General features: G+C 69.6%; 51 protein-coding genes and 2 tRNA genes (2 of these 53 running past the window's edge). 29 read left to right on the forward strand and 24 right to left on the reverse strand.

Annotated elements, in window-relative coordinates:
- From sfsA to G398_RS18115, 6 genes are all read left to right on the forward strand, one after another.
- Positions 1-259 carry the end of a DNA/RNA nuclease SfsA gene (gene sfsA / locus G398_RS0111700; protein ID WP_026853723.1) on the forward strand. It extends 482 nt beyond the left edge of the window, so only the last 259 of its 741 coding nucleotides appear in the window; its start codon lies off the left edge, out of view; it ends in the stop codon at positions 257-259.
- A 26-nt stretch (positions 260-285) separates the two neighbouring features.
- Complete coding sequence (gene gcvT, locus G398_RS0111705; protein ID WP_026853724.1) at positions 286-1,398, forward strand: glycine cleavage system aminomethyltransferase GcvT; 1,113 nt, start codon at positions 286-288, stop codon at positions 1,396-1,398.
- Between the two features lie 67 nt (positions 1,399-1,465).
- A complete protein-coding gene (gene gcvH / locus G398_RS0111710) occupies positions 1,466-1,852 on the forward strand; it encodes a glycine cleavage system protein GcvH (protein ID WP_026853725.1) in 387 nt (128 codons plus the stop codon).
- Between the two features lie 43 nt (positions 1,853-1,895).
- The gene (locus G398_RS19810; protein ID WP_052571880.1) at positions 1,896-3,803 is read left to right on the forward strand and encodes a LysM peptidoglycan-binding domain-containing protein; all 1,908 of its coding nucleotides are present in this window, start codon (positions 1,896-1,898) and stop codon (positions 3,801-3,803) included.
- A gap of 50 nt (positions 3,804-3,853) precedes the next feature.
- Positions 3,854-3,929 (forward strand) — tRNA-Ala (locus tag G398_RS0111720).
- Positions 3,930-4,033: 104 nt separating this feature from the next.
- On the forward strand, positions 4,034-5,995 hold the full coding sequence (locus tag G398_RS18115; RefSeq protein ID WP_052571881.1) for an ABC-F family ATP-binding cassette domain-containing protein: 1,962 nt from the start codon (positions 4,034-4,036) through the stop codon (positions 5,993-5,995).
- A 55-nt stretch (positions 5,996-6,050) separates the two neighbouring features.
- Here G398_RS18115 and G398_RS0111730 read toward each other — a convergent pair whose 3' ends face one another.
- Positions 6,051-7,421 (reverse strand): tryptophanase, encoded by a 1,371-nt coding sequence (locus tag G398_RS0111730; protein WP_026853726.1) that lies wholly within the window; start codon positions 7,419-7,421, stop codon positions 6,051-6,053.
- A gap of 109 nt (positions 7,422-7,530) precedes the next feature.
- Between G398_RS0111730 and G398_RS0111735 the strand changes: the two genes are divergently transcribed.
- From G398_RS0111735 to G398_RS0111755, 5 genes are all read left to right on the forward strand, one after another.
- Positions 7,531-8,325, forward strand: a complete 795-nt coding sequence (locus G398_RS0111735; protein WP_026853727.1) for a type III pantothenate kinase — start codon at positions 7,531-7,533, stop codon at positions 8,323-8,325.
- 1 nt (position 8,326) lies between these two features.
- Complete coding sequence (locus G398_RS0111740) at positions 8,327-9,007, forward strand: biotin--[acetyl-CoA-carboxylase] ligase (protein ID WP_026853728.1); 681 nt, start codon at positions 8,327-8,329, stop codon at positions 9,005-9,007.
- A 116-nt stretch (positions 9,008-9,123) separates the two neighbouring features.
- A complete protein-coding gene (locus tag G398_RS0111745; protein ID WP_026853729.1) occupies positions 9,124-11,412 on the forward strand; it encodes a nitric-oxide reductase large subunit in 2,289 nt (762 codons plus the stop codon).
- Positions 11,413-11,437: 25 nt separating this feature from the next.
- A complete protein-coding gene (locus G398_RS0111750; RefSeq protein ID WP_026853730.1) occupies positions 11,438-11,746 on the forward strand; it encodes a cupin domain-containing protein in 309 nt (102 codons plus the stop codon).
- 5 nt (positions 11,747-11,751) lie between these two features.
- Positions 11,752-13,044 (forward strand): NAD(P)/FAD-dependent oxidoreductase, encoded by a 1,293-nt coding sequence (locus G398_RS0111755; protein ID WP_026853731.1) that lies wholly within the window; start codon positions 11,752-11,754, stop codon positions 13,042-13,044.
- On the opposite strand, the gene G398_RS0111760 is transcribed toward G398_RS0111755, so the two are convergent.
- Together G398_RS0111760 and G398_RS0111765 are read right to left on the reverse strand one after the other, a co-directional pair.
- The gene (locus G398_RS0111760) at positions 13,013-14,212 is read right to left on the reverse strand and encodes a LeuA family protein (protein WP_026853732.1); all 1,200 of its coding nucleotides are present in this window, start codon (positions 14,210-14,212) and stop codon (positions 13,013-13,015) included. The genes G398_RS0111755 and G398_RS0111760 overlap by 32 nt on opposite strands.
- Before the next feature lie 7 nt (positions 14,213-14,219).
- Positions 14,220-15,716 carry a Ppx/GppA phosphatase family protein gene (locus tag G398_RS0111765; RefSeq protein ID WP_169720661.1) on the reverse strand — a complete coding sequence of 499 codons (1,497 nt, stop codon included), beginning with the start codon at positions 15,714-15,716 and terminating at the stop codon, positions 14,220-14,222.
- Positions 15,717-15,943: 227 nt separating this feature from the next.
- Between G398_RS0111765 and G398_RS0111770 the strand changes: the two genes are divergently transcribed.
- The 4 genes from G398_RS0111770 to G398_RS20870 all read left to right on the forward strand — a co-directional run bounded on the left by G398_RS0111770 (position 15,944) and on the right by G398_RS20870 (position 19,050).
- Entirely contained in the window at positions 15,944-17,062 is a 1,119-nt protein-coding gene (locus tag G398_RS0111770; protein ID WP_169720662.1) for a hypothetical protein, read from the forward strand.
- Positions 17,063-17,152: 90 nt separating this feature from the next.
- Positions 17,153-17,509 carry an SEL1-like repeat protein gene (locus G398_RS19815; RefSeq protein ID WP_026853735.1) on the forward strand — a complete coding sequence of 119 codons (357 nt, stop codon included), beginning with the start codon at positions 17,153-17,155 and terminating at the stop codon, positions 17,507-17,509.
- Positions 17,510-17,640: 131 nt separating this feature from the next.
- Positions 17,641-18,819, forward strand: coding sequence for an SCP2 sterol-binding domain-containing protein (locus G398_RS0111780; RefSeq protein WP_169720663.1), 1,179 nt, complete (start codon positions 17,641-17,643; stop codon positions 18,817-18,819).
- Positions 18,820-18,825: 6 nt separating this feature from the next.
- A complete protein-coding gene (locus G398_RS20870) occupies positions 18,826-19,050 on the forward strand; it encodes a hypothetical protein (RefSeq protein ID WP_157492400.1) in 225 nt (74 codons plus the stop codon).
- Between the two features lie 9 nt (positions 19,051-19,059).
- Here the strand turns inward: G398_RS20870 and G398_RS0111790 are convergent, their stop codons facing one another.
- From G398_RS0111790 to G398_RS19825, 6 genes are all read right to left on the reverse strand, one after another.
- Positions 19,060-19,821, reverse strand: a complete 762-nt coding sequence (locus G398_RS0111790; RefSeq protein WP_026853737.1) for a LytR/AlgR family response regulator transcription factor — start codon at positions 19,819-19,821, stop codon at positions 19,060-19,062.
- Positions 19,818-20,882, reverse strand: coding sequence for a sensor histidine kinase (locus G398_RS0111795; protein WP_052571882.1), 1,065 nt, complete (start codon positions 20,880-20,882; stop codon positions 19,818-19,820). The genes G398_RS0111790 and G398_RS0111795 overlap by 4 nt, the downstream gene beginning before the upstream one ends.
- The gene (locus G398_RS19820; RefSeq protein WP_052571883.1) at positions 20,882-21,592 is read right to left on the reverse strand and encodes a LiaF transmembrane domain-containing protein; all 711 of its coding nucleotides are present in this window, start codon (positions 21,590-21,592) and stop codon (positions 20,882-20,884) included. The genes G398_RS0111795 and G398_RS19820 overlap by 1 nt, the downstream gene beginning before the upstream one ends.
- A complete protein-coding gene (locus G398_RS0111805) occupies positions 21,589-22,014 on the reverse strand; it encodes a LiaF transmembrane domain-containing protein (protein WP_026853739.1) in 426 nt (141 codons plus the stop codon). The genes G398_RS19820 and G398_RS0111805 overlap by 4 nt, the downstream gene beginning before the upstream one ends.
- A complete protein-coding gene (locus G398_RS22015) occupies positions 22,011-22,142 on the reverse strand; it encodes a hypothetical protein (RefSeq protein ID WP_281173086.1) in 132 nt (43 codons plus the stop codon). Before G398_RS22015 ends, G398_RS0111805 begins: the two co-directional genes overlap by 4 nt.
- Before the next feature lie 72 nt (positions 22,143-22,214).
- A complete protein-coding gene (locus G398_RS19825; protein ID WP_052571884.1) occupies positions 22,215-22,823 on the reverse strand; it encodes an IMPACT family protein in 609 nt (202 codons plus the stop codon).
- A gap of 108 nt (positions 22,824-22,931) precedes the next feature.
- Here G398_RS19825 and G398_RS0111820 point away from each other — a divergent pair, with 108 nt between their 5' ends.
- Both G398_RS0111820 and G398_RS0111825 read left to right on the forward strand, forming a co-directional pair.
- Positions 22,932-24,839 carry a formate--tetrahydrofolate ligase gene (locus tag G398_RS0111820; protein ID WP_084512562.1) on the forward strand — a complete coding sequence of 636 codons (1,908 nt, stop codon included), beginning with the start codon at positions 22,932-22,934 and terminating at the stop codon, positions 24,837-24,839.
- Between the two features lie 150 nt (positions 24,840-24,989).
- Positions 24,990-25,418 carry a hypothetical protein gene (locus G398_RS0111825; protein ID WP_026853741.1) on the forward strand — a complete coding sequence of 143 codons (429 nt, stop codon included), beginning with the start codon at positions 24,990-24,992 and terminating at the stop codon, positions 25,416-25,418.
- On the opposite strand, the gene G398_RS19830 is transcribed toward G398_RS0111825, so the two are convergent.
- The 8 genes from G398_RS19830 to G398_RS0111865 all read right to left on the reverse strand — a co-directional run bounded on the left by G398_RS19830 (position 25,409) and on the right by G398_RS0111865 (position 35,915).
- Positions 25,409-26,350, reverse strand: a complete 942-nt coding sequence (locus G398_RS19830; RefSeq protein ID WP_052571885.1) for a DUF4402 domain-containing protein — start codon at positions 26,348-26,350, stop codon at positions 25,409-25,411. The genes G398_RS0111825 and G398_RS19830 overlap by 10 nt on opposite strands.
- The gene (locus tag G398_RS0111835; RefSeq protein ID WP_026853742.1) at positions 26,347-29,064 is read right to left on the reverse strand and encodes a carboxypeptidase-like regulatory domain-containing protein; all 2,718 of its coding nucleotides are present in this window, start codon (positions 29,062-29,064) and stop codon (positions 26,347-26,349) included. Before G398_RS0111835 ends, G398_RS19830 begins: the two co-directional genes overlap by 4 nt.
- Entirely contained in the window at positions 29,065-29,904 is an 840-nt protein-coding gene (locus tag G398_RS18140; protein ID WP_052571886.1) for a fimbrial biogenesis chaperone, read from the reverse strand.
- Between the two features lie 69 nt (positions 29,905-29,973).
- Positions 29,974-30,474: a DUF4402 domain-containing protein gene (locus G398_RS0111845; protein ID WP_026853743.1), complete on the reverse strand. Its 501-nt coding sequence runs from the start codon at positions 30,472-30,474 to the stop codon at positions 29,974-29,976.
- A gap of 410 nt (positions 30,475-30,884) precedes the next feature.
- Complete coding sequence (locus tag G398_RS0111850; RefSeq protein WP_026853744.1) at positions 30,885-33,110, reverse strand: NADP-dependent isocitrate dehydrogenase; 2,226 nt, start codon at positions 33,108-33,110, stop codon at positions 30,885-30,887.
- A 156-nt stretch (positions 33,111-33,266) separates the two neighbouring features.
- On the reverse strand, positions 33,267-34,196 hold the full coding sequence (locus G398_RS0111855) for a bifunctional metallophosphatase/5'-nucleotidase (RefSeq protein ID WP_026853745.1): 930 nt from the start codon (positions 34,194-34,196) through the stop codon (positions 33,267-33,269).
- Between the two features lie 8 nt (positions 34,197-34,204).
- Positions 34,205-35,002 (reverse strand): 5'-nucleotidase C-terminal domain-containing protein, encoded by a 798-nt coding sequence (locus G398_RS0111860; RefSeq protein ID WP_026853746.1) that lies wholly within the window; start codon positions 35,000-35,002, stop codon positions 34,205-34,207.
- The gene (locus tag G398_RS0111865; RefSeq protein ID WP_157492401.1) at positions 34,983-35,915 is read right to left on the reverse strand and encodes a hypothetical protein; all 933 of its coding nucleotides are present in this window, start codon (positions 35,913-35,915) and stop codon (positions 34,983-34,985) included. The genes G398_RS0111860 and G398_RS0111865 overlap by 20 nt, the downstream gene beginning before the upstream one ends.
- A gap of 233 nt (positions 35,916-36,148) precedes the next feature.
- Between G398_RS0111865 and G398_RS22020 the strand changes: the two genes are divergently transcribed.
- From G398_RS22020 to G398_RS0111905, 8 genes are all read left to right on the forward strand, one after another.
- Entirely contained in the window at positions 36,149-37,534 is a 1,386-nt protein-coding gene (locus tag G398_RS22020) for an anthranilate synthase component I family protein (protein ID WP_043484901.1), read from the forward strand.
- A complete protein-coding gene (locus G398_RS0111875) occupies positions 37,531-38,109 on the forward strand; it encodes an anthranilate synthase component II (RefSeq protein WP_026853749.1) in 579 nt (192 codons plus the stop codon). Before G398_RS22020 ends, G398_RS0111875 begins: the two co-directional genes overlap by 4 nt.
- On the forward strand, positions 38,106-39,140 hold the full coding sequence (gene trpD / locus G398_RS18145; RefSeq protein WP_052571887.1) for an anthranilate phosphoribosyltransferase: 1,035 nt from the start codon (positions 38,106-38,108) through the stop codon (positions 39,138-39,140). The genes G398_RS0111875 and trpD overlap by 4 nt, the downstream gene beginning before the upstream one ends.
- Complete coding sequence (locus tag G398_RS18150) at positions 39,137-39,973, forward strand: indole-3-glycerol-phosphate synthase (RefSeq protein WP_052571888.1); 837 nt, start codon at positions 39,137-39,139, stop codon at positions 39,971-39,973. Before trpD ends, G398_RS18150 begins: the two co-directional genes overlap by 4 nt.
- The gene (locus G398_RS0111890; protein WP_026853750.1) at positions 39,970-40,608 is read left to right on the forward strand and encodes a hypothetical protein; all 639 of its coding nucleotides are present in this window, start codon (positions 39,970-39,972) and stop codon (positions 40,606-40,608) included. The genes G398_RS18150 and G398_RS0111890 overlap by 4 nt, the downstream gene beginning before the upstream one ends.
- A complete protein-coding gene (gene trpB / locus G398_RS0111895) occupies positions 40,601-41,785 on the forward strand; it encodes a tryptophan synthase subunit beta (RefSeq protein WP_026853751.1) in 1,185 nt (394 codons plus the stop codon). Before G398_RS0111890 ends, trpB begins: the two co-directional genes overlap by 8 nt.
- Before the next feature lies 1 nt (position 41,786).
- Positions 41,787-42,530 (forward strand): tryptophan synthase subunit alpha, encoded by a 744-nt coding sequence (trpA, locus tag G398_RS18155; protein WP_052571889.1) that lies wholly within the window; start codon positions 41,787-41,789, stop codon positions 42,528-42,530.
- Positions 42,531-42,684: 154 nt separating this feature from the next.
- Entirely contained in the window at positions 42,685-44,184 is a 1,500-nt protein-coding gene (locus tag G398_RS0111905) for an OmpP1/FadL family transporter (RefSeq protein ID WP_026853752.1), read from the forward strand.
- A 68-nt stretch (positions 44,185-44,252) separates the two neighbouring features.
- Here the strand turns inward: G398_RS0111905 and G398_RS0111910 are convergent, their stop codons facing one another.
- From G398_RS0111910 to G398_RS0111920, 3 genes are all read right to left on the reverse strand, one after another.
- Positions 44,253-45,425, reverse strand: coding sequence for a thiolase family protein (locus G398_RS0111910; RefSeq protein WP_026853753.1), 1,173 nt, complete (start codon positions 45,423-45,425; stop codon positions 44,253-44,255).
- Positions 45,426-45,515: 90 nt separating this feature from the next.
- Complete coding sequence (locus G398_RS18160; RefSeq protein WP_052571890.1) at positions 45,516-46,079, reverse strand: DivIVA domain-containing protein; 564 nt, start codon at positions 46,077-46,079, stop codon at positions 45,516-45,518.
- Between the two features lie 8 nt (positions 46,080-46,087).
- The gene (locus G398_RS0111920) at positions 46,088-46,345 is read right to left on the reverse strand and encodes a YggT family protein (protein WP_026853754.1); all 258 of its coding nucleotides are present in this window, start codon (positions 46,343-46,345) and stop codon (positions 46,088-46,090) included.
- A gap of 50 nt (positions 46,346-46,395) precedes the next feature.
- Here G398_RS0111920 and bshA point away from each other — a divergent pair, with 50 nt between their 5' ends.
- Together bshA and G398_RS0111930 are read left to right on the forward strand one after the other, a co-directional pair.
- Positions 46,396-47,505 (forward strand): N-acetyl-alpha-D-glucosaminyl L-malate synthase BshA, encoded by a 1,110-nt coding sequence (gene bshA / locus G398_RS0111925; RefSeq protein ID WP_026853755.1) that lies wholly within the window; start codon positions 46,396-46,398, stop codon positions 47,503-47,505.
- A gap of 65 nt (positions 47,506-47,570) precedes the next feature.
- The gene (locus tag G398_RS0111930; RefSeq protein ID WP_026853756.1) at positions 47,571-50,105 is read left to right on the forward strand and encodes a ligand-binding sensor domain-containing protein; all 2,535 of its coding nucleotides are present in this window, start codon (positions 47,571-47,573) and stop codon (positions 50,103-50,105) included.
- Between the two features lie 11 nt (positions 50,106-50,116).
- Here the strand turns inward: G398_RS0111930 and dinB are convergent, their stop codons facing one another.
- Positions 50,117-51,283, reverse strand: coding sequence for a DNA polymerase IV (gene dinB / locus G398_RS0111935; RefSeq protein WP_026853757.1), 1,167 nt, complete (start codon positions 51,281-51,283; stop codon positions 50,117-50,119).
- A 151-nt stretch (positions 51,284-51,434) separates the two neighbouring features.
- On the opposite strand from dinB, the gene G398_RS0111940 reads away from it, so the two are divergent.
- Positions 51,435-51,911, forward strand: coding sequence for a (2Fe-2S)-binding protein (locus tag G398_RS0111940; RefSeq protein WP_026853758.1), 477 nt, complete (start codon positions 51,435-51,437; stop codon positions 51,909-51,911).
- A complete protein-coding gene (locus tag G398_RS0111945) occupies positions 51,908-54,004 on the forward strand; it encodes a xanthine dehydrogenase family protein molybdopterin-binding subunit (protein ID WP_026853759.1) in 2,097 nt (698 codons plus the stop codon). The genes G398_RS0111940 and G398_RS0111945 overlap by 4 nt, the downstream gene beginning before the upstream one ends.
- Before the next feature lie 378 nt (positions 54,005-54,382).
- Here G398_RS0111945 and G398_RS0111950 read toward each other — a convergent pair.
- The 3 genes from G398_RS0111950 to G398_RS0111960 all read right to left on the reverse strand — a co-directional run.
- Positions 54,383-54,459, reverse strand: a tRNA-Met gene (locus G398_RS0111950).
- A gap of 36 nt (positions 54,460-54,495) precedes the next feature.
- Positions 54,496-55,158 carry a LutC/YkgG family protein gene (locus G398_RS0111955; protein WP_026853760.1) on the reverse strand — a complete coding sequence of 221 codons (663 nt, stop codon included), beginning with the start codon at positions 55,156-55,158 and terminating at the stop codon, positions 54,496-54,498.
- Positions 55,151-55,947: the 3' portion of a LutB/LldF family L-lactate oxidation iron-sulfur protein gene (locus G398_RS0111960; protein ID WP_052571891.1), read on the reverse strand. 637 nt of this gene lie beyond the right edge of the window; only the last 797 of its 1,434 coding nucleotides appear in the window; its start codon lies beyond the right edge, outside the window; its stop codon occupies positions 55,151-55,153. The genes G398_RS0111955 and G398_RS0111960 overlap by 8 nt, the downstream gene beginning before the upstream one ends.

Genomic DNA, 55,947 nt, shown 5'->3' on the forward strand with positions numbered 1-55,947 from the left:
CCTGCGGGAGCTCCAGGCCATGGTGCGCGAGGGGCACCGATCAGCCATCGCCTTCTTCGTCCACCGGACGGACGTGGACCGCTTCGACGCGGCCCGGGAGATCGATCCGGCCTACGGGGCCGAACTGGACCGCGCGGCAGAGACCGGCGTGTCGGTTCTGCCCCTGGCTGTGCGCCTCGTCACAAGGCCGCAGGCGGGCGGTCTGTGGAGCCTGTCCTGGGAATTACCGGGCCTTCTGCCCTGGGTGAGGCGGGGCTAGACTGGACGTTCCCTGCCGGAGTTCCGATGTCCACAGCCACCGAACTGATGAAGACCCCTCTGAATGCCGCCCACCGGGCCCTGAACGCCAAGATGGTGGATTTCGGGGGCTGGGATATGCCCGTGCAGTACCCCACGGGGATCATCGCCGAGCACGAGGCCGTGCGCGCCAAGGCGGGCCTCTTCGACGTGAGCCACATGGGCGAGTTCCGCGTGAAGGGCCCCGGCGCCCTGGCCCTGGTGGAGCACCTGACGCCCAACGCGGTCTCGAAGCTGGCCATCGGCCAGGTCCACTACACGGCCTTCCTCTACGAGAACGGCACCTTCGTGGATGACCTGCTGGTCTACCGCGAGGGCGAGCAGGAGTTCCTCCTGGTGGTGAACGCCGGCAACATCGACAAGGACTTCGCCTGGGTGCAGAAGCACGCCGGGGCCTTCGACTGCGCGGTGACCAACGAGAGCCCCGCCACGGGACAGATCGCCCTCCAGGGCCCCCTGGCCGTGGACATCCTCCAGCCCCTGACGAAGACCCCGCTGGCTCCCATCGGCTACTACTTCTTCACCCACGGCGAGGTGGCCGGGATCAAGTGCCTCATCAGCCGCACGGGCTACACCGGCGAGGACGGCTTCGAGCTCTACTGCGCCGCCGGCGACACGGAGAAGCTCTGGAACGCCGTGCTGGCGGCCGGGAAGCCCGCCGGGCTGATCCCCGCCGGCCTGGGCTGCCGGAACACCCTGCGCCTGGAGTGCAAGATGGCGCTCTACGGTCATGAGATCGACGACACCATCCACGCACTGGAGGCGGGCCTCGGCTGGATCGTGAAGCTGGACAAGGGCGGCTTCATCGGCCGGGAAGCCCTGCTGGCCGCGAAGGCCGCGCCCGCCCCGCGGAAACTTGTGGGCTTCAAGACCCTGGAGAAGCGCGACATCGCCCGCGACCACATGCCCGTGGTGCAGGACGGGAAGCAGGTCGGCTTCGTCACCAGCGCCGCGCCCTCGCCCACCTGCGGCTTCAACCTGGGCCTGGCCTACGTTCCCACCGAGTCCGCCAAGGTGGGCGGGCGCATCCAGATCGAGATCCGCGGCCGGGCCGTGGATGCGGAGATCATCCCCACGCCGTTCTACAAGCGGAGCAAGTAGTTTTCAGCTTTCAGCTATCAGCTATCAGCTATCAGCTCAGTTCCCCGTGACCCAACCTGGAGGATCCATGTTCCCTGCCGACCTGAAGTACACCAAGGACCACGAGTGGGTGAAGCCCGCCGCTGACGGCACTGCCGTGGTGGGGATCACCCACTATGCGCAGGACGCCCTGGGCGACGTGGTGTTCGTGGACCTGCCCGAGGCCGGGGCCTCCTTCGGGGCCGGCGAGGAGTTCGGCACGGTGGAATCCGTGAAGACCGTCTCCGAGCTGAACATGCCCACCGCCGGCGAGGTGATCGAGGTGAACGCCGCCCTGGCGGACCATCCGGAGGCCGTGAACGAGGATCCCTACGGCAAGGGCTGGATGGTGAAGATCAAGCTGGACGGCGCCCTGGCCGGCGACCTCCTGGATGCGGCCGCCTACGAGGCCCTCGTGAGCGCCGAAAGCCACTAGGCTCATGCCGTTTCCGCTTCTGACAGTCGTGCTCTGCTGGGGGATGGCGCCGGTCTCCGGACCTCCGCCATCCCCCCAGCCCCAGGTCGCAGCGGCCCCGGCCCGGGCGCCGGAGTCCGACGCGGCGCGCCTCGCGCGCCTGCGCAGCCTCGTGGAGGCCGCCGAGAAGGCCCTGGAAGCGGAGGATGAGGACGCGGCCCAGGCCCGGGCCGACGAGGCGGATGTCCTGACCGCCGACTGGCCGACGGAGCTGCTGCGGATCCCCGAGGTCCAGGATCTGCTCCAGAGGCTCAAGGAGGTCCAGGATCAGCTTTCGGCAGAGGAGCCCGAGACGCCCGGCGAGGCGGAACCGGGCCTCAAGGCTGGCGAGGAGGTCATCTCCATCAGCGGCGAGGAGCTGCGGAGCGAGCTGGAGAAGGTGCGGGTGGCGGAGCAGGGCGCCACCTACGATTTCCCCATCGACCTCAATGACAAGGTGCTCACCTGGGTGAGCCTCTTCACCACCACCAAGCGCGGCTTCATGGAGAATGCGCTGGGCCGCGCCTCGGTGTACATGCCGATGATCCGGCAGGTCTTCGCCGAGGAGGGCGTGCCCTCGGATCTGGCCTACCTGGCGGTGATCGAGTCGGGGTTCCGGAACGAAGCCAAGAGCCGCGCCAAGGCCGTGGGGATGTGGCAGTTCATCCGCTCCACCGGGCGCATCTACGGCCTGACCGGCAACGCCTGGGTCGAAGAGCGGCGCGATCCCGTCAAGTCCGCGCGCGCCGCGGCCCGCTACCTCAAGCGGCTTTACGAAGTGTCCGGCGATTGGTACCTGGCCGCCTCGGGCTACAACGCCGGTCCCCTGACGCTGGAGCGCGCCATCCAGAATGTCGGCACCCGGAACTTCTGGGACCTGGCCCGGTCCCGCTGGCTGCGCACCGAGACCAAGAACTACGTGCCGGAGCTCTGCGCCGCCATCCTGGTGGGGCGGAATCCCGAGCGGTACGGCCTCGCGATCATCCCGCAGGCGCCGTACGTCTACGAGACCGTGGCGGTCCCAGCCATGACGAGCCTCGTGGTGCTGGCCCGGTGCGCCGGGACGGATCTGGCGACCCTGAAGGCCCTGAACCCGGAGCTGCTCCGGGGATCCACGCCTCCGGGCAGCTACACCCTGCGCGTGCCGCCGGGGAAGGCCCTGGAGTGCACGCGCCAGCTCGCCCGCATGCCCGCCGGCAAGAAGCTCGATTTCCGCCACTACACCGTGCGCCGGGGCGACACGCTCGCCAAGGTGGCCAAGCGGTTCAAGCTGGCGCCGGATGACCTGCTGGACGCCAACGACATCACCGCGAGGCAGTTCAAGCCCGGGAAGCGGCTGCTGGTGCCGCCGGCGCCCAGCCTCGCCCTGGACGAGCGGGACCTCGCGCCCCGGATCGAGCGTGTGAAGCTGCTGGGAGACCGGCCCCTGGATCCGCTACCGCCGGTGCCCGTCGAGCCCGGTCCCGCGGCTTCTGAAGCTGCGGGAACCGGAGCCGCGCCCTCACCAGCAGCGGCCGAGGCCCTCCCCCAGGCTGAAGCGGCTGGCGGGGCGGCCCCCGCGGTGAAGGTGGATCCGCCGGCCCGTTCCGCGGAGCCCGAGCCCACCGGAGCCACCTACCGGGCCCGGCCCGGGGATACCCTTGCCAAGATCGCCCGGGCGAAGAATCTCCCCCTGGGCCAGCTGATGCGGCTCAACCCCGAGGCCGTGAAAGCCCTGCATCCAGGCGATGTGGTCCACCTGCCGGGCCCGGCCTCGTCCACGGCGGCGAAGGAGAGCCAGGCCACTCCCCGGGTCCACCTCGTCCGCCGAGGCGAGACCCTCGCGGCCATCGCCCGCAAGTACGACCTGGATCCCAAGGATCTCAAAGCCTGGAACCGGATGAAGGGCGACCGCGTCCAGGCGGGGCAGAGGCTCCGGCTGGCACCGCGATGATCTGTGCTTGCGGAAGCCGCAAAGGAGTGTGATACTGGGTCTTCCCCATTGGGGCCATAGCTCAGCTGGGAGAGCGCTTGCATGGCATGCAAGAGGTCGTCGGTTCGATCCCGATTGGCTCCACCAACACCGAAGGCCACCGCAAGGTGGCCTTCTTGCTGTCAGCTATCAGCTGTCAGTCGCACCTCCCACCGATAGCTGATCGCTGATAGCTGAAAGCCGAAACCGCCATGCTCGCTTCCCTCAACCACGTCGATCTCCGCTTCGGCCCCCAGGAGGTGCTGAAGGATGTCACGTGGGCCATCCAGGAGGGCGAGTGCTGGGGCGTCATCGGCCGCAACGGCGCGGGCAAGAGCACCGTGTTCAAGCTGCTGCTGGGCCAGCTGGAGGCCGACAGCGGCACGGTGGTGAAGCCCACGAAGGAGCGCGGCATCCGTATGGGCCACTACGCCCAGGACCTGGTGCCCGAGACCCAGGGCAGCGTGCTGGAGGAGGCGCTGGCGGCCTTCGGCGACGTGGAGAAGCTGCAGCACGAGATGCGGGAGCTGGAGCACCGCATGGGCGAGGCCGGCGGAGACCTCGACGAAGTGATGGCCCGCTACCAGAAGGTGACCGAGGCTTTCGAGCACCTTGATGGCTTCACGATCCGCGCCCGCGCCGAGAGCATCCTCCAGGCCCTGGGCTTCGCCGCCGCCGACTTCGAGCGCCCGGTGGAGACCCTGTCAGGCGGCCAGAAGAGCCGCGTCATGCTGGCCAAGGCCATCCTCCAGGGCCAGGACCTGCTGCTGCTGGACGAGCCCACCAACCACCTGGACCTGCCCAGCCTGCGCTGGCTCGAATCCTTCATCCAGGACACGGACGCCACCGTGGCCGTCATCAGCCACGACCGCTACTTCCTGGACAAGATCGCCACCGAGATCCTGGAGCTGGAGCTCGGCCGCTCGCGGGCCTACGACGGCAACTACTCCGAGTTCATGGAGAAGAAGGAGCAGGAGCTGGAGCGGCTGGAGCGCCACTACGAGCAGCAGCAGGTCTACATCAAGAACCAGGAAGAGTACATCCGCCGCAACATCGCGGGACAGAACACCAAGCAGGCCCGGGGGCGGCGCACGCATCTCGCCAAGCTGGAGCGCATCCAGAAGCCCCTGCGCGACCGCCGCAAGGTGAAGTTCAGCTTCCCGGAGACCCAGCGCAGCGGCGACGTGGCCCTGGTGCTGGAGAACGCCAGCGTGGGCTGGGGCGGGAAGCCGCTCTACGCCCCCTTGGAGCAACTCCAGATCAAGCGCGGGCAGAAGATGGGCATCGTGGGCCTCAATGGCACGGGCAAGTCCACACTGCTGAAGGCCATTTCTGACGAGATCCCCTTCATCACGGGCCGGGCCCGCCTGGGGAGCCAGGTGAAGCTGGGCTACTTCGACCAGCACCACAAGAACCTGGACCCGCGCAACACGGTCTTCCAGCAGATCCACGCCGTGAACCCCCAAGCTATGAAGCAGGACGTGCTGGGCTTCCTGGCCAAGTTCCAGTTCCGGGGTGACGACGTGGACAAGCCCGTGACGGCCCTCTCCGGCGGCGAGCGGGCCCGCCTCAGCATCGCCACCCTCATCCGCCACGGCGTGAACCTGCTGCTGCTGGACGAGCCCACGAACCACATGGACATCCCCAGCATGGAGGCCATGGAGGACACCATCCTGAGCTTCTCGGGCGCGGCCATCGTGGTGACCCACGACCGCTACCTCCTGGGCCGCGTGGCGGATTCGCTGCTGCGCATCCACGAAGGCCGGGCCGAGTTCCGCGAAGGCGGCTACGAGGACCACCAGGCCTGGGTGGACCTGGACCTGAGCGCCGATGAAGTGGGTGGCAGCCCCGAACCCGAACCGCCGAAGAAGGTGGCTTCGCCACAGGCGAAGCCTGCCTCTGCGGCGAAGCCGCAGGGGCCTCCCCCCATCAACAAGGAGAAGCAGCGCTCGCTCAAACGCTTCGAGAAGCACGTCGCCGAGGCCGAGGCCAAGGTGGCGGAGCTGGAGGCGAAGCTGGCGGAACTCCAGAAGGACATGGCCTCCATGGATCCCGCCGACTGGCAGGCCTTCAGCGGCAAGCTGGACGCCCAGAAGGCCCTGGAAGCAGACCTGGCCTACGCCATGAGCGACTGGGAGTCCGCCCAGACCGCTCTGGAAGAGGCCCAGCGCTGACTCATCTACCGCAGGCGACTGCGGAAGCCCCAACGATTGCGGTGATCCCGAGCGGCTAGGCCCAGGCCATCTCCGCCGTGAAGTGCCGCAGGTACTGGCTCTGCTTGACGATCTTCACGCCGCGGATCTCCCTGGCCTTGGCCTTCACCTCCGCGATGACCTCGGCGGCGAAGTCGAAGTGGCTCTGGGTGTACATGCGGCGTGGGAAGGCCAGGCGCACCAGCTCCATGCTGTGGTAGGTCTCAGTGCCGTCCTCCAGGCGTTTGCCGAACATGACGGAGCCGATCTCCACGCCGCGGATGCCGCCTTCCAGGTAGAGGGCGTTGCAGAGAGCCCAGGCCGGGTACTGGGATACAGGCATGTCCGGCAGCACAGTCTTGGCATCAATGTAGACGGCATGGCCGCCCGTGGGCTTCACGAAGCCCACGCCCGCGGCCTCCAGCTTCTCGCCCAGGTATTCCGCTGTGCGCAGGCGGTAGCGGAGGTAGTCCTCGTGCATGCCCTCCTCAAGGCCCACCGCGAGGGCGTCCAGGTCGCGGCCGGCCAGGCCGCCGTAGGTGGGGAAGCCCTCGGTGAGGATGAGCATGTTGCGGACAGGATCCAGCCATTCGTCGCTGCGCAGCATGATGAAGCCGCCGATGTTCACCATGCCGTCCTTCTTGGCGCTCATGGTGCAGCCGTCGGCGTAGCTGAACATCTCCTGCACGATGGCCTTGATGGGGGTGTTCTCGTAGCCGGGCTCCCGCAGCTTGATGAACATGGCGTTCTCGGAGAACCGGCAGACGTCCATGATGAGGGGCTTGCCGTATGTCTTGAGCAGGGCGGCATAGGCCCGGATGTTCGCCATGGACACGGGCTGCCCGCCGCCGGTGTTGTTGGTCACCGTGATCATGCCGAAGGGGATGCGGTGCCCTTCGGCCTTCAGGACGGCCTCCACGCGCGCCAGGTCGATGTTGCCCTTGAAGGGGGCCACGAGGCTGGGCTGGAGCCCCTCGGGCACCACCAGGTCCACGGCCTCCACGCCGTTGTATTCGAGGTTGGCGCGGGTGGTGTCGAAGTGGCAGTTGTTGGGCACCAGGTCGCCCTTCTTGCAGACCGCCGTGAAGAGCACCTTCTCGGCGGCGCGGCCCTGGTGGGTGGGCACGAAGTGGTCCATGCCCGTGATGTCCTTGAGCACGGATTCCAGGCGGAAGAAGCTGCGGGCCCCGGCGTAGCTCTCGTCGCCGATCATGATGGCCCCCCACTGGGCCGAGCTCATGGCGCCGGTGCCGGAGTCCGTCAGCCAGTCCAGGAGGACGTCCTCGGCCCGCAGCTTGAACACGTTCAGCTTGGCGGCCTCCAGCAGGTCCAGGCGCTCCGCGGCGCTGGTCATGCGGATGGGCTCCACGGACTTGATGCGGAAGGGCTCGATCATGGTGCGGGGCATGGCGGCTCCAGGCGAAAGGCCCAGGGTACTGGAGGCTCCGGGAATCGGCATCACAAGGGGGCTGGCGGCACAGACCGGCTCAGGCGATCCTGGATGGCTTGGAGTGGGCATGAGTCTTCTGTTGGCCGTCGACGTGGGCAACACCAACGTGGTGCTGGGGATCTACGATCTGTCAAAAGGACCGGACTCGCCCCTGGTCTGTTCCTGGCGCATGGCCACCAGCCGGGAGCGCACGGTGGACGAGTACGGGGTGACCGCCCTGGCCCTCATGCGCCACCAGGGCATCGAGGCCGGCCAGATCAAGCATGTGGCCATCTCCTGCGTGGTCCCGCCCCTCCACCCCATCCTCATGGGGCTGTCCTCGATCTACTTCGGCGTGGAGGCCTTCTACGTGGAGCCCGGCGTCAAGACCGGCATGAAGGTGCTCCTCGACAACCCGGCGGAGCTGGGCGCGGACCGGCTGGTGAACGCCGTGGCGGCCATCGAGGCCTACGGGGCGCCCGTCATCGTCGTGGACTTCGGCACGGCCACCACCTTCGACGTGGTGAACGCTAAGCGGGAATACCTGGGCGGCCTCATCTGCCCCGGCGTGAAGATCAGCGCCGACGCCCTCTTCCAGCGGGCCAGCCGCCTGCCGCGCGTGGAGGTGGCCGAGCCCGAGCGGCTCGTGGGACGGAACACGGTCCAGGCCATGCAGGCCGGCATCTTCTACGGCTACGTGGGCATGGTCGACGGGATCCTGGACCGGCTCCTGGAGGACATCCCGGAGGCCAAGGTCGTGTCCACGGGCGGCCTGGCGAAGGTGATCGGGCCCCACACCCGGCATATCCGCCTGGAGGCGCCGGACCTCACCCTGGACGGCCTGCGCATCCTCTGGCTCCGCAACCAGGGCGGCCGGAAATAGCGTGGACCTGCCCCTGATCCGGCTGGCCGAGGTGGACTCCACCCAGGCCTTCCTGCGGCGGAATCCCCACCTGGGCTTCTGCGCTGTGCTGGCGGACCGCCAGACCGAGGGCCGCGGCCGCCAGGGCAACCGCTGGGAGAGCGCCGCGGGAGCAGGGCTCTGGCTGTCCGCCGCGCTGCCCGCATGCGCCGGCGTGGCCCCGGGCCTGGTGCTCCAGCGGGCCATGACCGCCGCCGCCGGGGTGCTGGATCCCGAGAGGCAGGTCCTGGGCCTGAAGTGGCCCAATGACCTCGTGGCCTGGCGCGGGGGCCGCCTGGTGAAGGTGGGCGGCATCCTGGGCGAGCAGGTCGGCGGGCGCCTGATCCTGGGCCTGGGCGTGAACCTCCAGTCCGCCCCGGACATCCCCGGCCGGGCCTTTCCGCCCGCCTGCCTGCGGGACTTGGGCCTGACACCTCCACCTATCCAGCTATTGGCGAACCATATCGCAAAATCCTGGAGAGACTTGGAGCGCGAGTTTCAACCGCCCTTCCGCTGGCCCGAAGCCGGCACCCCCATCCGCTGGGAGGAGGGCCAGGGCACCTGCCTGGGCTGGGAACCAGATGGCCGGCTGAAGGTCGCCACCTCGGCGGGCCTCCAGCGGCTCAGCGCGGGCGAGGTCAGGGGGCTGGGGCTGGACGGCTGACTCCCGGGGGAAGCCACACTTGGTTTCAAACCTCCGGGTCCGAATTCTGCTTGAGCCTTGATCCGTTCGAGCGCACTGTTTGATGGGTTTTTCCGAGTCCATCAAGGAGATGCGCCATGAGCGGTTCCCACCAGGATTCCACGCCCCTTTCCCCCCGCTGGCGGCAGGCGGTCATCCTCGTGATGATCTTCGGCTTCAGCCTGCTGATCTGGGTCACGGCCAAGACCTACGCCGGGGCGCCGCCCATCCCCGCTCGGGTGGTGGGAGAGGCTGGCCAGGTCCTCTTCACCGGGGAGGACATCAAGGACGGCCAGGAGGTCTTCCTGAAGTACGGCCTCATGGAGCACGGCACCCTCTGGGGCCATGGGGCCTACCTGGGGCCCGACTACACGGCCGAATACCTGCACCGGCAGGCGGAGATCGGCCGGAATGTCCTGGCCCAGGCCCACTACGGCAAGGGCTTCCAGGACCTGGATCCGGCCAAGGCCCAGGAGATCGGAGGCCTGCTGGCCTCGCAGACCAAGCAGAACCGCTACGATCCGGGCACGGACACGCTCCGCTTCACGGAGCTGGAGGCCGCGGCCTACCGCACCCAGATCGGGGAGTGGAAGGCCTACTTCTCCGGTGACCAGCCCGCCGTGGGCCTGCCCAAGAACTTCATCCAGGACGAGGTGGAGCTGAGGAACCTGACGGCCTACCTCGCCTGGGCCAGCTGGGCCACGGTGGCCCCCCGGCCCGGGAAGAACTATTCCTACACCAACAACTGGCCCTACGAGCCCCTGGTGGGCAACACGCCGACGGCCTCGACCTACCTCTGGAGCGCCATGAGCCTCATCGCGCTGCTGGGCGGCCTGGGCCTGATCCTCTTCGTCTTCGGGAAGTTCGACTACCTGGGTTGGGGCGGGGAGGCTGGCTGGCGGCACGCGGAGGAGGGCCGGCTCCACTCATGGACGCTCACGCCCAGCCAGAAGGCCGTGGGCCTCTTCCTCGCCGTGGTGGCCCTGCTGTTCCTGGGCCAGGCCGCCCTGGGCGGGGCCCTGGCGCACTACCGCGTCGAACCCGGGGGCTTCTACGGCTTCGATCTGGCCCGCATCCTGCCCTACAACCTGGCCCGGACCTGGCACCTGCAGCTGGCGATCTTCTGGATCGCCACCGCCTGGGTGGGGGGCGGCCTCTTCCTGGCGCCCCTGGTGGGCGGGGCCGAGCCCAAGGGCCAGCGGGCCGGGGCCCTGCTGCTTCTGGGCGCCCTGGCCATCGTGGTCTTCGGCAGCCTGTTCGGGGAATTCGCGGGCATCAACGGCTACCTGGGCAGCCTCTGGTTCTGGCTGGGCCACCAGGGCAGCGAGTATCTGGACCTGGGCCGCTTCTGGCAGCTGCTGCTGGCGGTGGGCCTCATCTTCTGGCTCTTCCTCATGTTCCGGGCCCTCCGCCCGGCCATGAAGGACGGCAAGCAGGGCGAGCTGCCAACCCTCTTCCTCTTCGCGGCCATCGCCATCCCGCTCTTCTACGTGCCGGCCCTGTTCTACGGGCCCCGCACCAACTTCGCCGTCATCGACAACTGGCGCTTCTGGATCATCCACCTGTGGGTGGAGGGCTTCTTCGAGCTCTTCGCCACGGTGCTGGTGGCCGTGATGTTCTACCAGCTGGGGCTGGTGACCTCGAAGTCCGCCACGCGGCTGGTGTATCTCGACGCCATCCTCTACCTGGCCGGCGGCATCATGGGCATCGGCCACCACTGGTACTTCACGGGACAGGGCACCCTGAACATGGGCCTGGCCGCCTGCTTCTCGGCCCTGGAGGTGGTGCCGCTCACCCTGCTCACCCTGGACGCCTGGGACTTCATCCGCCTGCAGCACAGGAACTGCGAGGACTGCGGCAAGCCCCTGGCGGCGAGGCAGAGCTGGGCCATCAAGTTCCTCATCGCCGTGGGCGTGTGGAACTTCGTGGGGGCGGGCGTCTTCGGGTTCCTCATCAACCTGCCCATCGTGTCCTACTTCGAGATGGGCACCACGCTCACGGCCAACCACGGCCACGCGGCCATGTTCGGCGTGTTCGGGATGCTGGCCCTGGCGGTGCTGGTGTTCTGCCTGCGGGAGCTCAAGGGCGACCGCGCCTGGGAGCAGGTGGAGAAGGCCATCCGCTTCGGCTTCTGGGGCCTCAACATCGGCCTGGGCCTGATGCTGCTCCTGGACCTGTTCCCGGCCGGCGTCATCCAGCTCTGGGACGTGCTCGTGAATGGCTACTGGCACGCCCGGCGCCTGACCTACCTCATGGGCGGCACCTTCCACACCCTGGAGTGGATCCGCATCGTGGCCGACACGATCTTCCTCCTTGCGGGCGCGCTGCCCATCGCCTACGCCACGCTGAGGCTGGTGTTCTCCCCTGAACCGAAGGATGCGGCCTGATCAGGTCGCCGAGAAAGGAACACCCATGACCATCACCAACCTGCAGGAAGCCCTGCCCATGCCCGAATCCCAGCGGGCCAACCTGCCGCTCATCGATGTGGAGCACGGCGTCAAAGTGGTCCTCGTGGCCCTGCCCGGAGGGGTCAAGATCGCCCCCCACAAGGCCCCCTACGTCGCCACCGCCCAGCTCCTGACCGGGCGCATCGAGGTGCTCAAGGGCGAGACCTGGATCTCCATGCTTCCGGGTGACCGGGTGGTCTTCGACAAGGACCAGCCCCACGCCCTGACGGGGATTGAGTCTTCCTACGTCCTCGTGACCCACCTGCGGAGCTAGCAGCGGTGGCGGATCCAGCGCCCGGCCAGCCCACGGTCCTCATCGTCGGCGGCGGGTTCGGGGGGCTGCGGGCCGCCCGGGCCCTGGCGGGCGCTTCGGTCCGCGTTGTTCTCGTGGACCGCCAGAACCACCACCTGTTCCAGCCCCTCCTCTACCAGGTGGCCTCGGCCACCCTCTCGCCGGCAGATATCGCAGCCCCCATCCGCCACGTCCTCCGCGAGCAGGCCAACGCCGAGGTGGTGCTGGGGGAGGTGGCTTCCGTGGATCTGGAGGTCCGCCAAGCCAGGCTCGCAGACGGCCGGAATCTGAGGTACGACTTCCTGGTCCTGGCGGCGGGTTCCCGCAGCTCCTACTTCGGGCATGACGCGTGGAGGGGGGTGGCGCCGGGTCTCAAGACCCTGGAGGACGCGCTGGAGATCCGCCGGCGCTTCCTGCTGAGCTTCGAACGGGCGGAGCAGGAGGAGGATCCGGAGCTGCGTCGCGAGTGGCTCACCTTCGTCGTCGTCGGGGGCGGCCCTACGGGCGTGGAGCTGGCCGGCACGCTGAAGGAGATGGCCCGGCTCACCCTGCCGCGGGAGTTCCGCCGCATCCGCACGGACCGGGCCCGCGTCATCCTGGTGGAGGCCGGCCCGGCCATCCTGGCGAACCTCGGCCCCGGCCTGTCGGAGAAGGCCGTGGAGAGCCTGGAGCGCATCGGCGTGGAAGTGCGCCTGGGGCAGGCCATCACGGGCATCGAGGATCGCTCGGTCCAGCTGGGCGGGGAGCGCATCCCCACGCGGACCGTGCTGTGGGCGGCCGGAGTCTCCGCGGTGCCCCTGGGCGCGGGCCTCGGCGTGCCGGTGGACCGCCTCGGGCGGCTGGTGGTGGAGCCGGACCTCAGCCTCCCGGGGCATCCGGAGGTCTTCGCCGTGGGGGACCTGGCCGCCTTCACCCACGGCGCCGAGGGCCCGCTGCCCGGCGTGGCGCCTGTGGCCATCCAGCAGGGGGCATGGGCCGCGGCGAACCTCCTGGCCACGCTGGCGGGGCAGCCGAGGCGGCCCTTCCGCTACCGGGACCGGGGCAGCATGGCGACCCTGGGGCGGGGCAGGGCCGTGGCCCGGGTGGGCGGTCTGAGCTTCACGGGCTACCCGGCCTGGCTCACCTGGCTCTTCATCCACCTCATGCTGCTCGTGGACTTCCGCAGCCGCGTGTTCGTGTTCTTCGAGTGGCTCTGGGCCTACCTGACCACCCAGCCGCGCGCCCGCCTCATCATCGGGAGGAGGGGCCCTACAGCACCGCCCGGATCTCCGTCTCGCTGAGGATGCGCGGACTGTTCTTGGCGGCCTGGAGGATGCGCTCCACCCGGTCCGGGCTGGGGTCGTAGCCGTTCATCTCGAGCCAGTACACGACGTTGTGGTGGCCAGCCATGGGGCCGATCTCGATCTCCTGACGCCGGCCCACCAGGGCGGCGGGGACGCCGGAGTAGACGGCGTCTGCCAATTCCACGTCGCCCCTGTGCAGGGCCTTCACGATGGCGGCGGCGTGGACGCCGGTGCCCGTACGGAAAGCGTCCCGGCCCAGCACGGGGTAGTTGGCGGGGATCTCCACGTCGCACAGCTCGGCCACGCGCTCCGCCAGGGCGGGAAGGTCCGAGAGGTCGCCCTTGGGGAAGCCCATCAGGTGCAGGTTGATCATGAGCTGATCCAGGGCCACGTTGCCGCAGCGCTCGCCGATGCCCAGGATGGTGCCGTGGAGCCGGTCGGCGCCGGCCTCGAAGGCGGCGATGGCATTGGCCACGCCCAGGCCCCGGTCGTTGTGCCCGTGCCAGTCGATGTGCACGGAGCGGTCCTTGACGACCTTCTCCTTGATGAAGCGCACCAGGCGCCGCACCCCGTCAGGCGTGGCATGGCCGCAGGTGTCGGACAGGCAGATGGACTGGGCGCCCTCGTCCATGGCGGCGCCATAGATGGCCTGGAGCACGTCGGGCCTGGCCCGGGTGCTGTCCTCCGTCACCATCATCAGCGGCACCTCGTGGCGGCGGCAGAAGGCCGCGGCCTTGCGCGCCATGTCCACGAGGAAGGCGAGATCCCAGCCCTCCACGTCCATGCGGATGGGGCTGGAGCCCAGGAAGGCGCCGGCCTCCAGGGCGATGCCCACGCGCTGCTGGATCTCGGCCACCTGCGCCAGGTCGGCCTCCATGGTCCGCACCGCCACCTGGGGATGGATGGGCAGGCGGTGGTCCCGGATCTCCACCATGAGGGCCCGGACCGCCGCCAGGGCCTTGGGGCCCGCGCCGGGCATGCCCAGGTCCACCGCGTCCACACCCAGGCGCGCCAGGCGGTGGATGAGGTCGCGCTTGGCGGCGATGTCGGGATCGCGCACCGAGGGACTCTGGAGCCCATCCCGCAGGGTCTCGTCCAGGAGCACCGGGATGCGGCCCTGGGCCTGCGGGCCGTTCCAGTCGTTGATGAGCTCGTCGAGGGTCATGGGGAGTTCAGCCTACGGTGACTTCGATCCTGCGGTCCAGCAGGGTGGCCAGGAGGGCGGACTTCTCGCGGAAGGCCTCCATCTCCGCCACCACGTCCCCGGCGGCCACCAGCCGCACGTGCAGGCACTCCTCGTCCATGTCCACGGTGAGGTCCCGGACGGCCTGGCGCCGCCGGCGGTCCAGGGCGTCCGCCCCCCGCACCAGCGCCGCCAGCTTGCGCACCACCTGGCGGTGCCAGGGCGCCAGGGCGCGGAAGGCCTCGTGCTTGGCGTGGTGGGGCGGCTTGCCCCGGTGGAAGCGCACCACCTGGGCCATCACATCCACCTCTTCGGGCCAGAAGCCCGCCAGGGCGGCGTTGCGCACCAGGTATTCGCCGTGCTTGTGGTGGCTCTTCTCGGAAATGGAGAAGCCTATGTCGTGCAGCCGCGCGGCGAAGGCCAGCCACTGGCGCTCGGGATCGCCCAGCTCGAAGTGGGGCTGGAGCTCCAGGAAGAGCCGGTCCGCCAGGCGGGCCACGTGGCGGCTGTGGCCCGGATCCGGATCCAGCCGCGCGGCGAGGCTCTCGATGGAGGCCCGGCGCCGGGCGGCCAGGGGCGGGATGGCCGCGCCGCCGTGCTTGAGGGCCTCCCAGACCATGCCCTCGCGCAGGCCCACGGGCAGGTGGCGCAGGGGCGGGGCGCCCAGCCACTCCATGAGAGAGAGCGTCCAGATGGCGCCCACATGGAGGGCCTCGGCGCGCTTGGGGTCCACGCCCAGGCGCTCCGTCCGCTGATGGGCATCCGTGCGCCAGAGCTTGAGGGCGTAAGCCCGCAGCTGCTCCAAGGTGAAGCCCCGGCCATCGTCCGAGCCCCTGGCCAGGTCCTCCAGCGTGCCCGAGGTGCCCAGGAGGAGCGTGGGCTCGGGCAGCTCCGTGGGCAGGTCCTTGCGGGCCTTCTTGAGGATGCGGCGGATCATCTTCCGCAGCCGCTTGAGGTCATGGGCCGTCGGAGGGTCCCCGGTCTGGGCCGCGTCCGCCAGCCGCTGGAGGCCCCATGGCAGGGAGATGCTGGCGGCCACGCGGCCGCCCGCCACCCAGGTCAGCTCCGTGCTGCCGCCACCGAGGTCAATGAGGGTCACAGGTTCCTGGGGGAAGGGGATGGCGTGGGAGACCGCCTGGTGGATGAGCCGGGCCTCCTCCTCGCCGGAGATCACCTGGATGGGGATGCCCAGCTTCTCCGCCTCCATGACGAAGGCCTGGGCGTTCTTCGCGTCGCGCAGGGCTGCCGTGCCGCAAGCCATGACCGTCTCGCATTCGAAGCCCTGGATGATCCGCGCCATCTGGGCCAGAGCCTCCAGGCCGGCCTGGAAGGCCTCGGGTCCGATCTCGCCGGAGGTAGCCTCACCCCGGGCCAGGCGCACCATGGCCTTCTCACGGGCAAGGACCTGCTGGCCGCCCATGGGATCCGCCTCCACCACCACCATGTGGATGGAGTTCGAACCGACATCCACCGCCGCGATCCGCATGGGACGATTGTGGGCCGCGCCGGCATCCCGGCCAAAGGATTCTTGGAGGCCCTGCATGGCGATCCCGTGCGGGGGAGCGCGGCTGGGCGAGGCTGAATGAGCGGAGGGACGGGGTGAGGTTGGAAGCCGGCTTCCCCCGTGGTCTAATGTGGATTCTTCCATCCACAAACCAGGAGCCTCGCATGTTCAAGCGTTGGTGCATCGGATTGGTCCTCGGAGCCGCCCTGATGGCCGCACCGCCCGTTTCGACCCGCTCTCAGGCCTGGGTGCTGGCGCTCGACGAGCGGGGAGGTCTGGTGGGCGACCTCCGGCCCGACGAACTGGAAGTGAAGGTCGGAGGCAAGGTCCGCCCCCTCACTGAACTGAAGACGCCCGCCCAGACCGCGGACATGTCCCAATCCTGGGTGCTGGTGTTCGAGCCGATCCGGGACACCACCACCCGGGCCGTCGCCTTCACGGCCGCGGCGGATTTCCTCACCAAGGTTCCGGACGGAGACCGGGTGTTTATCGTGGCGAGAGGCAAGGACTCCCTCGAGTCCCTCATGCCAGGGCTGACCGGAGATCGCGCCGCCTGGGCTTCGGCCATGGAGAAGGTCCCAGGCATGCTCCCGGAAACCCTGACGGGGATCCCCAAGGGACAGGTGGGCGGGCAGGGCTTTGATCCGGCCGCGAAGGCACTGCCGGGAGAGCCCGGGGGGCAGGAGAAACTGGCCGCATTGCTGGCCAAATTCCAGAACGGGGCGTCCTGGGCGGGAGGAACCATGGATCAGAAGGGCCGCACGGCCCTGGACCGCCTGAACCTGAATGACTCGATGCTGGTGTCGAGTCTCGTGCAGATCTCCGGGCGGGAAATGGCAACCCTGGAGTCCATTCTCGACCAGATGGGATCGATCCCTGGTCCCAAACACATGATCGTGTTCTCCCGGTGCGAGATGGACGACCTCGTCCATCCCTCCATCCGGTCCGCCATGAATCGGTCATTCACCCGCACCAAGGGGGACATGGGAGGGCCTGCGGAGACCGCCACTCTGGCGGTCCGGGATGTGACGATCCAGCAGCAGCGCGTCAAAGAAAAGGCGGCCAGCTCCGGGGTGATGCTCTACTCCGTTGCAGGCGCAGGTCCGAACCTCGTCGGGAACATCGGCACCATCGCGGCTGAAACGGGGGGATTCTGCTTTCCCCTCCGCTCAGAGCTTGAGCGCCAATTCGGGCAGGGGATCCAGATCTTCGGATCCCGCCACCTTCTCCGCTGGAGCGGGGATGTATCGTCGACTCAACCGGTTTCCCTTGAAATCAAGTCCAAGCGGAAGGGGATCAAGTTGATAGCTCCGTCTATGGTGAGGTAGCGGACCAAGAGTACGAATCGATTCGTTAACAACATACGAATCGGCGGAATCCTGGCCGTACGCCAGGCCCCGCCGCACGAGGCACCGCAGATGAATGGGGTGGAGGCCTATGCAGCCGCCGTGGCCGGTGAGCTGGCCTCCCCCGCGTTCCAGGCGGAGCTCGAGCGGCTTCGCAAGGCCGCTGCGTCCGGGTCCATCGAGGACCTCCTGGCTGTGGCGAAGAAGCTCAGCGGCATGGGCGAAGCCGCGGATCGGGAAGCCTTCGGCTGGTTCCTCAGGGCCGCGGAGAAGGGCAGCCCGGAGGCCATGCTGCGCGTGGGCGTGGCCCTCTTCCACGGAGTTCCGGTGCCTGCCGACAAGGACGCGGCTGGGCGCTGGCTGGACCGTGCCACCCAGGCGGGACACCCCATGGCCGCCGCCGTGAAAGCCACCCTTTTCGGGGGCTGATGGCCCATCTCCCGGCTCCTTGAAACCTGACTTCTGGTAACCGTTGCGCCGGATCAGGCCCCCCGGCCATGCTCGATCCCACATTCCGAGGTGATCAGATGGCTTTGACGGTGGATGGCATCTTTGCGCTCATGCCCGAACTCTTCCTGCCCGAGAAGGCGCAGGGCATGACGGTCTCCGTCTACTACCAGGTGACGGGCGAGGGCGGTGGCGACTACACCTGCCTCATCGAGAACGGCGCGTTCTCCCTGAAGCGGGAGGCCAAGCCCGATGCCACCTCGGTGGTGGTCATCGGCGCCGAGGACTGGATCGCCCTGAACGAGGGCAAGCTCGATCCCATGCAGGCCTTCATGACCGGCAAGCTCAAGGGCACCGGCGACCTGGGCCTGCTCCAGAAGTTCCCCAAGTTCTTCAAGAAGCCGCAGAAGGAGAGCGGGCCGGTGAAGGCGCTGAAGGACCTGGTGCCGGCGCGGCTCGCGCTGGCGGGGGCCGGGCTCAAGGTGACCGTGGGCGGCGAGAGCTGGGGCGAGGGCGCCGAGGTGGCCGGCGACGAGGCCGCCGTGCGCGCTTTGGTCTGTGGCCTGTCGGATCCCGGCCCGGCCCTGCTGGGCGGCCAGATCCGCTACGCGGGCGACATGGGGCTCCTGCGCAAGGCCTGGAAGACCTGGTCCCAGGAACCCGAGATCACCTTCCCCGACACGCCCGGCGGCAAGGCGCTCGCCACGCTGCGCAAGCGCTACAAGGGCGGCGCCACGGGCACCATGGAGGTGAAGGTGGATGGGGTTCCCTACCGCCTGGACTTCAGCCCCGAGGGGCTCTCCGTGCGCCCCGGCGAAGTGGAGGGCGCGGCGCTGTCCATCTCCGACGCGGACTTCGCGGCCCTCAATGTCGGCAAGCTGAACCTGGTGGCGGCCCTGCTGGGCGGCGCCATCACGGTGAAGGGGGACGTGAGCCAGGTGGCGTCCTACACCGCCCACTTCGAGGCGGCCGTAAACCCGGCGGAGGCGCTCCTGGAATCCATGCCTGAGCGTTTCAACGCCGAAAAAGCCGGAGATCTTGAAGCTGCCGTGGGTTATCAGATTGACGACCTGGGCTACACACTGTTCATCCGGAATGGGGCCTGCATGGTGTTCCCCCGCCTGCTGAAACCCTGTGATACGCTCCTGAAAGCCAAGGCCGACGACTTCATTGCCATGAGTACCGGAACGCTGAATGCCCAGGAGGCCTTCATGACCGGAAAGATCCAGATCGAGGGCGATCCCCTTCTCATGCAGAAGGTCGCGAAGAGCTTCAAGCGTCCCGAGGCCTAGTCCGCCATGACCCCCGCCGCCCCGTCCCGCAAGAGATCCCCGGGCCCCAAGCCCGGGAAGGCGGCTGCGGGCACGATCCGGGTGGCGAAGGTCATCGTGCCGGTTCCCTCGCCCAAGGTCGCGGGCAAGGCGCTCCACGACCCCGAAGAGGATCTCGCGCCCGGGCCGCCCTGCGAAGGGCGCTGCGGGCACTGCCACCACCATCCCTGCCGCCTGCACGGCGGGATCTGAGCCGGATCCTCAGGCGCCTTCCCAGAGCTCGCGCAGCCGCTGGTAGCCGGCCCGGCTGACGGGCAGGCGCGCGCCGTCGCGGAGGATGGCGTCGCGGTGCTCCCGGGTGTCCTGCTCGACCCGCACGAGGCGGTCGAGGTTCAGGATGTAGCTGCGGTGGATGCGGATGAAGCGGGCGGGATCGAGCTGCCCCTCCAGGCTGGCCAGGGTCTGCTGCTTGAGGAGGTTCTTCCCCTCGGTGCGGAGCAGCACGTAGTCGTCCTGGGCCTGCACCCAGTCCAGGCGATCCAGATGCACCACGGTCACCTTGGGGCCGTCCTTCACCACGATGCGCTCCAGGGGCCTGCCTTGGCGGGCGGAGGCGGCGAGCTCCGCGGCAGGGACAGGCGTGGACGGCGGCGCGGGCTGGGCGGCCTGGATGGCCCGGGCCTTGGCCAGAGCGGCGTCGAAGCGCTCCTTCGAGAAGGGCTTGAGCAGGTAGTCCACCGCATGGGCCTCGAAGGCCCGCAGGGCGTGCTGGTCGTAGGCCGTGACGAAGACGACGGCGGGCCGCTTCCCCTCGGCCTCCAGCAGCTCGAGCACCTCGAAGCCGTCCAGCTTGGGCATCTGGATGTCCAGGAAGATGAGGTCGGGCTGGTGCTGCGCCACGGCCTTCAGGGCCTCGAAGCCGTTGGCGCACTCGGCGGCCACCTCCACGTCCGGGTGGGCGGCCAGGTGCTCGCGCACCACGGCGCGGGCCAGGTCCTCGTCGTCGATGATCAGGGCCTTCATGGTTCAGTCTCCAGGGGGAACACGAGGATCACGCGGTGGATGCCGTCCCGTACGGCAGCCTCGAAGCCGGACCGGGTGCCGAAGCGGCCCAGCAGGCGCTGGCGGACCTGCCGCAGGCCGAGCCCGAGGCCCTGGGGCGGCGGGGCGTCCAGGTCCGCCGGGTTCTCCACCCGCACGGTGACGAGGCCTTCCGCCACCTCCGCCGCCACCAGCAGGGTGCCCCCCTCGGGCAGGGCGGCGATGCCGTGCTTGATGGCGTTTTCCACGAGGGGCTGCAGCAGCAGCGTGGGCAGGAGGGCGGGCTCGGCGGCGGGATCGATGTGCCAGTCCAGGTGCAGCCGGGCGCCGAAGCGGATCTGCTCGATGGCCAGGTAGGCCCGCGCCAGGTCCAGCTCTTCCCGCAGAGGCACCAGGCGGCGCTCCCCCAGACCCAGGCTGCGCCGGAGGAAGTCGGACAGCAGGACGCACATCTCCCGGGCCCGGGCCGGGTCCACGGCGGTGAGGGCCGACAGCGAGTTCAGGCTGTTGAAGAGGAAGTGGGGGTTCAGCTGGGCACGCAGGGCCTTCAGCTCCGACTCCTGGGCCAGCAGCTGCAGTTCGGCGCCCTTGCGCTCGGCTTCGAGTGCGCGGTCCTGGGCCAGCATGAGGTAGCTGAGGGCCACGGAGGCCAGGTAGAGCAGGATGCCCAGGCCCGTGAGCACGGGCAGGGCGATGCCCACCCGCTGGGGGAGGGCCTCCAGCCCGGGAATCCAGGCCAGGAGGCGGGCCAGGAGCCAGGCCAGGCCCGACCAGATTCCGCCCATGAGCACCGCCGCCAGCCCCCAGGCGGCGCCATGGGAGCCGAGGGTTTCCACCTGGCGGCCCAGGGGCAGGGCGCGGCAGAGGAACCAGGTGGACAGGAACAGGAAGGCCGCCAGGAGGCAGAGCGGCAGGGCGAGGGTGCCCGCCTCGGCCCAGCTCCAGCCCTGGCTCCGGGCGATGCCCGTGAGCAGCAGCGCGATGGGGACCCACCCCAGGAGGTAGGCCCCCAGACGGGCGCGGCTGGCCAGTAGGGGATGCATCAGCTCTTGACCTCCGTGCCGCCGAAGAGGATGAGGCCGGTGATCACCAGCCGGGGGCGGCTGTCGGAGGAGGCCACGCCGTGGTGGGTGCCGTCATTGAGGGCCCCGGCGATGGCCGTGGCGCGGTTGGAGATCTCCCAGCCGTCGGGCACGCGGATCTCGCCGCCCCCGAAGAGCACGAAGACGTCGATGCGGGCCTGCCCGTTCTCCAGGGCCGCCTGGCGCAGATCCACCTCGTAGCCACCGAAGATGGCCGTCAGCTCGCCACCCTTGAAGGCCTGGGTGGACACCCGCCGCTTGAAGCCGCCGAAGATGGCCGTGCCCTGGAGGAAGTCCTCGGATCGGGCCAGCTCCGGGGGCACCCCGCGGCTCTGCTTGAGGGCCTTCACCACGATGAGGATGCCCACGGCCACCACCAGCATGGGGGCCAGCGCCTCCGTCATGCGGCCCCGGGCGAAGGTGAAGAGCAGGAGGAAGGTCCCGCCCAGCACCAGGAACCAGCCGCCCATGCTGCCGCCGCCGCGGTCCTGCCGGATCTTGGCGAACCCCACGGCCACCAGCACCAGGGGCCAGAGCTTGAAGATGGTGTGGGCCTCGATGAGGCCGAGGTTGTCCAGGGTGAGCACGAGGCCCGCCACGATGATGGCCACGCCCACCACCAGCTTGGGGCTGAAGGGGCTCGGGGCCTTGGCTTCGTCGGGGGCGTTCATGGCTTCACCTGGGTGGACTCGGGTTCAGGATCACAGGAAACGGCGGGCGATGGGGGCGGCGGATTCCGTTGGCACCGGCGCGGCCGCTTGGGCTGCGGGAAGATGGCCCGCAGGGTGACGACGGCGCCGCCCCAGATCAGGAAGGCCGGCCACCAGCGCTCCAGCAGGCCCCAGGGGCCGAACTGGGAGATGAACCCGGCCGCGGCGAAGGCCAGCCAGATGTGGCCGCGCAGGCTGAGGGGACCGTCTTCCGCCATCCGGGCGAGGCCGAAGGCCGCCAGAGCCACGGGCCACCAGGCCAGCAGGTGCCAGGCATCAAACCAGTGGAGGCTGTCCACCAGGAGGATGAGGCCGACGGCGATGACCGCCAGGCCGAGGATCAGCTTCGCGGAGAAGACTCTGGGACGTTCCTGGGCGTTCATGGGCGGTGTTCCTTTCTGCCGGAGCCGAAGGGCAGGGCGAAGGCCAGCGTGGGCAGCCACAGCGCCAGCCACCACCAGGGGCTGTCGAGGAACCATCCCGCATGGACCATGGCCATCTCCTTCCGCATGTCCAGGCTACGGACCTCCCCACAGGAAACCGGCCTGGGATCGGTGAACGGGGGGCGGGGACCGGCGAGCGGTCAATCCCAGTCGATCGCCCCGCCCCGGCTGCGCTCCCGCCAGGCATGATCCAGGGCCGCCACCAGCTCCGGGGGGCACTCGAAGCGCAGGATGGCCGCCTCGCCTTCGAAGGCCTGCTCCACCACGGCGGCGTCCTGAAAGGCGCCCAGCAGTGCGAAGGGCAGGTGGGCCTGGGCGGCGGCGACGCGGATGGAGCCCCGGCGGAGGTCGCGCACCGCTTCCCAGATTCCCTGGGCGTCCGCCTCGGCCAGGGCGCCCTGCACCCCCTCGGTGTAGGCCCGTACCAGGCCGCCGGTGCCGAGCTTGGTGCCGCCGTACCACCGGATGCAGACGGCGATGAGGTCCGTCGCCTGGGCGCCTTCCAGCACCGCCAGCATGGGCCTTCCCGCCGTGCCCGAGGGCTCGCCGTCATCGTCGACGCCGAAGGAATCCACGGGAACGCCCTCGCGCCAGGCGCTGCAGTGGTGGGTGGCGTCGAAGTCCCGCTTGCGCAGCGCCGCCAGCACGGCTCCCCGCTCGGCCGCGTCCCGGGCCGGGTGCAGCTCCGTGAGGAAGACCGAGGCCTTCTCGCGGAAGCGGTGGGTGGCGATCCCCGTCAGACGACGCATGGATCCAGCATGGGAGCGGCTGTGACGGGAATCAACAAACCCGGCTCAATCACGACCGTTCAGTCGTTTTTTACTTATAGTGGAAGTGGATCTTTTCGAGGAGACGGCATGACCACCGTCACGCGGCCCTTCACGCCCACGGCCCTGCAGCGCAGGACCCCCGTGCCCTCGGATCTGGACATCGCCCAGGCGGCGGCCCTCAAGCCCATCAGTCTGGTGGCTGCGGAGCTGGGGCTGCTGGAAGAGGAGATCGAGTACTACGGACCCACCAAGGCCAAGGTGCGGCTGGAGGTGCTGGACCGCCTGCGAACGCGTCCCAACGGCAAGTACATCGACGTCACGGCCATCACGCCCACACCCCTGGGGGAAGGCAAGACCACCCTCACCGTGGGGCTGAGCCAGGCCCTGGGCGCCCACCTGGGGCAGCGGGTGGTGACCTGCATCCGCCAGCCCAGCCAGGGACCCACTTTCGGCATCAAGGGCGGCGCGGCCGGCGGCGGCTACAGCCAGGTGATCCCCATGGAGGACTTCAACCTCCACCTCACCGGCGACATCCACGCCATCACGGCGGCCCACAACCTCTGTGCGGCGGCCATCGACGCCCGCGTCCTGCACGAGGCCGGGGCCTCGGACGAGCAGCTGTTCGAGCGGATTTTCCCGAAGGGGAAATCCGGAAGGAAGTTCCCGCGGTCGCTCCAGCTGCGCTGCGCGAGGCTGGGCATCACCAAGGGCAATCCCGATGACTTCACGCCGGAGGAGCGCCGCCGCGTGTGCCGCCTGGACCTGGATCCCGCGGCCATCACCTGGCGCCGCATCCTGGACACCAGCGACCGCTTCCTGCGCGGCGTGACCGTGGGCCGGGGCGAGGAGGAACGGGGCTTCGCGCGGGAGACGGGGTTCGACATCGCCGTGGCCAGCGAGATCATGGCCGTGCTGGCCCTGACCACGGGCCTCCAGGACATGCGCCGGCGCCTGGGCGACATGGTGGTGGGCCTCGACCGCCAAGGCCATGCCGTCACCGCCGAGGACCTGGGCGTGGCCGGCGCCATGACCGTGCTCATGAAGGACGCCCTGAAGCCGAACCTCATGCAGACGCTGGAGGGTACGCCGGTCTTCGTGCATGCGGGTCCCTTCGCCAACATCGCCCACGGCAACAGCTCGATCCTGGCGGACCAGGTGGCCCTCAAGCTGGCGGACTACGTGATCACGGAGTCGGGCTTTGGCGCCGACATGGGCATGGAGAAGTTCTTCGACATCAAGTGCCGGGTCTCGGGCCTGGTGCCCGACGCCGTGGTGCTGGTGGCCACGGTGAGGGCCCTCAAGATGCATGGCGGCGGCCCCAAGGTGGTGGCCGGGAAGCCCCTGGACCCGGTCTATGTGGAGGAGAACCTGGACCTGCTCCGGGCAGGCCTGCCCAACCTGCTGCACCACATCCGCATCGCCCGGAAGTTCGGCGTGCCGGTGGTGGTGGCCGTCAACGGCTTCGCCACGGACAGCCCGGCCGAGCTGGATCTGGTCCGCCGGGCCTCACTGGAGAGCGGCGCCGAGGACGCCGTGGTCTGCCATAACTGGGCCCTGGGCGGGGAGGGGGCCCTGGACCTGGGCCGGGCCGTCATGCGCGTCTGCGAGCGGCCCTCGGACTTCCGGTTCCTCTACGGGGTGGACGAACCCATCAAGCAGAAGATCGAGACCATCGCCCGGGAGGTCTATGGCGCCGACGGCGTGGACTACACGCCGGAAGCCGAGGCGAAGATCGAGGCCTACACGCGCCTGGGCTACGACCGGCTGCCCATCTGCATGGCCAAGACCCACCTGAGTCTGAGCCACGATCCGGCCCTCAAGGGCGTGCCCACGGGCTTCCGCATCCCCGTGCGGGACATCCGGGTCAGCGCCGGGGCGGGGTTCCTCTACCCCCTGCTGGGCAACATGGCCACCATGCCCGGCCTGCCCACCAGGCCCGGCTTCTACGACGTGGACATCGACCCGGAGACCGGGCGGGTGGTGGGGCTGTTCTGATTGGTTAAGATTTCTATTTAATACAATTAGATTCAGAAGCAACCATCAGACCGCCCCCGTGGGGCGGTCTGAAAATATTTATTCAAGGGGCCGTTATCACGGCCTTCCGCGGGGTCGAAAAGATGGTCAGACCATTGCGAGGAACGCCCCATGGGCCGCCCTGGAACCATCCGATCGATCTGCCGCCTGGGGCTCCTGCTGGCCCTGGCCGGCGGCTCGGGCGTGGCGGTCATGGCCCAGAGCACCGCCAGCGCCTCCATCGCTGTCCGGATCCGCCCGCGGGCCGCGGCTGACTACGACCCGGCCACGGAGGTGAGCCTCCAGGGCCTGGTCGCCGGATGGGACGGGGGCATGATCCTGCTCCGGATTCCCGCCGGGACCGTGCGAGTGGACGCCGGCAACTGGACTGGCGCGGAGGCCATCCCGGCAGGCTCCGCGGTGGAGATCCTCGCCGCCAAGCGCCAGGAGGGCGGCCGCCAACGGTTCCTGGCCCGCGAGATCCGGCACGCGGGAGGCGTCCTTGCGGTCCGGGACTCCCAGGGTGTGCCGCTGCCGGCAGAGTCCATGGGTCAGTTGTAGGCCACTGTCACGTTGAAGGTCCCGGCATAGTCCCCCTCGGGCTGGTGGGCGGGTACATTCAAGGTGCCCCCCACGCTCAGCGTCTGCTGCCCCATGGCATTCAACAGGCCCGTCAGGCTGGGTGAACTCGTGACGGCGGAGATGGTGAGGGTCCCGCTGGTGGCATTCAGGGTGATGCTCGTGGGGAGGCTGATGGCGTAGGTGGTATTGGCCGCACCGCTCACGTTGAAGGTGGCAGGGCCGGTGGGGGACACGGAACTGAGGCCTGCGCCACCGGTGGTGCTGACGGCGCCGGAAGGGCTCAGCACCACCGTTCCAGGAGCAGCGCCGGTGAATACCTCGCCGAAGCGCAGCCCTGTGAGGGCCGAGAGGGTGATGACCGGGTCCACCTGGACCTGGACGGCGAAGGTCGCGGTGGCGCTGGCGCCCTTGAAGGAGTCGGTCACCGTCAGGGCGTAGCTACCCGTGTAGGTGCCGGGGGGAGTGCTGACGCTCGTGCCCACGGAGAGCGTGGCGCCGAGGTAGAAGTACCCTGTCGTCCCTCCGGCGGGGAAGATGCCTGTGGTGGCGGGCTGGCAATCCACCGAGGTCACGGTCAGGGTCGCGCCCCTGGGCCCGGTCAGTGTGAAGGGGACTGCGCTGCCCGCCGAGATCGACCATGCGTCGCCCGACTTGCCGAGGACGGTGAAGGTGCCCAGGCTGACGGTCCCGGAAGCGCCCAGGTTGGCGCCTCCGGTGGTGGTCCGGGTCCCGGAGGGGGACGTGAGGATCAGGGTTCCGGCGGATGCGCCCGGCACGAGGGAACCCAGGTTGATGTCCGAGTATTTGTTGATGATCGGGACCCAGGCCTGGGCGAAGGCAGGGACGGAGGTCACGGCCAGGATCGGCAGGAGCAGCTGCAGGAGGAACCTTGAAAGGGTGAGGTGGTTCATGGCCCTTCCTCCTTCCTGCCATCCTTGCCATCCTCCCTCGGGTTGGACGGGGAGGCTGGATCCTGAGTCAGTACCAGGTCAAGCCCATCCACCACGGTTCCATCCGCGGCGATGGACACGGCCCTGGGTGGCAGCGGCGCCAGCCCGAGGCGGCGCAGGTCTGCCTCGGCTGCCTGCAGCTGAAAGGTTCCAGGTGGGAGGTCGGACAGCGTGTAGAAGCCATCGAAGGCGGTCCGGACACGCTTCACGACCTTGCCCTGGGCATCCACCAGCTCCAGCAGCAGGCCCGGAAGCTCGCGGGAGGTCCCCTCGCCCTTGAGGTAGGCCGAGCCGGTGATCTCGCCGAACAGCACCAGGGGGACGTCCACCACCACGACATGGCCGGGGCGGGGCGTGATGCGCACGCCGGGGATCGCGGATCGCATGAGGGGGTCCTCCAGCGTGGACGTGTTGGCGGAAAGGTTGGCATCCACGTCGCCGGAAAGGCTGGTGAGGAAGGCCACGCCGTCCGCGCCGGTCGTCCTCGGCTGAGAGGCCCCGTTCACCATGAATCCGACCCCGGGCACGGGCTTCTCGCCGGGATCCTTCACCCCGTTCCCGTTGGCATCGAGGAAGGCCCTGGCGGAGATGGCCCCCTGGCTGGCGATGCTCTGGGCCTGGGTGTGGATCCGTCCGCTCCTGGGTTCGCGGGCGAGGCCCACGCGCAGGGTGAAGTCCAGGGTGAGATGGCTGCGGGTGGAGTAGCCCAGGTTCACGCCGAGGGCATAGGCCCCCTGGATTTTCTGGGCGCCCAGCTGCACCAGGGTGTCGCCGGAGGCCAGGGATCGCGTGAGACCTGCCTGGAGGTTGAAAGGCGCGAACCAGGGGGTTTCCGCGAAGGCCGCGATCGAATTCAGGCGATGGGCCCCGTCGAACCGGTAGCTGGCCTGGCCGCGCAGCGAGAAGACCCGGAAGAACTTGCTGGCCAGGAGGTCGCCGGTGGTGGTGGCGGGGAAGGCCTGGGCGGCCCCCCTTCCTTCGGTCCGGATGATCTCGTTGGAGATGAAGTACCCATGGAAGGCCGTGGAGATGCGGTTGTACAGGCGGTCCACGCTCCCTCCCGCCATGAGTTCATCCCGGGAGCCGCCAAGATCGAAGGTGACCAGGCTGCGAACCAGGCTGGGCAGCAGGGTGGAGGTTTCCAACGTGCTGCGGCTCCGGATGGGTCCGTAGGTAGGCCGGAAGGTCTCGCTCACGAAGCCATCCTCCAACTCGGCGTGCCGGACGGTGAGGCTGGTCGAGCCAAGGCGGCTGCGGAGGCCGAGCTCGGCGATGCGGCCTCCCAGTTGATCCCTGGCGGCCGTGAGGTTGGCGGAGAGAGAGGGCCAGAACCCCTGGAGGCCCACCTGGGTATAGGTGCGCCGGCGGCCGTCAAGGTCCAGGCCGGACACGGCGAACCCGGCGGTGAGCTGCTTGGAGAGGCCGTAGCGGCCCTCGATCTGGCCGCGCTTCCCGGCCTGGTTGGGATCCACGCCCGCCACCCGGTACTGGAAGCTGCCATCAGGCGTCTGGTTCGCGCTCACGTCGAAGCGGGCCACCTCTTCCCGGCGCTGGCCCTGGGGCCCGTAGAATACCAGGCGGAAATCGTTCCACCCGAAATACAAAGGCACGTTCAGGAACTCGTAGCGGCCGTCGGGGCGGGAGGCCTGGAAAGCCAGCAGAGCCTGGTTCCGGTAAAGCTCCACCTGCCATCCCGGCGGCAGGTGGCCCTGGAAGGAATGCCGGTCGAAGGCGTTCTCCCGCTGCAGGGGATAGTTGGTGAGCAGGGCGCCGGTGCCCATCATGGGCATGGAGAGCAGGGCGAGACCAGGGTCAAGGACGGTGCCGAAGGCGAACTCCGTGGCCTTCAGTGGGCCGAGCAACGCCCCATGGGGATCCCGGCGCCCCATGGTCATCTGGACGTCCGACAGCCCCTCCCTGCTGTCGAGGTTCGCATAGAGGCTCGAGGTCAGGCCCAGGAAGTCCCCGGTGGCCAGGGTGCTGCTCTGGACGAAGGCGCGCCGGTCCACTCCTGGGGCGTTCTGGGCCACGAGGCGGAGGGTCTCGTCCACCATGGGCACTTCCGCCAGGCCGTAAGGATCAGGCAGGGGCGCGAAGGTCCTGGGGCCTTCCGGGGAGCGGAGGCGGCCGATCATGCGCTCCCGCTGCCAGCGTTCCTGGAGGGGCAGGGGAATGCGGGGGGACACGGTGAGGGTGGCGCTCCGGCGCGAAACCTGGAAGTCCAGGGGCAGCCAGGTTGCGATGAGGCGCGTGTCCACGTAGATGTCATCGTCGTGGAGCTCGACCCGGGAGCGGTCGAAAGCCTGGCTGGTACCTTCGATGGTCACGGTGCCGGCGAGAACGTCCAGGCTGAACCGGCGCTTCTCCTCGATGAAGAAACCCTCCGCCCGGCCGCGGTTGGGATCGGCCTGGATGCCCAGATCCAGCAGGCGGCACAGCTCCCCGAAGGGGACCAGGAAGCCGTCTCGCACCGGGAATCCGGGGAAGGTTCCGCTGAGGGTGGCCTGGTCCAGCCTCAGGGCGAAGAGGAAGACCTCCTCCTCGAGGCGGTTCACCCGCATCTCCGACAGGCTCATCACCGGCCCTGCCGGGGCGGCTCCGCCTGCGCCCAGCGGGCCTGCCGCCAGGGCGCAGGCGAGGAGGCAGACTGCCTTCCGGCAGGCGGAGGTGCGCATTCAGGGAACGGTGAGAGACGATTCCGCCAGCAGGGTGCCGCCATCCTGCGGAGGAAGCGCAAAGGTGATCCGGATCCGGCTGCCGGAGGGCAGGGATCTCACGAGGGGAAGGGTCACGCGGCGGCTGGCATTGGGCGTGTAGACCGCCAGGCCGCTGGCCTCCGCCAGCTTGACGGGAGCTACGTGGGTGGGGAGGAGGCTGGCCTGGAGGTCGCCATAGACCGACTGGTTGCCGCTGCGCTCCAGCCGGAACCGCAGCGTGTTCGTCGCTCCATCGAGCGTGGGATCCACGATGGAAACTTTGGCGGCGGTCTCCCCGTGCCGGATGATGAGGGGGATGGCGATGCCGTAGATGGGTGTGAGCTTGATGGAGATCCCCTTGGGCGCCGCTGTGTCGCGGGGCGCGGCCTCCTGGGTGGGCGGAACGGCCCGGAACACCATGTGCAGGCGGTACTCCCCGGCGGCCAGCTCCGCGGGCTTGCGCACCTGGATGCGCACGGTCTGGGACTCCTGAGGTTCGAGGGTCACTTCCCGGGGGGAGAAGCGGAACAGCGACTTGAGGTTCTCCGTGCCTGGATCGAAGGGCAGCTCCTTGAAGGCGCCGTTTTCATCCATCTCCATGCGCACCAGCGAAACCCGGTAAGTGGCGCGCACCTGCCCGATGTTGGAGAGGTTCACCTCCGTGCTGCGCTTGCGGCCCTCGAAGACCACTCGGGTGGGAGCCACGAGCAGATCGCCGGGACCCGCGGCGAGGGGAAGCGCCGGAGCCGGGGAAGTCTGAGCCGCCGCGAAGGCACAGCACAGGAGAACCGGCAGCAGCCAGGGGCCAAGGAAGCGCATGGGACCTCGAACATGAAGAAAACCCAGGGCGCATGAACGCCCTGGGCAGACCGGTGGATCAGCCGGGGATCAGTTGTACCCGACGGTGACGGTGAAAGGCGCCGTGGAGGTATAGGTGCCTTCCGCCTGGCTCTGCCCCACATGGAGGGTGGCGCCCACCTTGAGGGTCTGGCTGCCAGCGCTGCTGAGGGTGCCCGTCCCATTCGGGTTGGAGGTGAAGGCATCCACCGTCATGGTGTGGCTGGCACCATCCGAGAGCGTCACGCTGCCAGGAAGCGTGATGGCATAGGTCTTGTTGTTGGCCCCGGTCACCGTGAAGGCGGCCGAAGTGGGCGTGGTGGTGCCCAGGAGAACGCCCGTCGGGGTGGCGGTGTCCGCGGTGCTCAGCACCACCGTCCCGGCGGCGAGGTCGCTGGCGTAGACATCACCGAAGTTCATGTCGGTGTCCTTCGTCAGAAGGATCGCCTTGTTGATCTTGACGCTGGCGCTGGCGGTGGCGCTGGACTGCGCGAAGGCGGCCGGGGCGGCCAGCAGAAGGGCGCTCGCGAAGATGCGAGAGAGAGTTGGCATGGTGGCTCCTTGGGTTGGAATGGTGGACATGAACAAAGAACGCCTCGTGGCGCGCCTCATGTCGGACCTGAATGTGATGGCTAGCGTTGCACGAAGTGACGGGAAATATTCATGGGAAATATATGCAAAGTGCGGCAATTGCCTATGACGATCCATGCCGGGCAAATTTACTCCGATCGTCCGCGAAAGCGCATGTCCATCTTGACGGCTGGACCCTCTTTCTCCCTGAATTTTGGTCGAATCGGGGCAGAAGAGCTCAGACGACTATTGGTTTCCTTGGATGGTCAGGCGTTTTTCAACTGTGAACCGACCAATCTCTTGGTGGATTTCCACGTTCCGGGCCAAAACCCAGCGGGCGCTGGGACTCGAGGTGTCCCAGCGCCCGCGGCGGATCGGGGTGGTCCTGTTGATCAGGCCATGCCGTCAATGATGGCGTTCAGGGTGGCGCTGGGGCGCATGGCGGCGCTGGTCTTGGCGTGATCGGCGTGGTAGTAGCCGCCCATGTCCACGGGCTTCCCCTGGGCGGCGATCAGTTCCTCGTTGATCTTCGCTTCGTTGGCGGCCAGCTGCTGGGCCACCTTGGCGAAGCGGGCCTGGAGCTCGGCATCCTTCGTCTGGGCGGCGAGAGCCTGGGCCCAGTAGAGGGCCAGGTAGAAGTGGCTGCCGCGGTTGTCGATCTGGCCCACCTTGCGGGCAGGGGACTTGTCGTTGTCCAGGAACTTGGCGATGGCCTGGTCCAGCGTCTCTGCCAGCACCGCGGCCTTGGCGTTCTTGAAGGCGTTGGCCACGTGCTCCAGGGAGGCGGCGAAGGCGGAGAACTCGCCGAGGCTGTCCCAGCGGAGGTAGCCCTCCTTCTGGAACTGCTGGACGTGCTTGGGGGCGGAGCCGCCCGCGCCGGTCTCGAAGAGGCCGCCGCCGCCCAGCAGGGGTACGATGGAGAGCATCTTGGCGCTGGTGCCCAGCTCGATGATGGGGAAGAGGTCCGTGAGGTAGTCGCGCAGGACGTTGCCGGTGACGCTGATGGTGTCGAGGCCCTTGCGGATGCGCTCGCAGGAGACCTTCATGGCCTCGTCGGGGCTCAGGATGCGGATGTCCAGGCCCTTGGTGTCGTGGTTCTTGAGGTAATTCTCCACCTTGGCGATCATCTGCGCATCGTGGGCGCGGTTCTTGTCCAGCCAGAAGATGGCGGGGGCGCCGGTGAGGCGGGCGCGGGTGACGGCCAGCTTCACCCAGTCCTGGATGGGGGCGTCCTTGGCCTGGCAGCCGCGGAAGATGTCGCCCTCCTCCACCTTCTGGGAGAGCAGGGCGGCGCCGGACTCGTCCACAATGCGGATGGTCCCGGCGGCCGGGGCGAAGAAGGTCTTGTCGTGGGAGCCGTACTCCTCGGCCTTCTGGGCCATGAGGCCCACGTTGGGCACGCTGCCGATGGTGGCGGGATCGAAGGCGCCGTGCTTCTGGCAGTCCTCGATGATGGTCTTGTACATCGTGGCGTAGCAGCGGTCCGGGATCATGGCCAGGGTGTCGTGGAGCTTGCCGTCCGCGCCCCACATCTTGCCGGCGTCGCGCACCACCACGGGCATGGAGGCATCCACGATGACATCGTTGGGCACGTGCAGGTTCGTGATGCCCTTGTCGGAGTCCACCATGGCCAGCGCCGGGTGGGTGGCGTAGACGGCCTGGATGTCCGCCTCGATCTCCGCGCGGCGGGCCTCGGGCAGCGCCTGGATCTTGGCATAGACGTCACCCAGCCCGTTGGCGGTGTTCACGCCCAGCTCACGCAGGGTGGCGTTGTGCTTCTCGAAGACCGGCTGGTAGAAGACGGACACGGCGTGGCCGAACATGACGGGATCCGAGATCTTCATCATGGTGGCCTTGAGGTGCAGGGAGAGGAGGAGCCCCTCCCGCTTGGCCGCGTCGATCTGCTCGGCGTAGAAGGCGCGCAGGGCCTTGACGTTCATGACGGAAGCGTCAAGCACCTCACCGGCCTGCAGGGGGAGCTTCTCCTTCAGCACCTTCACGGCGCCATCCGCGCCCACGAACTCGATGCGGGCCGTCGTGGCCTTGGCGAGGGTGGTGGAGGTCTCGCTGCCGAAGAAGTCGCCGGCGGTCATGTGGGCCACGCGGGCCTTGGAATCGGCGGCCCAGGGGGCCATCTTGTGCGGGTGCTTCTTCGCGTAGTTCTTCACGGACAGCGGAGCCCGGCGGTCGGAGTTGCCCTCCCGGAGCACGGGGTTCACGGCGCTTCCCAGCACCTTGGCATAGCGGGCCTGGATGGCCTTCTCCACTTCCTCCGTGGGCTGCTCGGGGTAGTCCGGCACGTTGAAGCCCTGGGACTGCAGCTCCTTGATGGCGGCCTTCAGCTGGGGGATGGAGGCGCTGATGTTGGGGAGCTTGATGATGTTGGCTTCGGGCTTCAGGGCCAGGGCGCCCAGCTGGGCCAGGTTGTCGGGGACGCGCTGGGCGGGCGTCAGGTTCTCGGGGAAGTTGGCGAGGATGCGGCCCGCCAGCGAGATGTCGGAGGTCTCGACTTCGATGCCGGTGCCCTTGGTGAAGGCCTGGATGATCGGCAGCAGGGAATAGGTCGCCAGCGCGGGCGCCTCGTCGATCTCCGTCCAGATGATCTTCTGCGTGGTCATGGGCTCTCCTTATGGGCGTTTACGGCGACACCGGGGGCCAGGACCCCCGCGGTTCCGGCACAGGGCATTCAAGGCAGGCTCCCACGGAGAAAGCCCCCCATCAAGCGCGTTTCCCTGTGGGGACGGGGATTTGGGACTTCCGTCACGCCACCGGGTTCATCCGAGCACCGGAATGGCAGCTCCGGAGGCGGCCTTGACCCCGCCGCGGGCCAGGGTGAAGTCCATGCGGCCCAGGTTCACGCCGCCGAAGCCCACCTGGAAGACGAGCGTCTCGCCCTGGGCCTGCTTCACCTTCACCGGCGCCTCCAGGAAGGTATGGCTGTGGCCGCCGATGATGGCGTCGATGCCCGCCACCTGGCCGGGCAGGCGCAGGTCGTCGTGGGCCGCGTCCTTCACGTCGTAGCCCAAGTGGGAGAGGACCACCACCAGGTCCACCTTCTCGACCTCGCGGAGCCGCTTCACCACGGGCTTCAGGCTCTCATAGGGGTCCTTCCAGACGATGCCCGCGTGGTTCTTCGGGGCCACCAGGCCCGCGAAGGCCACGCCCACCCCCGTGATGCCCACCTTCACGCCCGGGAACTCCCGGACCATGCAGGGGCGGATGCGCTGGGCCAGAGCCGGCGCACCCTTGCAGTCGAAGTTGCAGTTCAGGAAGGCGAAGGGCGGGTTCCGGTGCTGGAGCTTCTCCATGGACTCCATGGCCTCCACCAGCATCTCCACGCCATTGTCGAAGTCGTGATTGCCCAGGGTGGTGGCGTCGTATCCGATCATCCGCATGAGCTGGTAGTCGAGCCGGCCCTTGTAGCGGTTGAAGTACGGCGTGCCCTGGAAGGTGTCGCCGGCATCCAGGAGCAGCACGGAACCCAGCTGCTGGCGGAGCTGCTTGACCAGCGTGGCCCGCCGGGCCATGCCGCCCTTGCCGCTGATGGCGCCGTTGCCGGGACCGAAGGGCTCGATGCGGGAGTGGGTGTCGTTGGTGTGCAGCAGGGTGATGCGGCCCGCGGCCGGCCCCTCCGCGGCCTTCAGTGGCACCCGGGAGGCGACGGCGGCGGCACCGAGGGAAGCGAGGAATGTGCGGCGTTCCATGATCTCCCCTACAGCTTCAGCGTCTTGTCGCGGATGGCTTCCAGGATGGGCACGGGCACGGTGTAGCGTCCCAGGGCCGGGGGCAGCAGGTCCTTGCCCGCCTTGCCCAGGGCGCCGCACTGGTCCAGGAGCATCTGGCGGAGGGTGACGCCCGTGGTGAAGGGCCTGCGGCCCTTCTTCAGGGTGGGGATGGAGTCGCCGCCGCCGTACAGGTAGTCGGAGGTGGCCACCTTGACCACAGCCGCCGGATCGATGGGACTGCCATCCTCCCAGGTGACGGTGAGCACGGCCTGCTGGGGCGTGCCCTCGACCTTCACCCTCACGCCCGAACAGGGCTCGCCGCCCCGGCGGAGCAGGCCCTCCTTCACCACCTGGATGACCTCGGCCCCCGTGAGTTCGATGACCACCAGTTCGTTCTCGAAGGGCATAAGTTCGAAGATGTCGCCCACCTTGACCTGGCCGGGCCGCAGGTTGGCCCGCAGGCCGCCGGCGTTGGTGATGGCGAAACGCACCGGGACGCCGACCAGGGGTTGGGCCGCCTGGCGCATGACATCGGATACCCAGTAGCCCAGCGGGTTCTCCTCGCCCCGCCGGCCCCGGAACACGCCCTGGGGCGCCTGCACCAGCGGCTGGCCGAAGCTGGCCTTGATCTCCTCCGCCAGGGGCGCGATGACCTTCTGGATCTCGGGATCGTCCGGGATCGTGTCGACGACGGGGATGACCTCGGCCCTCACGCCCGGCGGCTGCGCCGCCGGGATGGGGAAGGCCAGGGTCGCGAGAAGGAGGCTAGCCAGCTGCGGCTTCATGGGACAGGTCCTTCATAGCGGCGAGGGCATCCCGCACCTCGGCATCATGAGCCCAGAACAGGGCGGTGGCGCGCAGGAGCCAGCCCATCAGCCAGCCGTTGAGCAGGGTGACGGCCAGCTGCAGGCCAAGGAAGAGCTCCACCCTGAAGGTGGTGCCGCCTCCCATGCGCCAGGCCAGGACCAGCACCAGGAAGGGCAGGAGCGACCGCAGGGCCGCGCCGCCGAGGGAGAGGAGGCCCCACTGGACAGGGTGTGTCCAAAGCCGCAGGAAGCAGTCGGCCAGGTGGGCCCGGTAACCCCGGGCCAGACCGGCGGCGCGGCCCAGGCGGCAGAACCACCACTGGAGGTTCAGGGCCGCCACGGCCGCCATCCAGAACAGGGGGCGGCCGAAGAAGGCCATCCAGCCCAGGCCGTCGATCCCGAGGCCGCCGAGCCAGGCGAGCATCACGTCTCCGAGCCAGGCTGCGAGGCCCACGGGCAGGAGTCCGATGAGGAGCGTATCCAGCGCGCCCAGCAGCCAGGAGCCCAGGCGGGCCTTCAGGCCCACCCGCTCCGCCTGCATGCGCCAGCCGCACCACAGGACGATCACGAGGCCCAGGCCGAAGAGATGCACGGTCGGGGAGTTGGCCAGGCGGTGCTGGAGTCCGCCGTTCTCCCAGAGCTCCCAGATGTCCCGGGCGCTGATGCGCTCGCCCCAGTGGCTGGGCAGGGCGCTCCAGCCCGCGGCCCGGCGCAGGTGGCCGGCCCAGCCCAGCACGGGGCCCAGGAGCACCAGCATCCAGCCGGCCATGAGGCCCCAGCCCCAGGGGGAGAGGCCGCCGGACAGGGCCCGGCGCAGGAAGCGCCAAGGCGCCCTCGGGGCCAGGGTCTCCTCCGCATGGATGGTGGTGGGGCGTTCCTCAGCTGGATCCATGGCCGTCCGCAAGCAATCCTTCATCAAACCACACTTGACAGGGCCTGCGCGGATGGGGTTTCATCGGTTTCATGACGCTGTCCTCCCTGTCCCTTCGCCAGGGCCTCCTTCACGGGGCCTGGTGGTGGCGTATGGGCTCGGACGGCTCCCTGTGCGAGGCCTAGCGGCCCACGCCACCCCGGACCTTCCGAGCCCGACCTTCCGGTCGGGCTTTTTCGTATCTGGATGACGCCATGTTCCTGCTCCGCCACCCGCTTCCCGCGGATCTGCTCACCCCCCTCGCGGCCTATCTGGCCCTGCGCCCCGCGGGGGCCAGCCTGCTGCTGGAGTCCTGCGACCAGGGCGAGCGGGTGGGCCGCCACAGCTTCGTGCTGCTGGAGGGCCCCGCCGAGTGCCGCCTGGAGCCGCCGGCCCGGGGCTGGGTCGAGTCGCTCCGGGCCCTGGCGGGTCCGCCGCCTTCGGACGCAGCCACCGATCCCGCGGCGGAGCTGCCGGCCCTGAAGGAACCCCTCCCCCTGGGCGTGGGCTGCGCCGGCTACCTGGGCTTCGAGGCGGTGGGCGCCCTCGAACCCACGCTGCCCCAGCCTGCGAGGGACAGCCTCGGCCTTCCCGGTTTGTGGGTGCGCCGCTTCGACGTGGCCCTGGTCTTCGACCACCTGCATCAGGTGGCGGAGTTGCAGACCCTGGATGCGGATGCGGAGGCCGGATTCAAGCGCCTGCAGGAGCTCCGGACCCAACTCCTGGCGGGCGTACGGGATCCAGGCGCGGTAGCGCGGGCTCCGCGCGCGACCGCCCAGGTGGCCCGCGAGACCTACGAGGGCATGGTCCGCACCGCCCAGGAACGGATCCTGGACGGCGACATCTACCAGCTGGTGCCGAGTCAGCGGTTCCGGATCGAGGATCCTCCGCCGCCCCTGGAAGCCTATCGCCGCCTCCGCCGCCTGAACCCGAGCCCCTACGGCTTCCTGCTGGAGTGGGGGGACTTCTCCCTGGTTGGAGCCTCCCCGGAGATGCTGGTGCGCGTGCAGGACGGCGAGGCCGAGACCCTGCCCATCGCCGGCACCGTGCCCCGTGGCGGGAGCTCCGAGGAGGACGCCGCGCGGTTCGAGGCCCTGAAGCGCGATCCCAAGGAGCTGGCCGAGCACCAGATGCTGGTGGACCTGGCCCGCAACGACCTGGGCCGCGTGGCCGTTCCCGGCGGGGTGCGGGTGGAGAAGCCCCTGGCCCTCCAGCGCACCAGCCACGTGCTGCACCTCACCACCACCGTGAAGGCGAAGCTGCGGGAGGGCGTGGACGCCCTGGACGTGCTGGCGGCGGCCTTCCCCGCGGGCACCGTCAGCGGCGCCCCCAAGCTCCGCGCCTGCCAGCGCATCGCCGAGATGGAAGGGGAGGTCCGCGGACCCTACGGCGGTGTACTGCTGCGCCTCGGCGCGGACGGGGCGCTGGACACGGCCCTGATCCTGCGCACGGCGGTCTATGCGGGCGGCGCCGCCCACATCCAGGCCGGGGCCGGGGTGGTAAGGGCCTCCAAGCCCGAGTCCGAGTACCTCGAAACCCTGCACAAGCTGGGCGCCATCGCCCAGGCCCTCGGCGTCCAGCTGCCCGGAGCTTCCCGATGATCCTGCTTGTCGACGCCCTGGATTCCTTCACCTACAACCTGGTGCAGGCCCTCGAGACCCTGGGCGCGCCCGTGAAGGTCGTCCGCCACGACGCCCTCACCCTCGATGGAGCCAGGGCCCTCCGCCCCGAGGCGGTGGTGCTTTCCCCGGGCCCCGGCCACCCCACGGAGAGCCCCGCCCACATGGCCCTGGCGGGATCGGACTGGGACATCCCCATGCTGGGCGTCTGCCTGGGCCACCAGGCCCTGGCGGCGGCCTCCGGCGGGCGGGTGGTCCGCGCGCTCGAACCCCTCCATGGAGAGGCCACGCCATTGGAGCACGAGGAGGGCGGCCTCTTCCGGGGACTGCCCCAGGGCCTGCCCGTGGGCCGGTACCACAGCCTGATCGCGGACGCCGCCACGCTGCCGGTCTGCTGGCGCGTCACGGGCCGCAGCCCCGGGGGGGAGATCATGGCCATGGCCCATCTCAGCCTGCCCCGCTGGGGCGTGCAGTTCCACCCGGAAAGCATCCTCACGCCGGACGGCCCGGCCATGCTCGCCAACTTCCTCCAACTCGCCAAGGAAACCCGACGATGACCCTGCTGACCACCCACAACCCCATCCTCCCGCTGCCCGAAGCCACGGCCTCGGAGCTCATGCACATCTTCATCGACCAGGACACGGATGCCCTGCTGGTGGGCGCCTGCCTGGCCCTGCTGGCCCAGCGGGTGCCCGAGGCCCACGAGCTGGCGGCCTTCGCGGATTCGCTCTTCGAGGTGGCTGTGCCGTTCCCGCAGGTGCCTGAGGGCGCCATCGATCTGGTGGGCACAGGCGGCGATGGCGCGTCCACCGCCAACCTCAGCACCCTCACGGCCCTGTTCCTGTCGACCCTCGGGGTGCCCGTCGTGAAGCACGGAAACCGGGCGGCAACGGGCGTCTGCGGCAGCGCCGACCTGATGGAGGCCCTGGGCTACGACCTCTCCCGGGCGGTCTCGGACCTGGAGGCGGACCTCCGGGAGCGACGGTTCGCCTACCTTTTCGCGCCCGCCTACCACCCGCTGATGGGACGCCTCCGGGAAATTCGGCGCCGCCTCGGCATCCCCACCATCTTCAACCTTCTGGGGCCGCTGCTGAACCCGGGCCACCCCCCCCTGCAGGTGCTGGGCGTGGCGCGGGAGGAGCTGCTGGCGCCCATGGCCGGCGCCCTGGCGAAACGGCCGTCCCTCCGCCGGGCCTTCGTCATCCACGGAAAGGATGCGGAAGGGAAGGGCCTCGACGAGGCCTCGGTTGAAGGGCCCACCAAGGTGGTGGCCGTGGCGGGAGGGCGTGTCCAGGCCGCCCAGGTGCTGGTTCCGCGGGAACTGGGCCTTGTCCATCCCGAGCGGAACGCGCTCAGGATCGCGGATCGGGCCGAGGCCCTGGCCGTGGCGCGGGGCCTTCTCGGCGGCTCCCGCCATGCCGATTTCCGGCCCGCGGTGGCGGACGCCGTCGCCCTCCAGGCCGCGCTCGGCCTCACCCTGCACCGGGATGGGACCCTCGAGGACCTGGGTCCCCTGCTGCGGGAGGTCCGCGTGACGCTCGACCGCGGCTTCGCCCTGCCGTTCTCTGTGGCGGGGGTGAACGCATGAGCGGCCTGCCGGATCCCGGCTCCCTGGTGCGGGGCACGGGCCTGCCCAAGAGCTCGCATCTCCAGCGGGTGCTGGTGTCCGAGCTGGCCCGGCTGGCTGCCGCCGGACCCGCCGCGGCTCCCCAGCGCCCGCGCCTGGACGGCCCGGGTCCCTTCGAGGCGGCCCTCCGGCGCGATGCCGCCTCGCGGGGCGGCGCCGTCATCGCCGAGTACAAGCAGGCCTCGCCCTCCCTGGGCCCATTCGCCGCCGGGACGCCCCTCCAAGCCCAGCTCCAGGCCTACCGGGAGGGCGGCGCGGCGGCCTTCTCCATCCTGGCGGAGCCGGCTTATTTCCGCGGATCGGCCGCCCACCTGGTCGCCGCATCGCCCTTGGGCCTGCCACGGCTCTACAAGGGCTTCGTCATCTCCGAGGCCCAGTTGGCGGAAGCGGAAGCCAGCGGCGCCGAGGCGGTGCTGCTCATCGTGCGCGTGCTGAAGGGCCACACCGCCGCCTTCCTGGAGGCCGCCCGCCAGCGGGGGCTGGAGGCGCTCGTGGAGCTGCACGACCTCACGGAGGTGTCCTTCGCCCAGGAGGCCGGGGCCCGCATGGTGGGCATCAACGCCCGGGACCTCTCCACCTTCACCCTGGGCGAGCCCACCGCGGCGCCCCTGCGGAAGGCCTTCCCTGAAGCCGTGCTGATCCGGGAATCGGGCCTGGCGACGCCCGAGGACGCCCAGGTCTCCCTGCGGTCGGGCTTCGATGCGGTGCTCATCGGCGAAGCGCTCATGCGGAGCCCGGATCCCAAGGGCTTCCTGGAGCGGGTCTTCGCGGATCTCCGCGAAGTCGCGCCATGAGCCTGCTGGCCAAGGTCTGCGGCCTCGTGCGGCCAGAGGATGCGGCCTTCGCCGCGGGGCAGGGCGCGGACCTGCTGGGCTTCGTATGGCATCCACCCAGCCCGCGCCACTGCACGGACCTGTCCGTGGCGGAGCCGCACCTGGACCGGGCAGTCCTCGTGATGGTGGCCGACCGGGCGGAGGCCGTACTCGACCTGGCCCGCCGCCACGGCTTCCGCCGCGTCCAGCCCTACCTTCCGGCTCCCGAGCGGAGGCGGGGCGTCGGCCTGCTGCGCGAGACCGGCCTCGTGGTCCTGCTCCCCTGGGCGGATGAGCCAGGCCAGGCGCCGGTGCCCGCGGACCTCTACCTGTGGGAGCCCGGCGCGGCGCAGACGGGCGTGGCCGGGGGCTCCGGGCAGGGCCATGCCATGGCCTTCCCGCCGCCGGGGCCGTACCTGCTGGCGGGAGGGCTCGACGGCCTGAATCTGGCGGGCCGGTCCGCCGCCCTTCCGCCCACGGCCCGGGCCGGCCTGCGGGGTTTCGACGCCGCGAGCCGCCTGGAGGCCGCGCCAGGACACAAGGATCCCGTGAAGGTGGCCGCCTTCGTGGCCGCCGCAAGACAGGCAGCATCGCCAGGAAAGGACATCCATGACTGATTCGTTCTCACTTCCCACGCGGTTCGGAACCTCCGGGTTCGGCGGCTGCTACGCCCCGGAGACGCTCATGCAGCCGCTGCTGGATCTGGAGGCGGCCTTCCGGTCGGCCCTCGCCGATGCGGCGTTCCAGGCGGAGCTGAAGGCCGAGCTGCGCCATTTCGTGGGCCGGCCCACGCCGCTGACGGCGGCCCCGCGCCTGGCCGAAGCGCTGGGATTGAAGGATCTCTACCTCAAGCGGGAGGACCTAGCCCACACCGGCGCCCACAAGATCAACAACGCCCTGGCCCAGGCCCTGCTGGCCCGGCGCATGGGCAAGACGGAGATCATCGCGGAGACCGGCGCCGGCCAGCACGGCGTGGCCACGGCCGCGGCCTGCGCGCGGCTGGGCCTGTCCTGCACGGTGTACATGGGCGTCACGGACATGGCCCGCCAGGCCCCGAACGTGGCCCGCATGCGCCTCTTCGGCACCAGGGTCGAGCCCGTCGAGGCGGGGCAGGGCACCCTCAAGGAGGCGGTGAACGAGGCCCTGCGCGCCTGGGCGGGCCGCTGCGACCAGGCCCACTACATTCTGGGCTCCGCCCTGGGACCCCACCCCTTCCCCACGCTGGTGCGCACCTTCCAGACCGTCATCGGCGAGGAGGCCCGCGCCCAGATGCTGGAGCAGGCCGGCGCGCTTCCCGAGGTCGTCCTCGCCTGCGCCGGCGGCGGCAGCAACGGCCTGGGCCTGCTGGTGCCCTTCCTGGGCGACCCCCTGCGGCGCCTCGCCGTGGAGGCGGGCGGCCACGGCCGGGGCCTCGGCGAGCATGCCGCCCGGCTGGACGGCGGCCGCACGGGCGTGCTGCACGGCACCAAGACGCTGCTGCTGCAGGACGTCCACGGCCACACCGCCGAGACGGCCAGCATCAGCGCAGGCCTGGACTACCCCGCCCTCGGCCCGGAGCTGGCGGCCCTCGCCCTCGACGGCAGGGTGGAGGTGCGCCGCGCCTCCGATGACGAGGCCCTCGCCGGTGCCAGGCTCCTTTGCGAGCGCGAGGGCATCCTGCCGGCCCTGGAGAGCAGCCATGCCCTCGCCGTGCTGCCCGCCCTCGCCGCCGAAGGCGTCACCACGGTCCTGCTGGGCCTCAGCGGCCGGGGCGACAAGGACCTGTCCACCTACCAGTCGCGTCTGGAGATCTGACATGAACCCTCTGCTCCCCTTCCTGATGGCCGGCGACCCCAGCCTCGAGGCCCTGCCGGCCCAGCTCTCCGAGGCCAGATCCCTCGGCATCGAGGCCCTGGAGCTGGGCCTGCCGCACTCGGATCCCATCGCGGACGGCCCCGTGCTCCAGGCGGCGGCGCATCGCGCCATCGGCCGCGGCGCCACGCCCGTGCGCGTGCTCGAAGCCCTGGCGGGGATCACGGACAGCCCGGACCTCATCCTGTTCACCTACCTGAACCCCCTGCTCCAGATCGGCGCGGACCGGCTGAAGGCGCTGCTGGCGCCCACGGCCGTGAAGGCCCTGCTGGTGGTGGACCTGCCCTTCGGGGAGGAGCCGGCCTTCGAGGCGGACCTGCGCGCCGCAGGCTACCCCATGGTGCCGTTGCTGGCGCCCACCACCACGCTGGACCGGGCCCGCCAGCTGCTGTCGGAGCGGCCCGATCCAGGGCCCACCGCGCCCTTCGCGCAGCGCTTCGCCTACGTGGTGGCCCGCCTGGGCGTCACAGGGACGGGGCAGGGCACGGACCTGGCTCCGGTGCAGGAGCGCGTCGCCCACCTGCGGGACATCTCGAGCCGCCCTCTCGCCGTAGGGTTCGGGCTCTCCGATGCCGCCAGCCTGGCGGCGGTGCGCGCCCTGGGGGCCACGCCGGTCATCGGATCCGCCCTGGTGCGGGAACTGGCTGCTGGGAAGGGCCTGACGACAACCCTCGCCCCCCTCAAGTGATGGTGATCTCTAGGTCGCGATCCTTCCTTAGGGTAGGCTCTCGGGAGTGATTGCAGGTCCGCATCGATTTGGTATTGTGATCCATCTTCCCCCTTCGGAATCGGCTGGCAACAGCCACCACCCCGGGATCTCCGGGATTAGGAGCCATGCGCCCATGACCCACCGTTCCCGCCTCACCCTCACGGCCCTGACCCTCATCGCCGCCGGCGCCTTCGCTCCCCAGGCCCAGGCCGCCGGCTTCCAGCTCCGCGAGCAGAGCCCGAGCTCCCAGGGCAACGCCTTCGCGGGCGTCACCGCGGGGGGCAACGACATCAGCGCCCTGTTCTTCAATCCCGCCGTGATGACCCAGTACGACGGCTGGCAGTTCTCCATGAGCGCCACCTACATCGGCCTGGACGTGAAGCTGGATGGCCTGGCCGCCTCCCGCACCCCGGCCCTGACCGCCCTCGGCTTCAATGTCTACCCCAACACCACGACCAGCCTGATGCCCGTCTCCGGTGCTTCGACCCACGGGAACTCCGGCGAGTCCGCCATCCTCCCCGCGTTCAACGCGATGTACAGCGTGAACAAGGACCTGAAGCTGGGCCTGTCGGTGAACGTGCCCTTCGGCCTCACCACCGAGTACGACGCCAACTGGATCGGCCGCTACCACGCGCTGAAGTCCGATCTGAAGGTCATCGACATCGCCCCCAGCCTGGCCTACCGGGTGAACGACCAGTTCTCCTTCGGTGTGGCCTTCATCGCCCGCTACGCCGATGCGGAGCTGACCAACGGTGTGGACTACGGCACGGCCCTGGCGCTGAAGGTGGGTTCCGGCCTGGCCGCCGCCGGCATGTCCACCGCGGCGCCCGCCCCGAACCAGAACAGCCCCGTGGCCACGGTCGCCATGGGCGCGCCCAATGCCACCTTCGGCACACCCGGCTACGCCATTCCCGGCGCCTGGGACGGCAAGGCCGGCCTGAAGGGCGATGGCTGGGACTACGGTTGGAAGGCAGGCATCACCTGGCAGCCCACCAAGGACTTCCGTCTGGGCCTGGCCTACTCCGCCGCCATGACCATGACGCTCAAGGGCGACGCCAGCTTCGAGTTCCCCGCCAGCATGCCCGCCACGGACCTGGCCGCCCTGAACGCCGCCGGCCTCCGCAACGGCGGTGGCCAGGCGGATCTCGCCCTCCCGGCCACGGCCTCACTGGGCTTCGACTGGAAGGTGAACCCCGCCTTCTCCCTGCAGGGCGAGGTGGCCCAGAGCACCTGGTCGCGGTTCAAGGACCTCCGCGTGAAGTTCGACACCGGCGCGCCGGACTCCATCACGGACGAGAACTGGCGCGACACCTGGTTCTACTCCCTGGGTGGAACCTGGAAGATGGATCAGGCCTGGACCTTCCGGGCCGGCGTGGGCTTCGACCAGGGGGCCGTGGACGACACCCACCGCACCCCCCGCATCCCCGACAACGACCGCAAGTGGGTCTCCCTGGGCATGAGCTACAACTTCTCGAAGAAGACCGCCCTCGACGTGGGCTACACCCACCTGTTCATCGACGAGGCCAAGATCAACCTCTCGGGAACGGGCGACAACACCACCCGCGGCAGCCTCACCGGCAACATGAAGGCCACCATCGACATCCTGGGCGTGCAGCTGCGCTACAGCTTCTGATCCTTCCGGCATGAAGAAGGGGCCCGGCATGCCGGGCCCCTTCTTCATGCAGCGGCTTCGCCGCGGAACTACACGCGCTCGACGGCCATGGCGATGGCGTTGCCGCCGCCCAGGCAGAGGGCCGCCACACCCCGCTGCTTGCCCTGGCGCTCCAGCGCGTGGATCAGGGTGGCCATGACGCGCGCGCCGCTGGCGCCGATGGGGTGGCCCAGGGCCACGGCGCCGCCGTGGACGTTGATGCGGTCCGCGGGCAGCTTCAGCTCGTTCATCGTGGCCACGAGCTGCACGGCGAAGGCCTCGTTGATCTCCCAGAGGTCCACGTCGGCCACGCCCCAGCCCACCTTGGCCAGCAGCTTGCGGATGGCCTCCACGGGCGCCATGAGCACCCACTCGGGGGCGAGGCCGGCGGTGGCCGTGCCCAGGATGCGTGCCTGGATGGGGAGGCCGTGGGCCTTGGCGTAGTCCTCGGTGGTCACCAGGGCCGCGGCGGCGCCATCGTTGACGCTGGGGGCGTTGCCGGCGGTGACGGTACCGTCCTTCTTGAAGGCGGGCCGCAGCTTCGCCAGGGTTTCGGGCGTGGTGTCGGGGCGGGGGCCTTCATCCTCTGAGACGATCACATCGCCCTTCCTGCCGGGCACGGCGATGGGCACGATCTCGGCCTTGAAGGCGCCGGACTGCGTGGCGGCCACGGCCTTGCGGTGGCTCTCGGCGGCCCACGCATCCTGGGCCTCGCGGCCCACGCCGTACTTCTGCGCCACCAGCTCTCCCGTGTTCCCCATGTGCTGGTCCGTCATGGCGCACCAGAGGCCGTCGAGGATCATGGCGTCCTTGGCCTCCGTGTGCCCCATGCGGGCGCCGGCCCGCAGCTTGGGCATGAGGTAGGGGGCGTTGGACATGGACTCCATGCCGCCGGCCAGCACCACCTCATGGTCGCCGAGGCGCACGGCATTGGCCGCGAGCTGGATGGCCTTGAGGCCGCTGCCGCAGACCTTGTTGATGGTGAGGGCGGAGATGCTGGAAGGCAGGCCGCCCCGGAGGGCCGCCTGGCGGGCGGGCGCCTGGCCCACACCGGCGCTCACGACGTTGCCGAAGATGGCCTCGGTGGGCTCGACCCCAGGCACGGCGGCCAGCACGGCCTTCACCACCTGGGCCGCCAGATCAGGTGCCGCCAGGGGCGCCAGGGCTCCCTGGAACTTCCCGATGGGACTGCGGAGGGACTTGAGGATGACGGCGTGGGACATGGGGGCTCCGGGAATGACTCTGGCTATCAGCTATCAGCTTTCGGCTCTCAGACAGGCATCGGCCATCAGCTGAGAGCTGACAGCAGAGAGCTAATTCGTGGACTTGGGACGCCGGACGGGGGGAATGGGCGGTTCTGGGGTGGGGTCGTCCAGGGACGAGAAGTCGAGGCCGTCTAGCTTCAGCGTGGGGGGCGGCGCCACGTAGATGTCCGGCGCCTCCTCCTGGATGTGGCGGCGGGTCCGCTCCATGAGGGACTCCACCTCCCGCACGAACCGGGTGCGCTCCATCTTGAGGTTGCGGATCTGGACCTCCAGCTCCACCACATGCTGCTGGGCGTCGCGGATGACCTCGTCGGCCTTGAACTGGGCCTCGCGGAGGATCAGCTCCTTCTCGCGGTTGGCGCCCTCCAGCACGTCCTCGCGGGTGCGCTGGGCCTGGAGCAGGGTCTCCCGGAAGATGCGATCCTGCTCCTGGTACTGGCGCAGGCGCTCCCGGCTGTCCAGGATCTCCTCCTTGAGCTTCTGGTTCTCCGCCAGCAGCTCCTCCCACTCGGCGGCGACCTCGTGCAGGAAGGTCCGGACCTCCGATTCCTCGATGCCGCGGAAGGCCTTTTCGAATTCCCGGCGCTGGATGTCAAGGGGCGTGTACTTCATGGTTCACCTCAGGAGACCAGGGCCCGCAGGAAGACCCGCTGGATGATGCCCAGCAGCAGCACGGCGATGAGGATGTCGAAGCTGAACCCCCCGATGGGCGGCACGATGGCCCGGATGGGGTGGAGGATGGGATCCGTGAGGGTGTGGAGCAGCCGGATCCACCGGTTTCGGGGATCGATGGGGAACCAGGACAGGATGGCCACCGCTAGGAGCAGGTAGATCATCACGTCCAGGGCGTAGTAGGCGATGGTGAAGAGAAGGGGCATGGGCAGGATCCCGTGAACCTGATCATCATAACTTGGAGAGGGATCAATCCATGCGCATCGGCATCTCCTGCTACAGCACCTTCGGCGGCTCGGGCGTCGTGGCCACGGAGGTGGGCAAGGCCCTGGCCGCCCGGGGCCACGAGGTGCACATCCTCAGCCCCAGCGTCCCCCCCCGCCTCCTGGGCTTCGAGGACCGCATCAACTTCCACGAGGTCCGGGCCACCACCTACCCGCTCTTCGAGGACGCCCCCTATTCCATCGCCCTCGGCTCCAAGATGGCGGATGTGGCCGAGCACCACGGCCTGGAGATCATCCACGCCCACTATGCCATCCCCCACGCCATGGCGGCGCTGCTGGCCCGCATGGCGGTCCCGCGCCTGAAGGTGGTGACCACCCTGCACGGCACGGACATCACGGTGGTGGGCAGCGACCCCAGCTACCTGCCCATGGTGAGGATGGCCATCCGGGAGAGCGACGGCGTCACGGCCGTGTCCGAGTACCTGCGGGACGAGACCATGCGGACCTTCGGCGTGGACCGGGAGATCGACGTCATCGGGAACTTCGTGGAGCCGCCCGGCCAGGAGCGCCCCGACTGCCGGGCCTGGCTGGCCCCCAAGTCCACGGCGGTGCTGACCCACATCTCGAACTTCAGGCCCGTGAAGCGGGTGATGGATGTGCTGAAGGTGTTCGAGCGCGTGCGGGCGGAAGTCCCGGTCCGCCTGGTGATGGTGGGCGACGGGCCGGACCGCGTGGAGGCCGAGGCCTACTGCCGGGACCGGGGCTTCGCCTCGGAGGTCCGCTTCACGGGCAAGCAGCTGGACATCGGCACCGTGCTGGCCTGTTCGGACGTCTTCCTGCTGCCCAGCGCCACGGAGAGCTTCGGCCTGGCGGCCCTGGAGGCCATGGGCCACCGGGTTCCGGTCATCGCCAGCCGCGTGGGGGGACTGCCCGAGGTGGTCCGACACGGGGTGGACGGCTTCCTGGAGCCCGTGGGCGATGTGGATGCCATGGCCGCCGATGCAGTGGAGATCCTCCGGGATGACACCCGGCGCCGGGCCATGGGCCTGGCCGCCCGGGAGCGGGCCCTCGGCACCTTCGCGGAAGGGCCCATCGTGGACCGGTACGAGGCGCTCTACCGGAGGGTCCTGGGCCACGCCTGAGGCCGCCACCTAAAATCAGGCTTTGTCCCGCGCATGTCGTTCAGGTAGGAGTCTTCGGGGGTTTCATGGCGTGGCGGCGGATCGTCCTGGCGGTGGCCCTGGGGATCCTGCAACTCTCCGCCGAGGGCTGGCGGCGCCCCTTCCTCGTGCTGGGACCGGACCAGGGCCTGCCCGCGGGGGCCATCACCAGCCTCACCCAGGATGCCGACGGGTTCATCTGGCTGGGCACCGAGAGCGCGCTCCTCCGCTACGAGGGGGGGCACTCCCGGCGGTGGGGGCGGGAGGAGGGCCTGCCCTCGGGGTTCATCCACCGGGTGCTTCCGGCCGCCGGCGGCGGCGTCTGGGCCGCGACCCTGCGCGGCCTGGTGCGGGTGCGGGACGGGCAAATCCAGCCGGCGGTGCTGGGCCCCTCGCCGGTGGCGGACGCGGTGGCCCTCGACCGCGCTGGGCGCCTGTGGGCCCTGACCCGGGATGGCCTCTTCGTCGAACAGGACGGGCTCCGGTTCGCCCGGCGGACCAGCCGGCCCGCAGGCCGGGTCTTCACCTTGTCCGGGGGGCCCAGCGGGGCGGTGTATCTGGGGACCGAATCCGGTCTCCGGGCCTTCCTGCCGGATGGGTCCGAGCAGGCCTGGGGGAGGGAGCAGGGACTCCCGGCCTCCGGTGTGGCCCAGGTGGTGGAGGATGGCGCCGGCCGGGTCTGGGCAGGGTCCGGCCGGTCGCTGGCCGTGAAGGCCGCGGGAAGCGCGAGGTTCCTCGACCAGTCCAGGCGCCTGAAGGCCAGTCTTTCGCCCAACAGCGTGCCGTTCCTCGACGCGGATGGGACGGTCTGGCTGCCGACCCAAGGCGGGGCCCTCCACCTGTCCGGTCCTGGCGACACCTGGCTGGACGCCGCCGGGGGGCTCCCCTTCCGGTGGGTCCGCACAGTCTTCCGGGATCGGGAAGGCACCCTCTGGATCCTGGGAACGGCCCTGGCGCGGCTGCAGGGCGGGGGACGTGTCTGGAACCACAGCCTGGCCGCAGGGGCCTCCGGGGAGGTGGTCTGGTCCATCCAGCGCAAGGAAGACGGCTCCCTGCTCGCGGCCACGGACAACGGCGCCGTGAAAGTCGCGGCCACGGGGCTGGCCCGCATCCCCGGCACCGAGGGCCACCGCATCAAGTGCCTGGCGGAGGACCGGGACGGAACCCTATGGATGGTCAGCAGCATCGGCCCCACCCTCTGGCTCCATTCCGGCGAGCGGAAGGCGGTGGATGCCCCGCTGGGGGACCTGGGCTTCGCGGTGAACAGTGTCATGGCCGACCGGCAGGGCCGGATCTGGCTCGGGCACACCCGCCTCGGAGTGCTCCGGTGGGATCCCGCCGGCCGGCGGCTGGTCCAGGAGGTTCCGCCCCCCGGGCCCGGCTCCCTGGGCGTGTTCCGCATCCGGGAGGACAGCCAGGGACGCCTCTGGGCGGCCACCACGGCGGGCCTCTACCTGCGGGGCCCCTCCGGCGCCTGGCGGCTCTATGGCGAGAAGGACGGATTGAAGCCCTTCGGGCTCTATGGAATGGCCTTCCTGCCGGATGGCAGCGCCTGGGTCCACTACCAGGAGCCTCAGGGGCTCACCCGCCTCCGCATCGATCAGGGCCGGCTGACGGTGCTGGAGCAGCGGGTCAAGGGGCAGGGGCTCCACTCGAACCTGGTCTACGCCGTGGAGGTAGATGCCCAGGGACGCACCTGGGCCACCACGGACCAAGGGCTCGACCGGGTGGACCCGGTCCTGCACATCGGCCGGCAGGAGGGGATGATCAGCGAGGACTGCGCCATCCAGGCCCTCCTGGCCGAGGGCGACCGCATCTGGGTCGGCACGGCCGCCGGGCTGGTCCGGTACGAGGTGGGTCCCGACCGTCCATCCGTGGCCCCGGTGGCGCACATTCTCCAGGTCCTTCACGGAGATCGGCGCTCCGATCCCCCGTGGACCAGCCTTCCGCCCTTTCCGCGGACCGAGGCCACCGTGTCCTTCCGGGTGGCCGCGCCCACCTTCCTGGACGAGTCCGCCGTCCGCTTCCAGGTGCGGCTCCTGGGGCTGGAGGATGCCTGGCGGGAGGCGGACGGCCGCCAGGTGCGCTATCCGGCACTGCCCGGAGGCCACTACCGCTTCGAGGTCCGGGCCGCGCAGGGCGGCGGTGAATGGGGCCCCACCGCCGGGTTGGATTTCCGGGTCCGGCCGCCCTGGTGGCGGACCTGGTGGGCCATGGGCCTAGGCGGCCTGGCCTTCCTGGGCCTGGGGGTACTCATCCTGCGCCTGCGCGTGGCGGCCCTGGCGCGGGGGAAGGCAGAGCTGGAACTGCTGGTGGCCCGCCGGACCGAAGAGCTCCAGGCCCGGAACACCGAGCTTTCCGAGGCCCTGGGCAAGGTGAAACAGCTCTCGGGCCTGCTCCCCATCTGCGCCAGCTGCAAGAAGATCCGGGACGACAAGGGCTACTGGAACCAGCTGGAGCACTACATCAGCGCCCACTCCGGAGCGGACTTCACCCACGGCATCTGCCCGGATTGCGCCGATGCCCTGTACCCCGAGCGCCGCCGGATGCTCGGTCGGGAGGAGCCGGACATCGGCACCTGACTGCGGCGGCCCTAGAACTCGTCCTCGAACAGCCGGGGGGCGTGGCCTCCGTCTCCGTGGAAGGCGCCGCCGGGATCCTGGCCCGCCTCCACCAGCCGGGCCGCCCGGATCCCCAGCAGGCGGAGCTTGCGGTCGAGGGGCACCCGCCGCAGGTTGCTGCGGGCGGCCTCGAGGAGCGAGGTGGGATCGGCCACGGGGCGGGGCAGGGTGAGGTCGCGGGTGACCGTCGAGAAATCCTCGAAGCGCAGCTTGATGCCGACGTTCTGGGCGCGCCAGCCCTTGCGGGCCAGATCTCCCGCCAGGCGCTGGCAGAGGTCGAGGAGGATGCGGGACAGCTCCTCGCGGTCCTGCCTCGGATGCAGATCCCGCTCGAAGGTGGTCTCCCGGCTGATGGACTTGGGCTCCCTCACCAGCACCAGGGGGCGATCGTCCCGGCCGTGGGCGGCCTCGTGGAGCCAAGCACCGTAGCTCCGGCCGAAGTGCTCCACCAGCCAGGCCGGATCGGCCCGGGCGAGCTCCCCGATGGTCTGGAGGCCGAAGCCCGCCAGCTTCGAGGTGGCCTTGGGGCCGATGCCGTTGATGGCCGAGCAGGGCAGGGGCCAGATGCGCGCGGGGATGTCCTCGAAACCCAGGGTCGTGAGGCCGTCGGGCTTCTGCAGCTCTGAGGCGATCTTCGACAGGAGCTTGTTGGGCGTGATTCCGATGGAGCAGGTGAGGCCCGTGGCCTGGCGGACGGCTTCCTTGAGCCGCCGGGCCAGCTCCGCGGATTCCCCCTCCACCGCCGTCAGGTCGATGTAGATCTCGTCGATGCCCCGGTCCTCGATCTGCGGAGCCACCTCGGCCACGGCGGCCTTGAAGGCCCGCGACATCCGGACGTAGGCCTCGAAGTGGGCGGGCAGCAGGATGGCCTCCGGCGCCAGCGCCGCGGCCTTCATCAGCCCCATGCCGCTGCGGACGCCGAAGGCCCGGGCCTCGTAGGTCGCCGTGGTGGCCACGCCCCGGCCCACGTAGTCCTTCAGCCGCGGGAAGCCGCCCTCCGGAGAGGCTGCGGTGGACCGTCTGCCACCCACCACCACGGGAAGCCCCTTCAGCTCCGGGTGTTCCAGCAGCTCCACCGAGGCGAAGAAGGCGTCCATGTCCAGGTGGGCGATGCGGCGCGGAGATGAGGGCGTTTCCATGGGGTGTCCCAGCGAACCAGGATGGCGGAGCGGGGGGCGTATGGGCAAGGCGAACCGGGATGCGCGGCAGCGCGACGGCAGACTCGAACTGCCGGCCCAGGGAATATAATCGAGCCATCTCTCATGAAGTTCTCTGCGCCGGAGGTTCCCGATGAAGGCCACCGTCTCGTTCGTGCTTAACGGCAAACCCGTGACCGTCGAGAGCCCACGCGACCGCATGCTGGTATGGGCCCTGCGCGACGAACTGGGGCTCACGGGCACCAAGGTGGGCTGTGAGGCGGGACTCTGCGGGGCCTGCACCGTGCTCGTGGACGGGGAGGCCATGCCCTCCTGCTCCACGGCCCTGGGTGAGGTGGCCGGGAAGTCAGTGCTCACCATCGAGGGTCTGGCGGTGGAGGGGAAACTCAACCCCGTCCAAGAGGCCTTCAAGGAGCACCACGCCTTCCAGTGCGGCTACTGCACCTCCGGGATGATCATGGCCGCCTGGGCCTTCCTGAAGAAGAAGCCCAAGGCCACCCGGAGCGAGATCGTCGAGGCCATGGAGGGGAACCTCTGCCGCTGCGGCGCCCACGTGCGGATCCTGGACGCGGTCGAATCGGCCGGCAAGGCCATGGGAGGTGCGCGATGAGACGGCGGGACTTCCTCGAAAGCGTCGCCGCGGGCACGCTGACCTTCTTCTTTACCACCCCTCTCGGCTCCGCGCCCATCATTCCGACCCGGCCCGGCGCCTACCCCGAGGACTTCAACGCCTACCTGAAAATCGCCGCCGATGGCCGTGTCACCTGCATGGTGGGGAAGGTGGAGCTGGGGCAGGGGGCCATGACCGTTCTGGCCATGCTCGTGGCCGAGGAACTGGAGCTGGATCCGGCCAAGGTGGACATGGTTCTGGGCGACACGGACCTCTGCCCCTGGGACATGCCCACCGGCGGCTCCCTGACCATGTGGCACACGGCCCCGGTCCTGCGGGGCGCGGCGGCCGAGGCACGGGCGGTGCTGCTGCGCATGGCCTCCCGGGCCATGGGCGCCCCGGTTTCTGACCTTGTCCTGAAGGATGGGGCCATCTGGATGAAGTCGGCTCCCACCCGCCGGACCACCTTCGGGGAGCTGGTGCAGGGGCGGAAGCTGGAGCGGCACCTGGGCAAGGTCAAGCCCAAGCCTCTCGCCGACTGCACCGTGATTGGCCGCCGCGTCCCCCGCAAGGACGCCCTGGCCAAGGTCACCGGCGCCGCCAAGTACGCCGGTGACCTGCGGCTTCCCGGGACGCTCCACGCCTGCATCCTGCGCCCCCCGGCCCAGGGCCAGACCCTGGTCTCGGCGGACACCTCCGCCGCGGAGCGGGTGCCGGGCGTCCGCATCGTGCGGGACGGCAGCCTCCTGGCTGTGCTCCATCCCCAGCCCGACACGGCCCGCAAGGCCCTGGCCCTGGTGAAGGGCACCTTCGAGGGCCCCGAGCCCGACGTGGACGACGCCCGCATCTACCAGTACCTCGTGGACAAGGCGGCGCCCGGGCAGCGTGTGGTGATCTCCCGCGGCGATGTGGCGGTGGGTGAGAAGCGGGCCGCCACGGTGGTGGAGGCGGAGTACCGCAACGCCTACGAGAGCCACGCCACGCTGGAACCCCATGTGTCCGTGGCCCAGTGGGAGGGGGGGCGCATGACGGTCTGGTCCTCCACCCAGTCGCCCTTCGTCTTCCGGGATGCCGTGGCCGAGGCCCTCAAGCTGCCTGGGGACAAGGTCCATGTCATCGCCCAGTTCGTGGGGGGCGGCTTCGGCGGCAAGCTCGCGGGTCCTGATGCCGTGGAGGCCGCGCGCATCGCCCGGCAGGTGCCCGGCGTGCCCATCCAGGTGGCCTGGAACCGGGAGGAGGATTTCTTTTTGGACGGCTACCGGCCCGCCGCCGTGGTGAAGCTGCGCTCCGGCCTGGATGCCGGGCGGGGCGCCATCACCTTCTGGGACTCCACCGTGGCGGGTGTCTCCCAGGGTGAGGCCGAGCTGGCCTACGAGATGCAGACGAGCCGGTACCAGGCGCCTACCGTTTCCAGCCTCCATCCGCTCAAGGTCGGGGCCTGGCGCGCCCCCAATGCCCACACCAACGCATTCGCCCGGGAGAGCCAGCTGGATGCGCTGGCGGCCAAGGCCGGCCTGGATCCCGTGACCCTGCGCCGCCGTCTCATTACCGACGCCCGCCTGCTGAACCTCCTGGACTTGGCCGTGGAGACCTTCGGCTGGGAGCCCGCGCCCGGGCCCACGGGCCGGGGCATCGGCCTGGCGTGCGGGGCCTGGCGCCAGGGGCTCGTGGTGGCCATCGCCCAGGTGTCCGTGGACAAGGCCACCGGGGCGGTCAAGACGGAGCGGTTCCTCGAGGCCGTGGATGTGGGTCTCGTCGTGAACCCCGATGGGGCTCGCCAGCAGGTGGAGGGCGCCATCACCCAGTGCATCGGGCAAGCCCTCAGCGAGGAGATCCGCTTCAAGGGTGGCCGCATCCTCGACAAGAACTTCGACACCTACCTGCTGCCGCGATTCTCTGCCATCCCGCGCATCCAGGTCGTGTTCGCGGACACCGGCACCTCCGTCACGCAGGGGATCGGCGAGCCGCCCGTGGTGCCTGTGGCCGCCGCCCTCGCCAACGCCGTGTTCGATGCCACCGGGGCCCGGGTCACCCATGTGCCCTTCACACCGAAGCGGGTGCTGGAGGCGCTGAAGCAGGTGCCTGCGAAGTGAATTGACTCAACCGTTTTCGAAGGCTCAGGACCACGCATGCGTGGTCCTGAGGAGGCAGACTCGAACTGGCCAGCGGCTGGCCCCGGCCGCGGACGCTGCGCAGGCCCCACTGGGGCCTTGCTCGCTGCGGGCTGCCTTCGTTGGAACTGGCTGCACCTCACCGGCAACCAACAACTGACTCCGACCGAGGTACGCGTTGGCCAAAGGGGCAGACTCGAACTGGCCAGCGGCTGGCCCCGGCCGCGGACGCTGCGCAGGCCCCACTGGGGCCTTGCTCGCTGCGGCCTACCGGGCCGCCGCTGTTTCTCGGCAGTTCGAGTCTGCTTCCTCTTTCGGACGTACAGAAGAAGATCGGAGCCGTGGCTCCGATCTTCTTTGTGGTGGCTGGAGGCAGACTCGAACTGCCGACCTAGGGATTATGAGACCCTCGCTCTAACCACCTGAGCTACCCAGCCATGAAGGAGCAGTGTAGCGTGGGTGCGGGTCTCCGTCTACGCCAGATCATTCACGAGCACCACGATGAGGCGCTTGGGGCCGTGGACGCCGTAGGCGAGGGTCTGTTCGATGTCGGCGGTCTTGCTGGGGCCGGAGATCATCAGGGCGTTGGGGGGCAGGGCGCGGCCCCAGCCCAGGGTCTTCACGGCGGACCAGAAGGTGTCGTGGATGGTGGAGGCGCGCAGCAGGGCGATGTGGATGGGCGGCACCAGGGACATGAGCCGCGGTTCCGCGGGGCCCGGGAGCAGGAGGAGGCTGCCGGTCTCGGCCACGCCGCCGATGGTGCCGGTGAAGCCGCCGTCCACGCCGTGGAAGAGCTCGTCCTTGAACGCCTCGATGGGGCGGTCGTAGGGCTTCAGCTCGGTGCCTCCCGCAGGCCAGGCGGCGGCCAGGGCCGCGCCGGCCTCGCTGGCGGGGCCGTAGAGCAGGTTCTTCAGGCCCTCGCGCTCGCAGAAGGCGCGGATGACGGCGGGCCAGTCGTTGGGCGTGGCCTCCAGGAATTCCGTGTGGACCGCTTCCATGCCCTTGCGGAGCAGGGCGGGGCGCTGGGCCGCGGGCCACTGGCGGCGTTCGAGGACGGCGGTATCCAGGGCCGGCAGGTCGCCGGACTCGCCGGAGGCGCGGAGGCGGCCGAGGATGGCGTTGCGGGCATCACTCATGGGGGACTCCCTCGGTGCGCATCCGCTCGCTGAGCGAGCGGCGGGCCGGGACGGGTTTGGTGCGGGACTGGGTCCAGTTCTTGATCAGGGGTGCGCTGGCCGGCAGGGCCTTCCCGAAGCGGGTGGCGAACCAGGTCGCGATCCGGTACAGGCCCGGGCGCTTGCTGACGCCGGCCCAGAGGCGCCAAGCCCAGTCCTCGGTGGCGGTGCGGCCCGTGCCCTTGCCCGCGACGTTCGAGCCCATGTCCTCGTGGGTGGCCTCGCGGCGCAGGCGCACGAGGATCTCCGGGATGGGGATCTCCACCGGACAGACCTCGCCGCAGGCGCCGCAGAGGCTGGAGCCGTGGATGAGGTCGTGGCGCACCCCGACGCCCTCCATCTGGGGCGTGAGGATCTTGCCGATGGGGCCCGGGTAGATGGCCTCATAGGCGTGGCCGCCCACGCGGGTGTAGACGGGGCAGTGGTTCATGCAGGCCCCGCAGCGGATGCAGCGGAGGGTCGCCCGCAACTGGGGGTCCGCGTAGATCCGGGACCGGCCGTTGTCGAGGATGACCAGGTGGACTTCCTGGGGGCCGTCCTTCTCGCCCTCGCCGCGGGGGCCGGTGATGAGGTTGAAGTAGGTGCTCACGGGCTGGCCCGTGGCGGAACGGGTGAGGATCGCATAGAGCGGCGCCACATCCTCCAGCCGCGCCACCACCTTCTCCAGGCCCATGACGGCGATGTGGATCGGCGGCACATGGGTGCTCATGCGGCCATTGCCCTCGTTCTCCACGAGGCAGAGGGTCCCGG

This window comes from Geothrix fermentans DSM 14018 (genome assembly GCF_000428885.1).
GTDB classification, from domain to species: domain Bacteria; phylum Acidobacteriota; class Holophagae; order Holophagales; family Holophagaceae; genus Geothrix; species Geothrix fermentans.

Coding starts and splice junctions, on each gene's coding strand:
- gcvT (WP_026853724.1), top strand. CDS start 286: ATGTCCACAGCCACCGAACTGATGAAGACCCCTCTGAATGCCGCCCAC.
- gcvH (WP_026853725.1), top strand. CDS start 1,466: ATGTTCCCTGCCGACCTGAAGTACACCAAGGACCACGAGTGGGTGAAG.
- G398_RS19810 (WP_052571880.1), top strand. CDS start 1,896: ATGGCGCCGGTCTCCGGACCTCCGCCATCCCCCCAGCCCCAGGTCGCA.
- G398_RS18115 (WP_052571881.1), top strand. CDS start 4,034: ATGCTCGCTTCCCTCAACCACGTCGATCTCCGCTTCGGCCCCCAGGAG.
- G398_RS0111730 (WP_026853726.1), bottom strand. CDS start 7,421: ATGCCCCGCACCATGATCGAGCCCTTCCGCATCAAGTCCGTGGAGCCC.
- G398_RS0111735 (WP_026853727.1), top strand. CDS start 7,531: ATGAGTCTTCTGTTGGCCGTCGACGTGGGCAACACCAACGTGGTGCTG.
- G398_RS0111745 (WP_026853729.1), top strand. CDS start 9,124: ATGAGCGGTTCCCACCAGGATTCCACGCCCCTTTCCCCCCGCTGGCGG.
- G398_RS0111750 (WP_026853730.1), top strand. CDS start 11,438: ATGACCATCACCAACCTGCAGGAAGCCCTGCCCATGCCCGAATCCCAG.
- G398_RS0111760 (WP_026853732.1), bottom strand. CDS start 14,212: ATGACCCTCGACGAGCTCATCAACGACTGGAACGGCCCGCAGGCCCAG.
- G398_RS0111765 (WP_169720661.1), bottom strand. CDS start 15,716: ATGCGGATCGCGGCGGTGGATGTCGGTTCGAACTCCATCCACATGGTG.
- G398_RS0111770 (WP_169720662.1), top strand. CDS start 15,944: ATGGCCGCACCGCCCGTTTCGACCCGCTCTCAGGCCTGGGTGCTGGCG.
- G398_RS19815 (WP_026853735.1), top strand. CDS start 17,153: ATGAATGGGGTGGAGGCCTATGCAGCCGCCGTGGCCGGTGAGCTGGCC.
- G398_RS0111780 (WP_169720663.1), top strand. CDS start 17,641: ATGCCCGAACTCTTCCTGCCCGAGAAGGCGCAGGGCATGACGGTCTCC.
- G398_RS20870 (WP_157492400.1), top strand. CDS start 18,826: ATGACCCCCGCCGCCCCGTCCCGCAAGAGATCCCCGGGCCCCAAGCCC.
- G398_RS0111790 (WP_026853737.1), bottom strand. CDS start 19,821: ATGAAGGCCCTGATCATCGACGACGAGGACCTGGCCCGCGCCGTGGTG.
- G398_RS0111795 (WP_052571882.1), bottom strand. CDS start 20,882: ATGCATCCCCTACTGGCCAGCCGCGCCCGTCTGGGGGCCTACCTCCTG.
- G398_RS19820 (WP_052571883.1), bottom strand. CDS start 21,592: ATGAACGCCCCCGACGAAGCCAAGGCCCCGAGCCCCTTCAGCCCCAAG.
- G398_RS0111805 (WP_026853739.1), bottom strand. CDS start 22,014: ATGAACGCCCAGGAACGTCCCAGAGTCTTCTCCGCGAAGCTGATCCTC.
- G398_RS22015 (WP_281173086.1), bottom strand. CDS start 22,142: ATGCGGAAGGAGATGGCCATGGTCCATGCGGGATGGTTCCTCGACAGC.
- G398_RS19825 (WP_052571884.1), bottom strand. CDS start 22,823: ATGCGTCGTCTGACGGGGATCGCCACCCACCGCTTCCGCGAGAAGGCC.
- G398_RS0111820 (WP_084512562.1), top strand. CDS start 22,932: ATGACCACCGTCACGCGGCCCTTCACGCCCACGGCCCTGCAGCGCAGG.
- G398_RS0111825 (WP_026853741.1), top strand. CDS start 24,990: ATGGGCCGCCCTGGAACCATCCGATCGATCTGCCGCCTGGGGCTCCTG.
- G398_RS19830 (WP_052571885.1), bottom strand. CDS start 26,350: ATGAACCACCTCACCCTTTCAAGGTTCCTCCTGCAGCTGCTCCTGCCG.
- G398_RS0111835 (WP_026853742.1), bottom strand. CDS start 29,064: ATGCGCACCTCCGCCTGCCGGAAGGCAGTCTGCCTCCTCGCCTGCGCC.
- G398_RS18140 (WP_052571886.1), bottom strand. CDS start 29,904: ATGCGCTTCCTTGGCCCCTGGCTGCTGCCGGTTCTCCTGTGCTGTGCC.
- G398_RS0111845 (WP_026853743.1), bottom strand. CDS start 30,474: ATGCCAACTCTCTCTCGCATCTTCGCGAGCGCCCTTCTGCTGGCCGCC.
- G398_RS0111850 (WP_026853744.1), bottom strand. CDS start 33,110: ATGACCACGCAGAAGATCATCTGGACGGAGATCGACGAGGCGCCCGCG.
- G398_RS0111855 (WP_026853745.1), bottom strand. CDS start 34,196: ATGGAACGCCGCACATTCCTCGCTTCCCTCGGTGCCGCCGCCGTCGCC.
- G398_RS0111860 (WP_026853746.1), bottom strand. CDS start 35,002: ATGAAGCCGCAGCTGGCTAGCCTCCTTCTCGCGACCCTGGCCTTCCCC.
- G398_RS0111865 (WP_157492401.1), bottom strand. CDS start 35,915: ATGGATCCAGCTGAGGAACGCCCCACCACCATCCATGCGGAGGAGACC.
- G398_RS22020 (WP_043484901.1), top strand. CDS start 36,149: ATGTTCCTGCTCCGCCACCCGCTTCCCGCGGATCTGCTCACCCCCCTC.
- G398_RS0111875 (WP_026853749.1), top strand. CDS start 37,531: ATGATCCTGCTTGTCGACGCCCTGGATTCCTTCACCTACAACCTGGTG.
- trpD (WP_052571887.1), top strand. CDS start 38,106: ATGACCCTGCTGACCACCCACAACCCCATCCTCCCGCTGCCCGAAGCC.
- G398_RS18150 (WP_052571888.1), top strand. CDS start 39,137: ATGAGCGGCCTGCCGGATCCCGGCTCCCTGGTGCGGGGCACGGGCCTG.
- G398_RS0111890 (WP_026853750.1), top strand. CDS start 39,970: ATGAGCCTGCTGGCCAAGGTCTGCGGCCTCGTGCGGCCAGAGGATGCG.
- trpB (WP_026853751.1), top strand. CDS start 40,601: ATGACTGATTCGTTCTCACTTCCCACGCGGTTCGGAACCTCCGGGTTC.
- trpA (WP_052571889.1), top strand. CDS start 41,787: ATGAACCCTCTGCTCCCCTTCCTGATGGCCGGCGACCCCAGCCTCGAG.
- G398_RS0111905 (WP_026853752.1), top strand. CDS start 42,685: ATGACCCACCGTTCCCGCCTCACCCTCACGGCCCTGACCCTCATCGCC.
- G398_RS0111910 (WP_026853753.1), bottom strand. CDS start 45,425: ATGTCCCACGCCGTCATCCTCAAGTCCCTCCGCAGTCCCATCGGGAAG.
- G398_RS18160 (WP_052571890.1), bottom strand. CDS start 46,079: ATGAAGTACACGCCCCTTGACATCCAGCGCCGGGAATTCGAAAAGGCC.
- G398_RS0111920 (WP_026853754.1), bottom strand. CDS start 46,345: ATGCCCCTTCTCTTCACCATCGCCTACTACGCCCTGGACGTGATGATC.
- bshA (WP_026853755.1), top strand. CDS start 46,396: ATGCGCATCGGCATCTCCTGCTACAGCACCTTCGGCGGCTCGGGCGTC.
- G398_RS0111930 (WP_026853756.1), top strand. CDS start 47,571: ATGGCGTGGCGGCGGATCGTCCTGGCGGTGGCCCTGGGGATCCTGCAA.
- dinB (WP_026853757.1), bottom strand. CDS start 51,283: ATGGAAACGCCCTCATCTCCGCGCCGCATCGCCCACCTGGACATGGAC.
- G398_RS0111940 (WP_026853758.1), top strand. CDS start 51,435: ATGAAGGCCACCGTCTCGTTCGTGCTTAACGGCAAACCCGTGACCGTC.
- G398_RS0111945 (WP_026853759.1), top strand. CDS start 51,908: ATGAGACGGCGGGACTTCCTCGAAAGCGTCGCCGCGGGCACGCTGACC.
- G398_RS0111955 (WP_026853760.1), bottom strand. CDS start 55,158: ATGAGTGATGCCCGCAACGCCATCCTCGGCCGCCTCCGCGCCTCCGGC.